The organism is Pseudoalteromonas sp. AS71, from assembly GCF_038900275.1.
GTDB lineage: Bacteria > Pseudomonadota > Gammaproteobacteria > Enterobacterales > Alteromonadaceae > Pseudoalteromonas.
This window is the reverse complement of record NZ_JBBMQZ010000006.1, coordinates 1-57,671: the sequence shown is the minus strand read 5'-3', so window position 1 is coordinate 57,671 and position 57,671 is coordinate 1. Positions and strand designations below refer to the sequence as shown.

Annotated in this window: 54 protein-coding genes (1 of these 54 running past the window's edge); 19 read left to right on the top strand and 35 right to left on the bottom strand. The window is 38.6% G+C overall.

Features of this window, described 5'->3' with window-relative positions; genetic code table 11:
- A protein-coding gene (locus tag WNY98_RS06060) for an ATP-binding protein (RefSeq protein ID WP_342877384.1) crosses the window boundary here: on the top strand, window positions 1-29 show its 3' portion. It extends 1,285 nt beyond the left edge of the window; only the last 29 of its 1,314 coding nucleotides appear in the window; the start codon falls outside the window, past its left edge; it ends in the stop codon at window positions 27-29.
- Between the two features lie 89 nt (window positions 30-118).
- Here WNY98_RS06060 and WNY98_RS06055 read toward each other — a convergent pair whose 3' ends face one another.
- Window positions 119-457: a Grx4 family monothiol glutaredoxin gene (locus tag WNY98_RS06055; protein ID WP_004335359.1), complete on the bottom strand. Its 339-nt coding sequence runs from the start codon at window positions 455-457 to the stop codon at window positions 119-121.
- Between the two features lie 266 nt (window positions 458-723).
- On the opposite strand from WNY98_RS06055, the gene WNY98_RS06050 reads away from it, so the two are divergent.
- The 4 genes from WNY98_RS06050 (at window position 724) to WNY98_RS06035 (ending at window position 6,287) form a co-directional block, all read left to right on the top strand.
- Window positions 724-1,305 (top strand): Fe-Mn family superoxide dismutase, encoded by a 582-nt coding sequence (locus WNY98_RS06050; RefSeq protein ID WP_002960323.1) that lies wholly within the window; start codon window positions 724-726, stop codon window positions 1,303-1,305.
- Between the two features lie 210 nt (window positions 1,306-1,515).
- Entirely contained in the window at window positions 1,516-3,438 is a 1,923-nt protein-coding gene (locus WNY98_RS06045; RefSeq protein ID WP_342877383.1) for a PrkA family serine protein kinase, read from the top strand.
- A gap of 31 nt (window positions 3,439-3,469) precedes the next feature.
- Window positions 3,470-4,753: a YeaH/YhbH family protein gene (locus WNY98_RS06040; RefSeq protein ID WP_342877382.1), complete on the top strand. Its 1,284-nt coding sequence runs from the start codon at window positions 3,470-3,472 to the stop codon at window positions 4,751-4,753.
- 19 nt (window positions 4,754-4,772) lie between these two features.
- On the top strand, window positions 4,773-6,287 hold the full coding sequence (locus WNY98_RS06035; protein ID WP_342877381.1) for a SpoVR family protein: 1,515 nt from the start codon (window positions 4,773-4,775) through the stop codon (window positions 6,285-6,287).
- Between the two features lie 99 nt (window positions 6,288-6,386).
- Here the strand turns inward: WNY98_RS06035 and WNY98_RS06030 are convergent, their stop codons facing one another.
- Together WNY98_RS06030 and WNY98_RS06025 are read right to left on the bottom strand one after the other, a co-directional pair.
- Window positions 6,387-7,358, bottom strand: a complete 972-nt coding sequence (locus WNY98_RS06030) for a diguanylate cyclase (RefSeq protein ID WP_342877380.1) — start codon at window positions 7,356-7,358, stop codon at window positions 6,387-6,389.
- A gap of 3 nt (window positions 7,359-7,361) precedes the next feature.
- The gene (locus WNY98_RS06025) at window positions 7,362-8,366 is read right to left on the bottom strand and encodes a response regulator (RefSeq protein WP_342877379.1); all 1,005 of its coding nucleotides are present in this window, start codon (window positions 8,364-8,366) and stop codon (window positions 7,362-7,364) included.
- A gap of 232 nt (window positions 8,367-8,598) precedes the next feature.
- Between WNY98_RS06025 and tpx the strand changes: the two genes are divergently transcribed.
- Window positions 8,599-9,180, top strand: a complete 582-nt coding sequence (tpx, locus tag WNY98_RS06020; protein ID WP_342877378.1) for a thiol peroxidase — start codon at window positions 8,599-8,601, stop codon at window positions 9,178-9,180.
- 88 nt (window positions 9,181-9,268) lie between these two features.
- Here the strand turns inward: tpx and adk are convergent, their stop codons facing one another.
- From adk to WNY98_RS05960, 12 genes are all read right to left on the bottom strand, one after another.
- Window positions 9,269-9,913, bottom strand: a complete 645-nt coding sequence (gene adk, locus WNY98_RS06015) for an adenylate kinase (RefSeq protein WP_010553395.1) — start codon at window positions 9,911-9,913, stop codon at window positions 9,269-9,271.
- Between the two features lie 188 nt (window positions 9,914-10,101).
- Window positions 10,102-12,015, bottom strand: coding sequence for a molecular chaperone HtpG (htpG, locus tag WNY98_RS06010; RefSeq protein WP_007584077.1), 1,914 nt, complete (start codon window positions 12,013-12,015; stop codon window positions 10,102-10,104).
- Between the two features lie 118 nt (window positions 12,016-12,133).
- Window positions 12,134-12,871, bottom strand: coding sequence for an RluA family pseudouridine synthase (locus WNY98_RS06005; protein ID WP_342877377.1), 738 nt, complete (start codon window positions 12,869-12,871; stop codon window positions 12,134-12,136).
- Between the two features lie 4 nt (window positions 12,872-12,875).
- Window positions 12,876-14,777 (bottom strand): MFS transporter, encoded by a 1,902-nt coding sequence (locus tag WNY98_RS06000; RefSeq protein WP_342877376.1) that lies wholly within the window; start codon window positions 14,775-14,777, stop codon window positions 12,876-12,878.
- Between the two features lie 140 nt (window positions 14,778-14,917).
- Window positions 14,918-15,526: a recombination mediator RecR gene (recR, locus tag WNY98_RS05995; RefSeq protein WP_008165968.1), complete on the bottom strand. Its 609-nt coding sequence runs from the start codon at window positions 15,524-15,526 to the stop codon at window positions 14,918-14,920.
- Between the two features lie 7 nt (window positions 15,527-15,533).
- Window positions 15,534-15,860: a YbaB/EbfC family nucleoid-associated protein gene (locus tag WNY98_RS05990; RefSeq protein WP_002962306.1), complete on the bottom strand. Its 327-nt coding sequence runs from the start codon at window positions 15,858-15,860 to the stop codon at window positions 15,534-15,536.
- Window positions 15,861-15,920: 60 nt separating this feature from the next.
- On the bottom strand, window positions 15,921-18,440 hold the full coding sequence (dnaX, locus tag WNY98_RS05985) for a DNA polymerase III subunit gamma/tau (protein ID WP_342877375.1): 2,520 nt from the start codon (window positions 18,438-18,440) through the stop codon (window positions 15,921-15,923).
- A gap of 3 nt (window positions 18,441-18,443) precedes the next feature.
- Window positions 18,444-18,989, bottom strand: coding sequence for an adenine phosphoribosyltransferase (gene apt / locus WNY98_RS05980; protein WP_007375861.1), 546 nt, complete (start codon window positions 18,987-18,989; stop codon window positions 18,444-18,446).
- Between the two features lie 172 nt (window positions 18,990-19,161).
- Window positions 19,162-19,284: a hypothetical protein gene (locus tag WNY98_RS05975; RefSeq protein WP_002962301.1), complete on the bottom strand. Its 123-nt coding sequence runs from the start codon at window positions 19,282-19,284 to the stop codon at window positions 19,162-19,164.
- A gap of 72 nt (window positions 19,285-19,356) precedes the next feature.
- On the bottom strand, window positions 19,357-20,109 hold the full coding sequence (locus WNY98_RS05970; RefSeq protein WP_342877374.1) for a putative DNA-binding domain-containing protein: 753 nt from the start codon (window positions 20,107-20,109) through the stop codon (window positions 19,357-19,359).
- Between the two features lie 36 nt (window positions 20,110-20,145).
- A complete protein-coding gene (locus tag WNY98_RS05965) occupies window positions 20,146-21,003 on the bottom strand; it encodes a DUF692 domain-containing protein (protein WP_342877373.1) in 858 nt (285 codons plus the stop codon).
- A 67-nt stretch (window positions 21,004-21,070) separates the two neighbouring features.
- Window positions 21,071-21,559, bottom strand: coding sequence for a hypothetical protein (locus tag WNY98_RS05960; RefSeq protein ID WP_342877372.1), 489 nt, complete (start codon window positions 21,557-21,559; stop codon window positions 21,071-21,073).
- 225 nt (window positions 21,560-21,784) lie between these two features.
- On the opposite strand from WNY98_RS05960, the gene WNY98_RS05955 reads away from it, so the two are divergent.
- Together WNY98_RS05955 and WNY98_RS05950 are read left to right on the top strand one after the other, a co-directional pair.
- Window positions 21,785-22,765, top strand: a complete 981-nt coding sequence (locus WNY98_RS05955; RefSeq protein ID WP_076924117.1) for a tRNA-dihydrouridine synthase — start codon at window positions 21,785-21,787, stop codon at window positions 22,763-22,765.
- Between the two features lie 61 nt (window positions 22,766-22,826).
- Window positions 22,827-23,153 (top strand): conjugal transfer protein TraR, encoded by a 327-nt coding sequence (locus WNY98_RS05950; protein WP_076924115.1) that lies wholly within the window; start codon window positions 22,827-22,829, stop codon window positions 23,151-23,153.
- A gap of 16 nt (window positions 23,154-23,169) precedes the next feature.
- Here the strand turns inward: WNY98_RS05950 and WNY98_RS05945 are convergent, their stop codons facing one another.
- From WNY98_RS05945 to pyrC, 9 genes are all read right to left on the bottom strand, one after another.
- Window positions 23,170-24,213, bottom strand: coding sequence for a hypothetical protein (locus tag WNY98_RS05945; RefSeq protein WP_197185973.1), 1,044 nt, complete (start codon window positions 24,211-24,213; stop codon window positions 23,170-23,172).
- Between the two features lie 61 nt (window positions 24,214-24,274).
- Window positions 24,275-25,534, bottom strand: a complete 1,260-nt coding sequence (locus tag WNY98_RS05940; RefSeq protein ID WP_342877371.1) for a hypothetical protein — start codon at window positions 25,532-25,534, stop codon at window positions 24,275-24,277.
- 11 nt (window positions 25,535-25,545) lie between these two features.
- Entirely contained in the window at window positions 25,546-26,163 is a 618-nt protein-coding gene (locus WNY98_RS05935; RefSeq protein ID WP_024590813.1) for an energy transducer TonB, read from the bottom strand.
- Window positions 26,163-26,567: a biopolymer transporter ExbD gene (locus WNY98_RS05930; protein ID WP_076924110.1), complete on the bottom strand. Its 405-nt coding sequence runs from the start codon at window positions 26,565-26,567 to the stop codon at window positions 26,163-26,165. The genes WNY98_RS05935 and WNY98_RS05930 overlap by 1 nt, the downstream gene beginning before the upstream one ends.
- A gap of 14 nt (window positions 26,568-26,581) precedes the next feature.
- Window positions 26,582-27,106, bottom strand: a complete 525-nt coding sequence (locus WNY98_RS05925) for a MotA/TolQ/ExbB proton channel family protein (RefSeq protein WP_002961709.1) — start codon at window positions 27,104-27,106, stop codon at window positions 26,582-26,584.
- Window positions 27,106-28,470 (bottom strand): MotA/TolQ/ExbB proton channel family protein, encoded by a 1,365-nt coding sequence (locus WNY98_RS05920; protein ID WP_076924109.1) that lies wholly within the window; start codon window positions 28,468-28,470, stop codon window positions 27,106-27,108. The genes WNY98_RS05925 and WNY98_RS05920 overlap by 1 nt, the downstream gene beginning before the upstream one ends.
- A 6-nt stretch (window positions 28,471-28,476) precedes the next feature.
- Complete coding sequence (locus WNY98_RS05915; RefSeq protein ID WP_076924108.1) at window positions 28,477-29,247, bottom strand: DUF3450 domain-containing protein; 771 nt, start codon at window positions 29,245-29,247, stop codon at window positions 28,477-28,479.
- Window positions 29,248-30,346: 1,099 nt separating this feature from the next.
- Complete coding sequence (locus WNY98_RS05910) at window positions 30,347-30,550, bottom strand: cold-shock protein (RefSeq protein ID WP_002961702.1); 204 nt, start codon at window positions 30,548-30,550, stop codon at window positions 30,347-30,349.
- A gap of 440 nt (window positions 30,551-30,990) precedes the next feature.
- Entirely contained in the window at window positions 30,991-32,043 is a 1,053-nt protein-coding gene (gene pyrC, locus WNY98_RS05905; protein ID WP_076924107.1) for a dihydroorotase, read from the bottom strand.
- A gap of 289 nt (window positions 32,044-32,332) precedes the next feature.
- Between pyrC and WNY98_RS05900 the strand changes: the two genes are divergently transcribed.
- The 3 genes from WNY98_RS05900 to WNY98_RS05890 all read left to right on the top strand — a co-directional run bounded on the left by WNY98_RS05900 (window position 32,333) and on the right by WNY98_RS05890 (window position 36,829).
- The gene (locus tag WNY98_RS05900; protein ID WP_342877370.1) at window positions 32,333-34,702 is read left to right on the top strand and encodes an EAL domain-containing protein; all 2,370 of its coding nucleotides are present in this window, start codon (window positions 32,333-32,335) and stop codon (window positions 34,700-34,702) included.
- A 420-nt stretch (window positions 34,703-35,122) separates the two neighbouring features.
- Window positions 35,123-36,010, top strand: coding sequence for a LysR family transcriptional regulator (locus WNY98_RS05895; RefSeq protein WP_002961689.1), 888 nt, complete (start codon window positions 35,123-35,125; stop codon window positions 36,008-36,010).
- A 54-nt stretch (window positions 36,011-36,064) separates the two neighbouring features.
- On the top strand, window positions 36,065-36,829 hold the full coding sequence (locus WNY98_RS05890) for an ElyC/SanA/YdcF family protein (protein ID WP_342877369.1): 765 nt from the start codon (window positions 36,065-36,067) through the stop codon (window positions 36,827-36,829).
- An 80-nt stretch (window positions 36,830-36,909) separates the two neighbouring features.
- Here the strand turns inward: WNY98_RS05890 and WNY98_RS05885 are convergent, their stop codons facing one another.
- The gene (locus WNY98_RS05885) at window positions 36,910-37,662 is read right to left on the bottom strand and encodes a Nif3-like dinuclear metal center hexameric protein (RefSeq protein ID WP_342877368.1); all 753 of its coding nucleotides are present in this window, start codon (window positions 37,660-37,662) and stop codon (window positions 36,910-36,912) included.
- A 150-nt stretch (window positions 37,663-37,812) separates the two neighbouring features.
- Here WNY98_RS05885 and WNY98_RS05880 point away from each other — a divergent pair, with 150 nt between their 5' ends.
- The gene (locus tag WNY98_RS05880; RefSeq protein ID WP_002961684.1) at window positions 37,813-38,154 is read left to right on the top strand and encodes a hypothetical protein; all 342 of its coding nucleotides are present in this window, start codon (window positions 37,813-37,815) and stop codon (window positions 38,152-38,154) included.
- A 136-nt stretch (window positions 38,155-38,290) separates the two neighbouring features.
- On the opposite strand, the gene WNY98_RS05875 is transcribed toward WNY98_RS05880, so the two are convergent.
- The 5 genes from WNY98_RS05875 to WNY98_RS05855 all read right to left on the bottom strand — a co-directional run bounded on the left by WNY98_RS05875 (window position 38,291) and on the right by WNY98_RS05855 (window position 46,385).
- Complete coding sequence (locus tag WNY98_RS05875; protein ID WP_342877367.1) at window positions 38,291-41,470, bottom strand: amidohydrolase family protein; 3,180 nt, start codon at window positions 41,468-41,470, stop codon at window positions 38,291-38,293.
- A 105-nt stretch (window positions 41,471-41,575) separates the two neighbouring features.
- Complete coding sequence (locus tag WNY98_RS05870; RefSeq protein WP_076924099.1) at window positions 41,576-42,400, bottom strand: M90 family metallopeptidase; 825 nt, start codon at window positions 42,398-42,400, stop codon at window positions 41,576-41,578.
- A 167-nt stretch (window positions 42,401-42,567) separates the two neighbouring features.
- Window positions 42,568-43,206 (bottom strand): chloramphenicol acetyltransferase, encoded by a 639-nt coding sequence (locus tag WNY98_RS05865; RefSeq protein WP_342877461.1) that lies wholly within the window; start codon window positions 43,204-43,206, stop codon window positions 42,568-42,570.
- A gap of 184 nt (window positions 43,207-43,390) precedes the next feature.
- Window positions 43,391-44,431: a Glu/Leu/Phe/Val dehydrogenase gene (locus WNY98_RS05860; RefSeq protein WP_024590806.1), complete on the bottom strand. Its 1,041-nt coding sequence runs from the start codon at window positions 44,429-44,431 to the stop codon at window positions 43,391-43,393.
- 427 nt (window positions 44,432-44,858) lie between these two features.
- Complete coding sequence (locus tag WNY98_RS05855) at window positions 44,859-46,385, bottom strand: fumarate hydratase (RefSeq protein WP_007375888.1); 1,527 nt, start codon at window positions 46,383-46,385, stop codon at window positions 44,859-44,861.
- A gap of 155 nt (window positions 46,386-46,540) precedes the next feature.
- Here WNY98_RS05855 and pabB point away from each other — a divergent pair, with 155 nt between their 5' ends.
- The 3 genes from pabB to WNY98_RS05840 all read left to right on the top strand — a co-directional run bounded on the left by pabB (window position 46,541) and on the right by WNY98_RS05840 (window position 49,959).
- Window positions 46,541-47,899 carry an aminodeoxychorismate synthase component I gene (gene pabB / locus WNY98_RS05850; RefSeq protein WP_197185969.1) on the top strand — a complete coding sequence of 453 codons (1,359 nt, stop codon included), beginning with the start codon at window positions 46,541-46,543 and terminating at the stop codon, window positions 47,897-47,899.
- A 6-nt stretch (window positions 47,900-47,905) separates the two neighbouring features.
- Complete coding sequence (locus tag WNY98_RS05845; protein ID WP_076924093.1) at window positions 47,906-48,481, top strand: CoA pyrophosphatase; 576 nt, start codon at window positions 47,906-47,908, stop codon at window positions 48,479-48,481.
- Window positions 48,482-48,582: 101 nt separating this feature from the next.
- On the top strand, window positions 48,583-49,959 hold the full coding sequence (locus WNY98_RS05840) for an L-serine ammonia-lyase (protein ID WP_342875026.1): 1,377 nt from the start codon (window positions 48,583-48,585) through the stop codon (window positions 49,957-49,959).
- A 76-nt stretch (window positions 49,960-50,035) separates the two neighbouring features.
- Here WNY98_RS05840 and cysB read toward each other — a convergent pair whose 3' ends face one another.
- Window positions 50,036-51,013, bottom strand: coding sequence for an HTH-type transcriptional regulator CysB (gene cysB / locus WNY98_RS05835; RefSeq protein ID WP_002961670.1), 978 nt, complete (start codon window positions 51,011-51,013; stop codon window positions 50,036-50,038).
- A gap of 324 nt (window positions 51,014-51,337) precedes the next feature.
- On the opposite strand from cysB, the gene WNY98_RS05830 reads away from it, so the two are divergent.
- The gene (locus WNY98_RS05830; protein WP_182715834.1) at window positions 51,338-52,096 is read left to right on the top strand and encodes a hypothetical protein; all 759 of its coding nucleotides are present in this window, start codon (window positions 51,338-51,340) and stop codon (window positions 52,094-52,096) included.
- 72 nt (window positions 52,097-52,168) lie between these two features.
- Here the strand turns inward: WNY98_RS05830 and WNY98_RS05825 are convergent, their stop codons facing one another.
- A complete protein-coding gene (locus WNY98_RS05825; protein WP_342877366.1) occupies window positions 52,169-53,461 on the bottom strand; it encodes an NCS2 family permease in 1,293 nt (430 codons plus the stop codon).
- A gap of 118 nt (window positions 53,462-53,579) precedes the next feature.
- Between WNY98_RS05825 and WNY98_RS05820 the strand changes: the two genes are divergently transcribed.
- The 3 genes from WNY98_RS05820 to WNY98_RS05810 all read left to right on the top strand — a co-directional run bounded on the left by WNY98_RS05820 (window position 53,580) and on the right by WNY98_RS05810 (window position 55,294).
- Window positions 53,580-54,044 (top strand): SEL1-like repeat protein, encoded by a 465-nt coding sequence (locus WNY98_RS05820; RefSeq protein ID WP_007583707.1) that lies wholly within the window; start codon window positions 53,580-53,582, stop codon window positions 54,042-54,044.
- Between the two features lie 297 nt (window positions 54,045-54,341).
- The gene (locus WNY98_RS05815) at window positions 54,342-54,785 is read left to right on the top strand and encodes a SulA-like leucine-rich domain-containing protein (RefSeq protein WP_342877365.1); all 444 of its coding nucleotides are present in this window, start codon (window positions 54,342-54,344) and stop codon (window positions 54,783-54,785) included.
- 29 nt (window positions 54,786-54,814) lie between these two features.
- Window positions 54,815-55,294 (top strand): YchJ family protein, encoded by a 480-nt coding sequence (locus WNY98_RS05810; RefSeq protein ID WP_342877364.1) that lies wholly within the window; start codon window positions 54,815-54,817, stop codon window positions 55,292-55,294.
- Between the two features lie 70 nt (window positions 55,295-55,364).
- Here the strand turns inward: WNY98_RS05810 and WNY98_RS05805 are convergent, their stop codons facing one another.
- The 3 genes from WNY98_RS05805 to WNY98_RS05795 form a co-directional block, all read right to left on the bottom strand.
- Window positions 55,365-56,282, bottom strand: a complete 918-nt coding sequence (locus WNY98_RS05805; RefSeq protein ID WP_342877363.1) for a diguanylate cyclase — start codon at window positions 56,280-56,282, stop codon at window positions 55,365-55,367.
- Window positions 56,283-56,472: 190 nt separating this feature from the next.
- A complete protein-coding gene (locus WNY98_RS05800) occupies window positions 56,473-56,775 on the bottom strand; it encodes a DUF6172 family protein (protein ID WP_002961433.1) in 303 nt (100 codons plus the stop codon).
- A 180-nt stretch (window positions 56,776-56,955) separates the two neighbouring features.
- Entirely contained in the window at window positions 56,956-57,483 is a 528-nt protein-coding gene (locus WNY98_RS05795) for a VC2046/SO_2500 family protein (protein ID WP_342877362.1), read from the bottom strand.
- Window positions 57,484-57,671: the final 188 nt, after the last annotated feature.

Here is a 57,671-nt window from a genome sequence, read left to right as displayed (position 1 = left end):
ACGTACAAGTGAGCCTTCCTTATTCATAAATTTACACAAATTAAAAACAACAAAGCCACTTAAGAAGTGGCTTTGTGTTTAAAGAGCTTAATAACCTGAGTTCAGGTTGAGTAATAAATTACTCTGCGTCAGCTTCTTTATATTTAGCAGCAGTTTCAGTAATTAACGGCTGTAATTCACCGCGTTGAAACATTTCGATAATAATGTCACAACCACCAACTAATTCGCCATCTACCCAAAGTTGTGGGAATGTTGGCCAATTTGCGTATGCTGGAAGCTCAGCACGAATGTCTGGATTAAGTAAAATATCAACGTATGCAAATGGTTCACCACATGACATTAACGCTTGCGATGCTTGTGAAGAAAAACCACAATTTGGTAATTTTGGTGACCCTTTCATGAAAAGGATTATTGGATTTTCTGAAATTTGCTGTTTAATTTTATCAATGGTTTCCATCTACAACCTCAAAGTAACGATAGCTAAATATATTTAGGTCTTGAAAATAACTCATCGTGACCACAAATATATAACTTAAAATGGGCAAATAAAGCCGCAATTGAAATAGTCTTTCGCAATAGCATTGCTGTTTGCTTAAACTTGAGTAAAATACTCAACAATTATAGTAACACTATATTACCGCTTGGTATAGGTAACTGCTCTGTTTCAACAGGCATTACGTATTACCAAATGGACTATCAACCAAAGAAGATGGAGATAAAAAAATGGCATTTGAACTACCGTCACTACCATATGCAATCGACGCACTTGAGCCACATATTTCAAAAGAAACGCTAGAGTTTCACCATGGCAAACACCACAACACATACGTGGTTAAGCTTAATGGTTTAATCCCTGGTACTGAGTTTGAAAACAAATCTCTAGAAGAGATCGTATGTTCATCAGAAGGCGGCGTATTTAACAACGCAGCACAAATCTGGAACCATACTTTTTACTGGAACAGCTTATCTCCAAACGGCGGCGGCGAGCCTACTGGCGCAGTTGCTGATGCAATCAACGCTAAATGGGGTTCTTTCGATGCGTTTAAAGATGCATTAAATGACAAAGCAGTAAATAACTTTGGTTCAAGCTGGACGTGGTTAGTTAAGCTTGCTGATGGTTCACTAGACATCGTTAATACATCTAACGCTGCTACACCATTAACTGATGATGGCGTTACTCCAATCCTTACAGTGGATTTATGGGAACACGCTTACTACATTGATTACCGTAACGTTCGTCCAGATTACCTTAAAGGTTTTTGGTCGCTTGTTAACTGGGAATTCGCGAACGCTAACTTCGCTTAATTAGCCTTTAAACGCTAATGTTAAAAAGACGCTTAGGCGTCTTTTTTTGTTTCTTGTTTATCACACCTAAGCGCCTCACCATTTAATAAAACGCTTTTAGTAACATGATCTTTTTTCACTTAAATTTTTAATTTTATTGCACAAAAATACACATTCGTGACTAGACTTTAAAAGGTAAGCACCTTTTTACAGCGGGTTTCGGAGGTTATTATGACGATTTTTGAGCATTACCAAGCACGATACGAAGCGGCACAAGAAGAAGAATACAGTATCGCTGAATTTCTTGAGATTTGTAAAACCGATAAGTCTGCCTACGCCAGCGCACCAGAACGCCTACTCATGGCGATTGGCGAACCACACATGGTAGATACCGCAACGGATGCACGACTAAGCAGGTTATTTTCAAATAGAGTAGTTGCGCGCTACCCTGCCTTTGCTGATTTTTATGGTATGGAAGACGCCATTGAGCAAATAGTTTCTTATTTAAAACACGCCGCCCAAGGGCTTGAAGAGTGCAAACAAGTGCTTTATTTACTTGGACCTGTTGGTGGGGGTAAATCATCCATTGCTGAAAAACTAAAATATTTAATGCAACAAGTGCCTATTTATTCAATTAAAGGCTCTCCGGTAAACGACCATCCCCTTGCATTATTTGACCCAATAGAGGACGCCGACGTACTAAAGCAAGAATACGGTATTAAACCGCGCTACTTAAAAACCATTATGTCGCCTTGGGCTGGAAAACGCTTAAAAGAATTCAATGGTGATATTAGCCAGTTTAGAGTAGTTAAGCGCTACCCTTCTATTTTAAACCAAATAGGCATTGCCAAAACAGAACCTGGAGATGAAAACAACCAGGATATTTCGGCGCTAGTGGGTAAGGTCGATATTCGCCAGCTTGAGCACTTTGCCCAAAACGATCCTGATGCATACGCCTATTCGGGCTCTTTATGTTTAGCTAACCAAGGGCTGATGGAATTTGTAGAAATGTTTAAAGCGCCTATTAAAGTGCTGCATCCTTTACTTACTGCAACCCAAGAAGGTAACTATAACGGCACAGAAGGTATTAGTGCCCTGCCCTTTAATGGCATGATCCTCGCTCACTCGAATGAGTCTGAGTGGCAAACCTTTAAAAACAATAAAAACAACGAAGCATTTTTAGACCGTGTTTATATTGTAAAAGTCCCTTATTGCTTACGTGTAACTGAAGAAATTAAAATTTACGACAAATTACTTGAACACAGCGAGCTATACAACGCGCCATGTGCACCGGGTACACTTAAGACATTGGCGCAATTTACGACGCTATCACGTTTAAAAGAGCCAGAAAATTCAAGTATCTATTCTAAAATGCGGGTATACGATGGCGAGACCCTAAAAGACACCGACCCTAAGGCAAAATCGTATCAAGAGTATCGTGATTACGCAGGGGTTGATGAAGGTATGACGGGATTATCTACTCGTTTTGCGTTTAAAATCTTATCCCGCGTGTTTAACTTTGATACCACTGAGGTTGCTGCAAATCCGGTGCACTTATTTTATGTGCTTGAGCAACAGATAGAGCGCGAGCAATTTTCAAGTGAAATAGAAGAGCGTTATTTAAGCTTTTTAAAAGGCTATTTAATTCCACAATATGTTGAGTTTATAGGTAAAGAACTGCAAACCGCTTATTTAGAATCGTACTCAGAATACGGACAAAATATTTTTGACCGTTATGTTATTTATGCTGATTTTTGGATACAAGACCAAGAATATCGAGACCCCGATACCGGACAACTATTTGACCGCGAGGCACTTAATGCCGAACTTGAAAAAATAGAAAAGCCAGCAGGAATTTCCAATCCTAAAGATTTTCGTAATGAAATAGTGAACTTTGTACTGCGTGCCCGTGCACACAACAACGGTAAAAACCCACTATGGACAAGCTACGAAAAATTACGCACGGTAATTGAGAAAAAAATGTTCTCTAATACCGAAGATTTACTCCCTGTTATTTCGTTTAATACTAAAACGTCTGCAGAGGATCAGCAAAAGCACGAAGACTTTGTGAACCGTATGGTCGAAAAAGGCTATACACAAAAACAAGTTCGCTTGCTTTCTGAGTGGTATTTACGGGTTAGAAAATCGCAATAACCTTCATAGTCGTAGTATATAGGAGGTCAATATGGCGCATTTTATAGATAGGCGTTTAAACGGAAAAAATAAAAGTACGCTTAATCGCCAGCGCTTTATTAGGCGCTATAAAAAACAAATTAAAGAAGCGGTTTCAGATGCGATTAACAAACGCAGCGTTACTGATTCAAGCTCTGGTGAGAGTATTTCTATTCCACAACGCGATATCAGCGAACCTACATTCCATCAAGGGCAAGGCGGGAATAGAGAACAAATTCACCCTGGTAACGATCAGTTTTCTACAGGTGATAAAATTGAGCGCCCTAAAGGCGGACAAGGCGGCGGTGCCGGTGAAGGTGACGCCAGCGATTCGGGCGAAGGGCAAGATGAGTTTGTATTTTCAATATCAAAAGATGAATACCTTGATTTACTGTTTGAAGATTTAGAACTTCCTAACTTACAAGAGAACCAGCTTGATAAGTTAGTGCAAATGAAAACCCACCGCGCAGGGTTTTGTAGTGATGGTATGCCTAGCAATATTGATATTGTCCGCTCATTACAAGGCTCGCTTGCACGGCGTGTTGCCATGAGTGCAGGTAAAAAACGCCGTTTAAAAGAGCTCGAAGAACAACTTGCTCTGCTGCTTGCTGGTCCACATAACGATAAAGCGGCAATTGCTTTATTACAAAAAGAAATTGCAGCATTAAAACTACAAATTAAATCGGTCCCGTTTATTGATAACTACGATTTACGTTTTCGTAATTACGAAAAGCGCCCTCACCCCACCAGCAAAGCGGTAATGTTTTGTATTATGGATGTGTCAGGCTCAATGGATCAGCCAACAAAAGACATGGCAAAGCGCTTTTATATTTTGCTCTATCAATTTTTAACACGCAGCTATAAAGACATAGACGTTGTTTATATTCGCCACCACACACAAGCAAAAGAAGTAGACGAGCAAGAGTTTTTTTATTCCCAAGAAACTGGCGGCACTATTGTTTCAAGCGCACTTAAATTAATGAACGAAATAATAAAAGAGCGTTATCACGCAAACGAGTGGAATGTATACGCCGCACAAGCCTCTGATGGCGATAACTGGGCGGACGACACCCCGCAGTGTGGTGAAATTTTACGTAATAAGCTCTTAAGCGCAGTACGCTATTTTGCTTATATTGAAATAACCACTCGTGCTCATCAAAGCCTATGGCGCGAATATGAATCTATAACACACAGCCATAATAATTTCGCCATACAGCATATTCAAAGCGTTGAAGATATTTACCCAATTTTTAGGGAGCTATTTAAAAAAGGTCGTCAACAGCAAAACTCTGCATAGCCAAAAGCGAGGTAGCATTATGAATGATAAACGATTGAGTGATGGCCCAGATTGGACCTTTGATTTATTAGATGAGTACCAAGGTGAAATTGCCCGTGTTGCAGCTCACTACAGGTTAGACACCTACCCTAATCAAATTGAAGTGATAACCGCAGAGCAGATGATGGATGCTTATTCAAGCGTTGGCATGCCTATTGGCTACAGCCATTGGTCTTACGGTAAAAAGTTCATTCAAACAGAGCAAAATTATAAGCGCGGACAAATGGGTCTCGCTTACGAAATAGTGATAAATTCAGACCCTTGTATTGCGTACTTAATGGAAGAAAATACCCTACCTATGCAAGCGCTTGTAATGGCACATGCATGTTACGGACATAACTCATTTTTTAAAGGTAACTATTTATTTAAAACCTGGACCGATGCTGGCTCAATTATTGATTACTTGGTATTTGCTAAAAACTACATAAGTCGCTGTGAAGAAAAGCACGGTATTACACAAGTAGAAGCCCTGCTCGACTCATGTCATGCATTAATGAATTACGGAGTCGATCGCTACAAACGTCCACAACAAATATCGTTATTTGAAGAACAAAAACGCCAACAAGAGCGTGAAGACTACCTTCAATCGCAAGTAAACGAATTATGGCGGACTATTCCTGAGCAACAGCAAGAAACCAAAAAGAAAGTCCGCCATTTTCCTTCTGAACCCCAAGAAAATATTTTGTATTTTATTGAAAAAAACGCCCCATTACTCGACTCTTGGCAACGAGAAGTTATACGTATTGTACGTAAAATTTCACAATATTTTTACCCACAAAAGCAAACTCAAGTAATGAACGAAGGTTGGTCAACATTTTGGCATTACACTATCCTTAATCACTTATATGATGAGGGAAAGCTCACCGACTCGTTTATGTTAGAATTTTTACAAAGCCACACCAACGTAGTTTATCAGCCACCTTATAACAGTAAGCATTATTCAGGCATTAACCCATATGCTTTAGGCTTTAATATGATGGTTGATATTCGCAGAATATGTGAGCACCCAACACAAGAAGATAAACGCTGGTTCCCTGAATATGCAGGCAGTAATTGGCTAGATACACTGCATTTTGCAATGGAAAACTTTAAAGATGAGAGTTTTATTAGCCAGTTTTTATCGCCGAAGTTAATTCGTGATTTTAAATTATTTACTATTATTGATCATACTAATAATCCCCATTTAGAAATTGGCGCAATACATAACGACAACGGCTATAAAGCAGTGAGAGAAGCCCTCTCAGCGCAGTACAACTTGAGTAATCATGAGCCTAACATTCAAGTGTATGATGTTGATATTAGAGGTGACCGTTCACTAACCTTACGCTATGTACCCCATAATAATATTCCTTTAGCAAACTCGCACAAAGAAGTAATTAAGCATCTTTACAGATTATGGGGGTTTAAAGTAAAACTTGAACAAGAGTCAAATTGTGGTGAGGTCTCTATAATTGGTCAGTGTCCAACCGATGACTCTCGACACACAACTGAGTAACAATAGGGGATAATAAAAATTTGTTGTGCTGGTTGGCTTAGCTGACTATACAAACAACCCTATTATTTAACTCTAAATTCTGGATATAAAAAATGACGCTTAAGCGTCATTTTTTATATCTTCGTAGGCTATTACTTTATTTCGCCCTGTATTTTTAGATTGGTACAATGCTTTATCTGCAGCCTCTATCCAGCGCTCATGATTTTTAAAATCATTACTGTTACCAGCTAGCCCTATACTTACCGTCATTGTTATTTCAAAGTGTTTATACTTAACAGGGTTAGTTTCAATCAGTACCCTTAAGCGCTCAGCAAATACAAAAGCGCCTTCTTTATCTGTATCAAGTAATGTCACTGCAAACTCTTCACCGCCATAACGCCCTGCAACATCAGTTTCGCGCAGCGTCGTACGTAGTAAGTTAGATAAATGACGGAGCGCTTCATCACCGCAGCTATGTCCGTATTCATCATTTATTTTTTTAAAGTGATCAATATCAAACATTAATAATGTACTACAGCCACCACTTCGCTTAACTCTCAAAAACTCTTGGCGCAATGTACCTTCCCAATGTCCACGGTTTGCAAGCTGCGTTAAGCTATCTGTTTGACTTACTTGTTCTAATTTTTTGTTTAACTCTTCAAGCTCTTTTTTATTTACCGCGACATCTGTTACATCATACAAAATAATACAAATATGGCTAACTTCGCCCATCGTATTTGTAAGAGGGATAAATGTTGCATTTTGATACATGTAATCAGCTTTACCAGTAATAGGTCGATAATTTTTAAACCTAAAAATGTATGGCTGCTGCTCCCAAATCGTAAAAGAGCGGTTTTTTAAAACAAAAACCGATTCTGATTTACTTCTAAACCATTTTTCGTCTATTGCTGGAAATAAATCAAATAGGTCTTTATCTTTTACTGCGCTTGGTAGAAGCCCTGAATGGTTTTCCATAAAACCATTCCATACACACACCTTATAATCTCTATCAAGTACTACAAGGCCTACATCAACGGTATTAAACATATCCATTAACCAATGGATCTCATTCATTTCTAAATCTGCAGCCATAACTTAATCTTCTAATAGGTAAGCAACTTTATACTTCAAAGTTTTAAGTGAATCTTCAGTAAATAACAGCATGAGGTCGCAATTTATATCATGGTTTTCAATACCGTAACTAATCTCTATAGCAAGGGTGCGTTGCCAACGTGACTTGTTTGATTTAACCAGCTCAGACACATCTCTGTGTTGGCCAAGTACTATTGGGTGCCCTTGGCTAAATGACATATCGAGCTGTTTTGAAAGACCCGTTAAAATAGCGCCTATCAAAATATTACTAATATCCATAAGCAGCTCAAGTTCAATTTTATCGTTTAACTCGCCGTCATAATTCATCAAAGAAGCTATTTCTTTAAAGCTTGAATCATTTAAAAGTAATAGCGCCTCGCCCGAAATGCCACCGCCAATAAAGCCCTGACACACACCCGATGTAGCTGCATTATTATCTATAGACTGCAGCGCCATATCGAGTTCATTAACTTCCAAAATATTCACATTAGGAATTGGTAGCTCTACGAACACATTAAGAAGACGTGCAAGTAAATCCCCAGCCTGTCCCATAGCAACGTTAGTTAGCTCTTGGTATATATCCCGAACATCAGGGTCGACTTGCTCTCCAAGCGAATGAGAGAGACGCTCACGCATGGCTTTATCTTTAATCCCATGATGTTCAATTATGCTGGCTAGTTTTTCGGGGGAGCATGGTTTTTGAATGAAATTGATAGCACCAAGTTCAAGTACTCTTTGATGTGCACTTGGCTGTATATCACCAGAGACAACAACCGTGAGTATGTTTAGCCCCTGTTCTTTCATAGCGATTAATACTTCATACCCATCCATTTCAGGCATATTTAAATCGAGAAAAAGTATTTCTGGTTCAATTAACTTTATTTGCTTTATGCAATCAACGCCGTCGAGTGCAAATTCAACTTTAATATCCCAATCTTCAGGTAATGAACGAGCTAGCTGACGCCTAGCTAATTTTGAGTCATCACATATTAGTACCGATGTTGACATATTATCTCTCTGTTTCTAACCAGTAATGAGCATTAAAATCATTTTATGATGGTTTTTATTTTTATTATTGAAGATATATTTTATAACTTCATGTTAATCAAAGTTTAGCACAGTTACAATTTTTATATTGCAGAACTAATCCCAACTTCATTAGGGCGGTATAATCTCTTGGTTACTATAGCGCAGTATAATACACTGACGCCCATTGCGTTAATTTAAAAGGAAATACCTTATGTTACGTTCACTTACCTTTGCTTTGAGCGCATTTTGCTCTGTGGCTATTGCAGCCGATTACCCAGAAAACACGCTAGACATAGGAAAAGTATCTGCACAAGGCAAACCAGTCACTTTATTAGGCAAAGGTGTCTCAGTAGGTGATAGTGCGCCAAATTTCAAAGTAGTTGATGACAACTTCATCCCTGTGACACTTGAGGATTACAAAGGCCAAGCTGTATTGATAAGTGTAGTGCCAAGTCTTGATACAGGTATTTGCAGCCTGCAAACTAAGCATTTTAATGAAAAAGTAGCCTCGCAATTTCCAAGTGTTGTAATGCTAACAATTAGTGCTGATTTACCATTTGCTCAAAAGCGTTTTTGCAAAGCTGAAAATATCGATAAAATCACTACGTTATCAGATTCTGTTTGGCGCGATTTTGGCCAAAAATACGGATTGATTATTAAAGATATGGGCTTATTAACGCGAACGGTATTTATTTTAGATGAAAGCCATAACGTCATTTATAAACAATTAGTTAGTAGCCTTTCAACTGAACCAGAATACAACAGCGTAATTGAGAAACTTAAAACGCTTTAAAGCCGATTAAATAGCACTGATTAAGCAATGCTAAACAACCTTAAAACAAAAAACCGCCAATTGGCGGTTTTTTAATGTGCTTTTATAATTAACCTAAAAGCTCACCAAGTTGTGAACTTACAGCTTCAACAGCTTGTGTACCATCTAGTTTGTGGTATTGAGTATTACCAGCAGCAGCTTCTGCTTGGTAGTAATCAACTAATGGCATAGTTTGCTCGTGATAAATACCTAAACGTTTACGTACTGTTTCTTCAGTATCATCAGCGCGAACAATTAAGTCTTCCCCAGTTTCGTTGTCTTTACCTTCCACTTTTGGTGGATTATATACAATATGGTAAACACGACCAGAACCAGGATGAACACGACGTCCGCCCATACGTTCAACAATCACTTCGTCAGCCACGTCAAATTCAATAACGTGATCAACCACTACGCCATTTTCTTTCATCGCATCAGCTTGAGGAATTGTGCGTGGGAAGCCATCAAGTAAAAAACCTTTCTCACAATCAGCTTTAGTAATACGCTCTTTTACTAAACCAATAATAATATCGTCAGAAATTAGTTGACCAGCATCCATTACTTTTTTTGCTTCTAGGCCTAGTGGTGTGCCTTCTTTAATTGCCGCACGTAACATATCGCCAGTAGAAATTTGTGGAATACCGTATTTGTCCATTAAAAACTGAGCTTGAGTACCTTTACCTGCACCCGGCGCGCCCAAAAGAATAATGCGCATATTATTGTCCCCTAGTATGGATATTTATTTTAAAGCCTGAATTCTTCCACAAGCGCCGCAGATACTCAAGCAACTTATACTAATTGATGAGTTGTTGATGTATTTACAGCGCATTAAAAAAGGGAACACACGTTCCCTTTTATTTAAAGTATATAATTTATACTTTTATTAACTAAATAAGTAGTTAACTACTTACTTAGTTCAAGCATTAGCTTGTTTAAGCGAGTAACGAATCCTGTTGGATCTTTAAGTGTACCGCGTTCTGCAAGTAATGCTTGGTCTAATAAAACATGTGACCACTGTGAAAACTTATCTTCATCTTGTTCGTCATTCAAATGCTTAACAAGTTGATGCTCAGGGTTTAGCTCAAACACAGGTTTAGCTTCAGGGGCTGCTTGACCAACAGATTCCATTAGCTTTTGCATTTGTGAGCTCATGTCATTGTCGTCGCTTACAACACATGCTGGAGAGTCTGTTAAGCGGTGCGTAAAGCGCACTTCTTTAACGTCATCACCTAGTGCTGTTTTAATACGTTCAACAAGGCCTGCCATCTCTTTTTCAGACTCTTCTTGCGCTTTTTTAGTTTCTTCGTCGTCCAGCTTACCTAAATCTAAATCACCACGTGTAATTGACTGTAGTTGCTTATCAGCAAATTCAGTTAAGTGGCTCATCATCCACTCATCAACACGGTCACTTAGTAGTAATACTTCAATACCTTTTTTGCGGAAAATCTCTAAATGCGGTGAGTTTTTCGCAGAAGTAAATGTATCAGCTACTACATAATAAATTTTATCTTGACCTTCGTTCATGCGCTCAACATATTGCTCAAGCGACACATCTTGCGTTTCTGAATCAGTATGAGTAGACGAAAAGCGTAGTAGCTTACATACGGCTTCTTTATTTGCCGCATCTTCAGCTGGGCCTTCTTTCATTACTTGGCCAAACTCATTCCAAAATACTTGGTAATCGTCAGCTTTGTTTTTAGCCATACGCTCAAGCATTTTAATAATGCGCGATGTACACCCTTTACGAATAGCTTGCGTTACTTTGTTATCTTGTAGAATTTCACGAGATACGTTTAGTGGTAAATCGTTTGAATCTAGTAAACCTTTCACAAAACGAAGGTAGCTTGGCATGAACTGCTCAGCATCATCCATTACAAATACACGTTGTACGTAAAGTTTTAAGCCACTTTGACGTTCACGGTTCCATAAATCGAAAGGTGCTTTTTTAGGGATGTATAAAAGGCTCGTGTATTCAGTTTTACCTTCAACCTTATTATGTGCCCAGCTAAGTGGATCTTCCCAGTCGTGGCTTACGTGCTTGTAAAACTCTTTATATTCTTCATCAGAAAGCTCTGACTTATCACGCGTCCACAATGCAGTTGCACGGTTAATGCTTTCCCATTCACCTGGTACTGCTGGAATTTTTTCGCCGTCTTCGCCTTCAGACTCTGGTACTTCTGCTTTAAACATTTGTACAGGTGTTGAAATATGATCTGAGTATTTAGTAACAATGCCGCGCAGGCGGTAATCGTCAGCAAATTCTTTTTCTTCATCACGAAGATGTAAAATAATGTCGGTACCACGGCCTTCTTTTTCAATTTCTTGAAGCGTGTATTCGCCCTCACCTTGAGATTCCCACTCGTAAGCTGTTGTTTCACCCGCTTTACGTGTACGAACAGTTACTAAATCGGCAACAATAAATGCTGAGTAAAAACCAACACCAAATTGACCAATTAACTGTGAATCTTTACTTTGATCCCCTGTTAAGTTTTTGAAAAACTCAGCAGTACCTGACTTTGCAATAGTACCTAGCGAGCTAATTACTTCATCGCGTGTCATACCAATACCATTATCAGAAATGGTAATTGTATTTGCTTCTTTATCTGCGCTAATACGAACACGTAAATCGGCATCACCTTGATAAAGGTCGCCTTGAGATAGCGCTAAAAAGCGTAACTTGTCTGCCGCATCTGATGCGTTTGACACAAGTTCGCGTAAAAATATTTCTTTATTAGAATAAAGAGAATGAATCATTAAGTTTAATAATTGTTTTACTTCTGTTTGAAAGCCTAATGTTTCTTTTTGTGCTGCAGTCATTTATATATCTCCAATTTGCAAAGTGTCTGCGTTATGCACTTAATATGGGGTGAGGTGTTAGAACTTCAAGGGAAAAATCAAAAAAAGGTGAAACGAAAAAATAGAATATCTCGTTTATCTAAAATGGGTGCGGACAATTAATATGAATCTTTTCGCTTGTTGTTGGGTGTTCAAAATATAAATCGCTGGCATGTAATTGTAAGCGCCCTGCCATGTACTCACTTTGTGCACTTTTATATAAATCACAGCCTAAAATTGGGTGCCCTATAAACTGGCTGTGTATTCGTAGTTGATGGGTACGTCCGGTAACGGGCGTAAATTGCACTAAGGTTCTGCACGGTTGTTTAAGCCGCTCAAGCACACTGTATTCACTCACCGCTACTTTGCCCGTCGCTTGGCAAATTTTAACTCGCGGAAAAAGCAGCTTATCCTTTGCTATTGGCGCAGTAATTGACCCCTTATCAACAGCCAAGATCCCTTCGAGCATGGCTACATAACGCTTTTGAATAGTACGCGCCTGAAACTGTATATTAAGATGCTTGGATGCTTTGGCGTTTAATCCGACAATCATAATGCCCGATGTACCCAAATCTAACCGATGCGGTAACTTAGCCTCAGCAAAAGCGGCTGTTAACCCTTTTTGACCATGCACTAAACGGTAATGTACTGAGTCCCAGTTAAGCGGGTTTTTACCCGACAAACTTAATAACCCACTGGGTTTATTGATCAGTAAAATATCGTCATCTTGATATAATATTTCAATAAACCCAGCGCATTTAGGCACTACAAAGTCATCAACTATAATGTGTGGTTCTGAAGGTGTTTGCGATGTTGAGTTATCTATTAAGTTCAGCATTAAATTAGTCACTATCTTTTGAATAAAGCGCTTTTAAAGCCAATACTTGCTCACGTAAATCGTCTGCTACTACTTTGTCAGCTGCAATCGGTCCACCCACTGCAACCGACACTAAAGACCATTTTAATCTGGGTAGTTGCCACTTAGCTTTTCGGCTAAACATACTTCCCCACAAGCCCCCTAAATGCACAGGAATAACGGGCACAGGTGAGCGTTCAATAATACGCTCTATTCCGCGGCGAAAAATATCCACTGAGCCATCACTAGTCAGCTTTCCTTCAGGGAAAATACCAACAAGTTCGCCTTTATTAAGCGCAGCGGCTACTTCGTCAAACGCTTTTTTAAACGCTTCCGGATTGGTTTTTTCACTGTTAATGGGAATAGCTTTGGCCATTTTAAATAACCAATGTAGGGCTGGCGAATAATAAATAGGGGCAAATACCATAAATCGGATAGGCCTTGGTGATGCTGCTAAAATAAACATCCAATCGACAAAGCTCACGTGATTACACACTATAACGGCAGCGCCTTCATCTGGAATATTACTCTCACCTTTTGTGCGCACTCGGTACATACAAATAGCTAAAATATATATAATAAATCGTAAAAAGAACTCTGGTACTTTGGTATAAATATAAACAGAGATAAGTAAGTTTAGCCCAGCTAGTAACAGTAGTAGTTCTGAAATACTCCACTCCAGAATAGACAACGTTACAATACTTAAAACAGCACTGCCCACCATAAACAACGCATTTAATACATTGTTAGCCGCTATAACACGTGAGCGACTCGACTCTTCAGTACGCTGTTGAATAAGCGCATACAACGGTACAGTATAAAAACCAGAGCCAATGCCAATGCCTGCCATCCATACAAAATGCCACAACATGTCGCCTGTTTCTAATAACTGCTCAAGCGTCAATAATTCAAGGTTTTGAGGTAAATAAGAGCTAATAGCGCTCTCTTGGCTCAGTAAGAATAAAAACAAGGTAATTAAAATAGCGCCAAAAGGCACAATGCCTAATTCTATTCGAGAGCGAGAAAGCTTTTCACACAATAACGAACCAATAGCAATACTTAGTGAAAACACAACGAGTGCACTAGTTACTACCAGTTCATCCCCGCCCATTGTGTGTTTTACATAATTTGGTAAGGAGGTTAAAACAATTGCGCCAATTAACCAAAACCAACTGATCCCAAGTACTGATTTACCAACCGATTCTGTTTGCGAATTAAGTGCTGAAAATACGTTTTTTGTGGATGAAAATATATTATAGGTAAATTTTAAGTTAGGCTCGTTTGCCTCACTAATGGGTATAAAGCGACTGCTCACATACCCCATAACGGCCAGTACTAATACGGCAATACTTATAAGCGTAGGCCCTACTGATTGAGTAATATAATAGGTGCCAAAAATTGTACCAATTAATATTGCTACAAACGTGCCTGATTCAACCAAGCCATTCGCTTTTGTTAATTCATTAGGGGCTACGTGCTGCGGTAAAATAGAGTATTTTAATGGACCAAAAAACGTACTTTGTACGCCCATTAAAAATACGGTGGCTAACATCAGCCAAACATACTGCGTTAAAATAGAGACAGCCCCTACAACCATAATAGGGATTTCACATAGCTTTACGATTCTGATTAGTTTGGATTTTTCTGTTTTTTCAGCTAGCTGCCCCGCCATCCCTGAAAATAAAAAGAAAGGTAGGATAAATAACCCAGCAGCAATATTTGAATAAAGTGCGCCATCAGCAAGCGTTGCAGCCTGAAATATCAATAGAATAAGCACTGATTGCTTATACACGTTATCGTTTATCGCTGAGAAAAACTGCGTAATAAAAAGCGGTAAAAAACGCTTACTACCCAGCAATGTACCTTGGTAGGGTTGATTATCTTTCATTGTGTTCCTTACTAATTAGATAGATAGCCTACAAGAATAAAACATAACAGGCCACCTCTAAGCTTACCTTAAAAACAAAAAAGCCTACATAATTTAATCATGTAGGCTTTTACAGTTTGTTTTCAAATAGTGGCTTAGAATTAGTCTTGTGTAACTAAACGCCTGCCGCTAAAAGCATGCATAAGCGTTCTACCATCTACTAAATCAAGCTCGCCCCCCACAGGAATACCGTGAGCAATACGCGAAGCACCTACTTTATATTTATGACAAAGCTGAGCAATATAATGAGCTGTAGTATCGCCTTCAACGGTAGGGTTAGTCGCTAAAATAACCTCATTAATACCGCCTTGAGCAAGTTTTTGCTCTAGAACATCTAAGCCAATTTCTTTAGGGCCGATACCGTCAATTGGCGATAAATGACCCATTAAAACAAAGTATAGCCCTAAGTACTGACCCGTTTGCTCAATGGCAAGCACATCAGTAGGCGATTCAACAACACATAATATGCCGCTGTCTTGACGCTTTGTACTTAAACAAATGTCGCACTGAGCTTGTTCGCAAAAAGTACGACAAGACTGACAATGCCCTATCGCTGTCATTGCTTTAGTGAGTGCATTACCAAGCTGAGTGCCCCCTTTACGGTCGCGCTCAAGCAAGTGAAAAGCAATACGTTGCGCTGACTTTGGACCAATGCCCGGTTGGCAGCGCAGTGCTTCTATAAGCTGATTTAAACTATCTGAAAGTTGCATTATTTACTTAAAACGGCATTTTCATACCTGGTGGTAATTGCATACCGCCAGTTACTTTACCCATGCGCTCTTGTGTTTCTTCTGCAACACGGCGTACAGCATCGTTACATGCTGCTGCAAGTAAGTCTTCAATCATGTCTTTGTCGTCTTCCATTAGGCTTTCATCAAGCTGAACACGACGTACGTTGTGGTTACCAAGCATGGTTACTTTAACTAAACCGGCACCGGCTTCGCCAACAACTTCTAATGTTGCAATTTCGTCTTGGGCTTTTTGCATGCGATCTTGCATTTGCTGCGCTTGCTTCATCATGTTGCCCATTCCACCTTTAAACATAACTTTCTCTCTTTCTTTTAATACATTAATTAACATGAACATAAGGGCGATTGTAAGTAATTACAATGCCTGAATACTGTTTTCGTCGATTTCGGCGCTAAATACTTGCTGAAATTGTACTATGTTTTCGTCAGATGTGATCACATCGATTGCTTGTTGATGACGACCTGCATCAATTTTTTGCTGAATAAGATAAGGAGAGTCAATAACTCCCTTAGCAAAATTAATACTTAACGACACGTTATGCTCATAAATACTCGACAGTGCCGCATCTAATCTTTGGCGAAGCATCGGTGTATCTAAATGCTTTTGTGATTCATCAACATCTATATGTAAACTGTTGCCTTGCTTGGTAAATATTGAATGCAGTGCAAATTGGCGCATACGACCACCCAGCCCCATACGTTTAATTAAATAAGCCCATTCATCTTGTTGATGTGCAAATCTAATTTCACTAATTGGGCTTTGAAAATCATCAGGCGCAGGAATACTTACTTCCTCTGGCACTATTTCGGGCGCTTTTTGAGGGTTTATTTGCTCAAGTAATTCTGGCGCTAAATTTTCGGTAATTGTTTGGTGCTTTGCTTTAAAATCAATCTTATTAGCTGGCTTTGTGCTGGATTGACTATGTACCTGGGTTTGGCCCCCTGTTACTGGGAGCTCATGCTTTTTTTCACTCTCACCTGCGCTATCAGTTGCCCAAGGAGGGGTATCGCCAGACGCAGTGCTTGAAGGGCCATTAAGCTCACTTGCACTTGTATCTGCACTACCTTGATGAACACTTTGGGCTTTAGGCATTCTTGGATGCTGTTCAGGCTTTTTAGCAGGTGCTTGGCTTGGTTGTGCTGCTAGATTACTCGCAGATGTATTTGTATTCTTACTTGATAACCTACCTGCACCCGATATGTTTCTGTCACGTAAAATACGGGCAATGGCCGATTGAGCTTGCGCTTCTTGCTCGGCAATTGGTGTAGTTACATTTTGATTAGCTGCAAGCTCTAATGAAGGATCTGAATTTGTCTTAGTAGCAGGGTTAAAGCCCTGATCTACAGCGCTACTCATTATATCGTCAAACTGCGAGGCTAACGTTTGTTCAGCATCGCTGTGTTGCATATAAGCTTCATCTTCACTTTGACGCTGGGCTTGATCATCCGAAACAACATTAGCTTGTGGTTGCTCATTAACTGAGACTTGTTGTTCAGGAGTGTTTTCTGTTTGTTGAACCGGTTGCTCTACTGCATCATTCGCTGGTTCATTTTTACTTTCTGCGACTTCATCATTAGATATTTCAGTGGCAATCGTTGGCGCTGATTCAACTGGTTTTGGTTGTTCGGTATTATTAACCGGCAAGGCATTGCTTACCTGCTCACGGCTAGCACTTGATAAGCTATTTTGCGGTGTTTTATTTTTATTTAATATATCTCGCAGTGCACTTGCTCGGCCTTGCTTATTTTGAGCCGGCTCTTCATTAACTATAGGTACACTTTGTTGAGCGTCTGTAGGCTTAAATGCTAATAGTCTTAGCATGATCATTTCAAAACCTAAGCGAGGCTCTGGTGCCCATTGTAAATCTTTTTTACCATTTAACAGCAACTGATAATAAACTTGAATTTGCTGTGGGCTCGTATGCTGTGCAACATGAGCAATATAATCTACATTTTTTTCATCAAGCCCTGCCGCTTCTGGCACTAACTGGGTTAGTTGAGTCAAATGCGTAAGTGCAATTAAATCATCAAGCAATGCCACATAATTAGGATTACGACTTGCCACTTGTGCAATTTCATCCATTAATGCAGCACCATCTTGAGCAAGTAATGCTGCAAGCAAGCTTTGGCTGTAATGGGTATCCATTAAACCAAGCATAGTTTGTACTGCTTGATTATTAATATCACCATTTGTTTGCGCAATAGCTTGGTCGGTTAAGCTAAGTGCATCACGCATACTGCCATCAGCGGCTTTTGAAATAATACTAAGTGCATCGGTATCAAAGCTAAGCTGCTCTTGAGTAAGTACGTGTTCAAGCTGTGTTTTAATTTCACTTTGCGATAACGCATTTAAGTTAAATTGCAAACAGCGAGATAAAATAGTAACGGGTAACTTTTGAGGATCGGTCGTCGCTAATAAAAATTTCACATGCTCTGGTGGTTCTTCAAGCGTTTTTAAAAGTGCATTGAAACTGTGCTTTGAGAGCATGTGAACTTCATCGATTAGATATACTTTATAACGTCCACGCGTTGGCGCATATTGAACGTTATCGAGTATTTCGCGGGTGTCCTCTACTTTGGTTCGAGAAGCCGCATCTATTTCGAGTAAATCAATGTAGCGCCCTGCTTCTATATCTAAACAGCTGCTACATTGACCACACGGATTTGCAGATATACCTTCGTCGCAATTTAAGCTTTTAGCAAAAATACGTGCAATGGTCGTTTTACCTACACCGCGGGTTCCAGTGAATAAATAAGCGTGATGCAGTCTATTTTGTGTAAGCGCATTTACAAGCGCTTGCTTAACATGAGACTGCCCAACCAATTCATGAAAGGTTTGAGGACGCCATTTTCTCGCTAGAACCTGATAACTCATCGATTACTCGCCTTCGAATTCAACCAATTTTAGGATTTTAATACCCATTTTTTTGATGCGCTGCTCGCCACCAAGTTCAGGTAATGATACAACAAATGCAGCATCTGTGGCTTCGCCACCTAGTTTATGAACTAATTTAGCAGTGGCTTCAATTGTGCCACCAGTTGCTAACAAGTCATCAACTAGTAATACTTTATCGCCAGGTACAATTGCATCAACGTGCAGTTCTAGCGTGTCTTCACCGTATTCAAGTAAGTAATCTTGACGAATAACTTCGCGTGGTAACTTACCTGGTTTACGTACTGGAATAAACGGAATACCTAACGCGTAAGACAATGGCGCACCAAAAATAAAGCCACGTGATTCTGTGCCAATTATTTTAGTAAAACCCTGATCTTTATATTCAGCGATAAACGCGTCAATAGTTGCTTTAAAGGCTTCTGGATTTGCCATTAAAGTGGTTACATCGCGAAACATGATGCCCGCTTTTGGATAATCAGCAATTGTAGTTATGCTGTTTTTGATAATTGCTGGTGTTACTTGAGTCATAATTTTAACTGCTCAATTGTTTATATTACAAAGCAGGTGATTATAACCTTAACTAACCTTTAATTGCGAGTTTGGCGTTATTATAAAAGAAGTATTAAGTGTAGGGAGTGTAATAAGAAATAAAGAGACTCAAGGCTGAAGTAAGCAACAGCCTTAATAAACGCTATGCATTTTAAGTTAAGCTAGTGATCCAGCCTAATATTGCATTTAAACAACCAATCCCTGCAAATACAGCTAAGAAAGCAAGAAAGTAAGTAGCGTTGAACGGATCTTTAAAGTCTTTATCATCTGACATTGGTACAACCTTTTATTAAGCACGGCAAATAAGGGTGTCATGATAGACGATGTAAAATCATCAATAAAGACCTTAATCTTGATTTTTTGTCACAATGACACCGCGTTCAACCATAGCATTAAGGGTAACCAATGCACCTTGAGCAATTTGCTCTGCATTAAATTGCGGCGCGTGAGCTAATACCTGTTGGCAAACTTCATCAAATGTCGCTCCATCACTTGCCTCGATAATTGACAGCAATAAAGCAGTCATCGCATTGGTAGCCAAAAATTGAACGTCATCATCTTCATCTCTATATACAACAAAACAATTAGGCTGGGCTGATGGCTCTTTAGGTATAAAGTGATTGCTAATATTTTGAACTGGAAATTGATAACTTAAATTTCTTGCCGCTTTCGATAAATACAAAGCAGAACTAGTGAGTGCTGTTGTTTGTAATTTTTGCGCTTGCTCATCTTCATGCGCAATCGATACATCAAGCTCTACCCATTCGTAATGGGCAAGCTCTAGCATAAACACAGGATCGTATTCTTTCATTTTATAATCACTAGATAAGTAATTAACAAACTCCCCTGCTATATCTAAAAAGTACGGCGAATGACAATCATATTCGCTAAAAAACTGACGTACAAGTACCTGCCATTGCTTATCGGTGTATAAGGTTTTTAATACCGGAAAACCTGATGATATAAAACCTTCAATGTTATTAAAAAATAGGTCGCGATAAATGGCCATACGTCTGTCTTCGATACCGCTGGGCTTATTATTTTTTTTAGGCTCGCGAATATGCGCCATAAATTCGTTTTGTATTTCAATAAAGCTCATAACCAGGCACTCTTTTAATATTTATAAAGGCTTATATTAAGCTCGTTGTTTTGAAAAAGTTGAAGTAATGTGTTTAGCTTGTAGCTCATGAATTATATCTAATTCTTTGGTTAACACATCCATAGTAGGAATATTAAAATCGCGCTCAAGCAAGGTTGGAAATACGCCATGCACTTCATATGCCTTATCCAATAGCTTCCACACAGGATCAATGACATCAGCACCATGTGTATCCACTATTAAGTCATCAGCCTCATTATAATGGCCTGCAACGTGCCCATAGGCAATACGATTAGAGGGTAACCCAGCTAAAAACGCTTGTGCGTTATAGCCATGATTAATCGAATTCACATAAATGTTATTCACATCAAGTAAAAGCTTGCAGTCTGCTTGCTCTAAAATGGTATTTGTAAATTCCAGCTCAGATAACTGCTGCCCAGGAGCGGCATAATAAGAAACATTTTCTATCGCAATTTGTTGCTCAAGTATGTCCTGTACTTGTTTAATACGTGGAACAACGTGTGCAATAGCATCTGGCGTGAACGGAATTGGCATTAAGTCATACATATGCCCGGTGCCAGAGCAGTAACTTAAGTGCTCACTATAAATTTTTATATTGTTCTCTTCAAAAAAAACTTTTAAAGATTTAACAAATTCAACATCCAATGGTTCGGGTGAACCGATAGACAGTGATAATCCATGACACACAAAATTATTTGCATCTGTTAAAGTTTTAAATTGTTTTTTAAAACGCCCCCCTAGTTTTAACCAGTTCTCCGGCGCAACTTCTAAAAAATCTACTTGATTAGGTACGTGCTCAAGGAGCTCACCAAGCATTTCTCGTCGTAGGCCAAGGCCCACCATCCCGAAATCTGTACTCTGAACTTGTGTCATAACTACCTCTAACTTATCAAAAAAGGGCCTTAAGGCCCTTTTAGCATAACTTATTTAGAATAAGAAATTAACGGCCGCCACATTTACCTTCACCGCACTTGCCTTCCGCTTTAGCTTTAGCGCCTTTAGTATCTTTTGCGTCGCCGCCACATTTACCTTCGCCGCACTTACCTTCAGCTTTAGCTTTCATGCCTTTAGCATCTTTTGCGTCGCCACCACATTTACCTTCGCCGCACTTGCCTTCTGTTTTAGCTTTTGCATCTTTTGCATCGCCGCCACATTTACCTTCGCCACATTTGCCTTCTGTTTTGGTTTTTGCATCTTTTGCGTCGCCGCCACATTTACCTTCGCCGCACTTGCCTTCTGTTTTAGCTTTTGCATCGCCGCCACATTTACCTTCGCCGCACTTGCCTTCTTTAGCGTCAAGTTGGTAACCTGTCACTAATTGTTGAAACTCAAATGGGTTAGCCTGTACATCTGCAGATACAAAGCTTGCAGAGCCAACAACTACTGCACCTAAAGTTAACGCGATTGTATTTTTTTTAACTGTATTCATTTTGTGACTCTCTTTAATCAAGTATTGTAAATCTCAGCAATAAAAATGTATTTTAAATTGCTTGTATGCTTAAGTAGACCTGTACAAGAATAAAAACTTTCATTTATTTTCATAATATTTACTTTTGCGGTTTCTACGTTAAATATGGTTGGTAATTACAGATTTATCAATGTGTGATTTGCAGGTAAACTATGCGTCCAGTTTTTTATCAGAATTAATCACCTTATGAAACTTGTTTTAGCGCCTATGGAAGGTGTCGTTGATTTTAAAATGCGCCAATTACTCACAGACATTGGTGGGTTCGATTTGTGCGTTACCGAATTTGTAAGAGTGGTTGAGACATGCTTACCTGACAAGGTTTTTCATCGATTTTGCCCTGAACTACATAATAATGGATTTACGCGAGCAGGTACTCCTGTGCGTGTTCAGTTGCTCGGCCAAGAAGCAAATCCGTTAGCCGAAAATGCAGTAAGAGCAATTGCTTTAGGATCTCATGGGGTCGACCTTAACTTTGGCTGCCCAGCAAAAACTGTAAATCGTAGTCGAGGAGGCGCTGTACTACTTAAAGATCCTGATCATATGTACACTATTATCAAAGCAGTCCGAGACGCTGTAGATGATAAACATGAAGTAAGTGCAAAAATTCGCTTAGGATTTGATGATGACAGTAATAGCCAAGAAATAGTTGATGCTGTGGTAAGTGCGGGCGCAAATAGTATAGCTATACATGCTAGGACCAAACGTGATGGCTATAACCCGCCAGCATATTGGGAAAAAATTCCGCCAATAATAAAAGATAAAAACATTGCCGTAGTTGCTAATGGTGAAATTTGGCAAGTTGAAGACGCGATGCTTTGCCAAAAACGTAGTGGATGCACTGATTTAATGCTTGGTCGTGGCGCCCTTTCGCACCCTGATCTAGCAAAAAAAATTAAAGCTCATGTAAATAACGAACAATATGATGGCCTTCAATGGGAGCATATTATTTATCACTTAATCCACTCTGCTATTCATCAAGACCCTGCAAAAGATGTAAAGTACTTTGCTTCTCGTACAAAGCAATGGCTAGGTTACCTTAAACGCCAATACCCGCAAGCGATCGATTTATTTGATGAAATCAGACGTTTAAAAAGTAAAGAAGATGTGGCAAGCGTATTAAATAAATACGCCAAAGCACCGCAACTTGATTCAAATCATAACGGCTAGATTAAAGCATCTAGATAATATCAGTATAACGAAAAGACAATTTAATAAGGTTGTACTGATAATGCATCATCAAAAGATTCTAAACGATGAAATAGCACAAGTTAAATTGCATATATTAACTATGCTTTCTCAATCAGCCTATCCGGCACACCAGCATTTAATAAAAATTTTAAACAGTACAGCAAACAATGAATGGTTAGACTGTGCAGCACAGAAACTAGGGCCTGAATATGCGCTTTTGATCAATCGCATGACTAAACTAGAAGCAGCAGTAAGCCAAATAGAAATTGGCCAATACGGTTACTGCTGTGACTGTGAAGAAAAGATATCAGCCAAATTGCTTGAACAAGACCCTGCAATTCAACGATGTACAAAGTGCGCATCATGAGCGCACTTAAAAGTTATTACATCAGTTGCTGTATAAAGCTAAATGATTGTCCAGGATAAAGTAATATATCTTCAACTAAATATTGGGCCTCTTCTTGGCTTATTTCTAAGCGTTTCATAAGATTCACCTTTGCTTGTGGCAAAGTCCACGCATGGTAATGAATGCCAATATCTGATTCCATCATTGCAAGCATAAGAGTGTTATCTTTATCGGACATGTTCATATTGCTCGCCATTGCCGGTAAGTCTAGATAAGCAGACTGCCAATCAAGTCCCTCTATTAACTTTTCATCCGAGAGGTACTTTACTACAAATGATGTTTGATGAGAGGTAGACAATTTGCTATCGAATACTACATGCTCTGATACTTTTATTTTTTCATTAAGAAGAGTAACCCATTCTAGCGGTGAGTGTACTTCGCCACTAAAGTAATTAAGCTTGCTCTGATACCACTGTGTTCCATTTGGAAGCCCTCTTAAACCAACACTGCCTCTGGGCTTATAACTAGCTAAATAATCGCTAAAAGCTCTTATATGACTCTTAAGTGCTGGTTGAGCATCATTACTTCCTATAGCACTCAATACATAGCTTTGTAATAATGTGAGCTCAATTTTATTCAGCTTTAAATTGCTTTGTTTTGCACTGTCTAGCGTATCTTGGGTTAACTTAAGCCAAGTAATAACATTATCTGGTGTACTTTTTGAGTCCTCGAAAGCAAGCATGTTTTTTAATACATCGACTTGAGCCGGCCAATTAAAATAGCGCTCAGGAAAACGCTCTGCAATAACCAAATAGTTTACTTGTGCAATTTGATTGAGATTAAGGTCCATACCCATTAAGTTCTGATAAATAGTATGACGTTTAGCTAAATATGCATCAGAGAACACCAATTGCTCTTTAGTAATTCTATCGGTTTTTTTAGCGCCTGGTTGTACAAGTGCCATGTTTAAAGTTTTTAAAGCGACTTGCGCATCTTCAAATGACTTATAAGATTGAGGCTGCTTTGAACATGCAGCTAAAAATAGGCACAGTAATAATGAAAAAGAGAGCTTTTTATACATAGTAGTTCCAATAAAAAAAGCCCCAGAGGGGCTTTTTATAAGTTGCTTTAGCTAAATAAAATTAAATTTTAACACCGTTGCGAGCGGCTTTATCTTTAATATATGTAGACCAACCTTTTGCAAACTTGCGTGTGCGAGGGTCATCCATAGCTTTAGTAATTGCAGCATATGCTTGCTTATACTTACCTTGGTAGTAATACGCTTCAGCTAAATCTGAGTAAATAGTACCCTTTTTATCAGAGCCAAGCTCTAATGCTTTGTTCAAACGAACAACAGCGGCACTAAATTTCTCAGATTGTAAAAGTAACGAACCAGCTTTGCGATAGTTCTCAGCGTCGTCATCAAATTTAGCAGCTTCTTCGTAGTACTTAGCAGCTTTTTCTAAATCTTTAGAGCGATGATAGTTACTCGCAATCGCGCTAATATTCTGCTTGGTACGCTTTACTTTGTCTTCTTTAATAGCCTTTTCAAGCGTTACAGCTGCTTTAAAAGGGATCTCGTTTAAAGAATAAAAGTTAGACAAGACTTTATAATCTACTTCATTTTCAAAGTAACCATTCTTGTAAGCAACTTCCATCGTTGCTAAACCTTTAGAATAATCCTCAGTTTGTAGGTAATATTTACCTAAACCAACCCAAGCTTTTTTATCATCAGGCCATACACGAACAATCTCTTCGCCAACTTTAACCATGTTTGCATAATCTTTAAGTTCAAAGTATGCAGCTAGTTTTAGTTGGAAAGGGCCTTTATTTGGCTCTTTTTGAAGTTTAATTGCCTTATCTGCTGGTTCAAAAACATCACGAAACTGCTCTAACTGGAAATTAGCTTGGGCAATACGCGTATAAACCGTAGGATCTTCTTGACCGGTAAAGTCCATCCAAGCTACATAAGCTTTTTTGGCTTCTTGATACTTTTCAGTACCGGCGTATAAATCGCCTAACAGTTTTAGAGTTTGTTCTTGATCAGCAAAGTTTAAAACATCAGGGGCAACTGCTTGTTTAGAATATTTAATTGCTTCGTCATACTTTTCTTTTTGCGCGTACATGCTACCTAGGTAACGATTTACAGTCGCTTTATCAAAGTCATTAGAAGGGTCAATCTCTCTAAGCAAAACAATTGCTTCATCAACTTTTTCTTCGTTGTACAAGTCAAACGCTTTAATTACCTTTTTACCAGTACGCTCGCCCATGATTTTAGTTTTTGCTTTTTTACGCTCTTCAATCTTTGCGTAATCTGGCGCCGCTAAAACAGATGCACTTAAAGTAGCACCAGTCACAGACATAAGAATTGCAAGAGCAGTTACTTTAGAAAAATTTCTCATTACTCGCCTCCTTAGTTGCCTTGGTTAAGTTTAAAGTCTAATTGAACTTGTAAACCTGGTTGTTTCTGTGGTTTTCCGTCAATGATCTTAGGACGGTACTTCCACTTACGCAGTGCACGTTTAGCTTCACGGTCAAAGATACGTTTCGGATCTGCGTCAATTACTTCAACGTCAGTTACTCCACCTAACTCATCAATTGTGAATGAAAGTTGTACCCAACCTTCTTTGCCATCTCGCGCTGCTTGCGTTGGATATTTTGGTTCTATACGAACGATCGGTGTCGCATCACCATCTCGTCCAAATGCACCAGGACCACTTAGTCCACCAGCTGAACTACCTATATCTATGCTACCCATGTTAAATGACATAGCACCAGGATTAGGATTATTATTTTCCGGCTGTGGCGGCTGCGGTTTAGGCGGCTGCTTTGGCGGTGGCGGAGGAGGAGGCGGTACACGCTTCCTCTCCTGCACCTTAGATTCAGGCGGATTCGTCATTATTTCGACTATGATCTGCTCTTTTTGTTCCGTATTACGGTCAGCCCCACCAGAGATGAGGAAGGCCATGAAGTAGAACAAGCCGAAAGTAACTGCCCCACCTGCAATCAGTGAAAACAGAAAACGAATCATTACTGATCTCCAGCTATTGAAATTCTAAGGTTGTCACCCGTCGCTTTAATCTGGTCCATAACTTTAACTACCGTACCGTGTTTAGCTTCTTTATCAGCTTGTATAATTACAACTTCGGTAGGTTGCTCTGCTAATAAACTTTCGATTTTTGCTGAAATACGTTCAACATCAATTTGTTGTTTATCAACCCAGATTTCGCCGTTACCACGAATAGCAATAAAAATGTTAGCATTTTTTTGCTTAGTAGCTTGGGCAGCTTTTGGTTTATTGACCTCGATACCAGCCTCTTTAACGAACGATGTAGTTACGATAAAGAAAATAAGCATGATAAATACGATGTCAAGCATTGGCGTCATATCAACCGCAGCTTCTTCTTCTTCACGAAAACGTTGTTTACGTGCCATATTTAATTCTCTCTCTAGTGATGAGGCATACTATCAATAAGTTTGGCTTTCACCATTTTAGCTTTTGTCTCAAGACGTGAGCTAAAAAATACTCCAGATAATGCCGCAACCATTCCAGCCATTGTTGGGATTGTTGCCATTGAAATACCTGATGCCATTAAACGTGCATTACCTGTGCCCTGGTTGGCCATGGTTTCAAAAACCGAGATCATACCAGTAACAGTACCAAGTAAGCCTATTAAAGGACAAACAGCTACTAATGTCTTAATCAACAACATACGCTGATCTAATTTTTCAGACGCTTCAGAAATCCATGCTTCACGGATTCTGTGTGCGTACCAAGACGTAGTGTCTTGGCGGGCATCCCACTTTGCTACAATTTCTTTCGCTGTGCGAGGAAATTCTGCAAGTAGGAACCAATAGCGCTCAATCATTAAAACCCACATCAGAAAGAGTGCTATCGCGACCACGTATAAAACCTGGCCGCCTGTGCCAACAAAATCCCTGATAGATTCCCATATCTCCATCAGGACTAGCATTAGGCTTTCTCCTTCTCCGCGTGAGTAGCAACGATACCCGCGCTTTGCTCATCAAGGATGTGTAATACCGACTTACTACGACCAGCTACAAGAGCATGAAGTAGAATTAGTGGTAATGCAGCAATTAGACCTAGCGCTGTAGTTACAAGTGCTAGAGAGATGTTACCTGCCATGATCTTCGGATCACCCGTACCGAACAATGTGATTGTTTGGAACGTTAGGATCATACCGATTACTGTACCTAGTAGACCAAGTAATGGTGCGATTGCAGCAAGAATCTTAATTATATTGATACCAGCTTCGATACGTGGCGTTTCACGAAGAATCGCTTCATCAAGTTTAAGCTCAAGGTTTTCAACATCTTGGTTCTTGTTGTCATGGTAAACTTTAAGAATACGGCCCAGTGGGTTATTTGTATTCGGTGTAGCAACATTTTTAAGCTGGCTCTTAATCTTACTAGTAGTAAGTGTAAGGTCAACAAAACGAATTAGAGTAATTAGCATACCTAAAGCTAGTAAAGCTGTAATGATATAACCAACTACGCCACCTTGATGGAAGTATTCCATAAGTGTCGCTTTTTGAGTGTTGATACGTAAGATAGCACCACGAGTCGGATCGATATAAACACCAGCGTAGTTATCTGATGATGTATTTTCAAGCTCAGCGATACCGTCTAAAATATAACCATCTGGTTGTTTACCTAGAGGCTGAATAGACTTAGTTTCTGGTGAGTAGATTAAGTAACCATCATCTGTAACTAAGTTAAAGTTACCGATACGTGTTACTTTCTTCATTGACGGGTTACCATCAAGACCAGCAACTTCAGTTTCAAAAGTCGAAACTTTAGCTGATTCAGTCATTTCTGTTTGAAGTGAAATCCAAAGTTCTTCAAGTTCACGAACAGTTGGAAGTTCTTTAGCAGCAGCTAATGAACGTAAGATTTCTGCACGGCCAGGTTTCTCAGCACTAACTAGTGATGCTTCGATAGAACCAATAGCGTCTTGAGCTGCACGACGTACAACACCAAACATCTCACCCAAAGTACCTTGAGCACTTTGTAGAGCTGCTTCTTTTTCAGCTAATGTATTTTCATTTTGTGCATATTGCTTAGCTAAGCTTTCACCACGAGACTTCTCAGAAGCAAGTTCGCTTTTAGCTTTGTTAAGTAAAGATTGCTTGTCAGCACGTTCTGATAAGAACTCTTGCTCACGTTGCTTATTAATTTTACCTTCAGAGATACGCTCTTGCTTTACTTGCTCAAGAATTTTATCTAGAGCTCCAGTATTTGCATGTGCATTAAGCGCGGTACCTGCAGAAACAGTTAGTACTGCTGCAACAGCAAAACCTTTAAATAGTTTCTTCATTATTGATTACTCCGCGCCAAAGATAGGTAGTTTAACAAGTTCTAATGTCGCTTGCTTACGCGCCATACGAATAACTTCTTTAACAGGTTTTAGGTATTCTTCACCTAATTCTTTCCACTGTTTAGTATTGTTATCCCACACCCAAGCATGTTTCAAGTCAAAAGACTGAGCAACGTAAGTGATACGACCTAACTGACCGATATCAACGTTAATGCTCTTGCCATCAACTTCTAGAGTACCTTGTGAAGCAGATACAAGTGAGCTGTACGCTGTTTCAATAGTGTACGATTCAAGTACTTGACGGAATTTTTCAGACGTCGTTACAGACGCAGAAACCATGATTTCACGTAGTCTTTCAACACGTGCTAAACGCGTTTCTAGATTAAATGGAACGTCCGCTTTGATGAATTGCTCAAGCGTATCGATCATGCGATACATCAAAGGCACAACGTTTTGTTTCGTGTTATCAATCGTAGCGATTTGACGATCAAACGATTCAATAGACGCGTTTTGGCTATCAACCAAGCGCGACACGTGATCGTTATACACTTTCATTAGTTCAGTCTCATCAACAACGCTACGGTACTCAGCGATTAGCTCCTGAGTTTGACCATATACATTGTCAATTTTAGTTTGAGACTTAACCGCAGCCTTTTGAATTTGTTGACCTGCTTTTTGCACGTCATTCAAAGGATCTGCAATCACATTGCTGCTTGCAAATGCAAAAGCGCCAACCAACGCAGTTGCTACAAGACTCTTTCTGATTTTAACAGACATAGTTCCCAACCAATTAAGTAATGTTACTTTTATAATTTAATTATCCTCCGAAGAGAACAACCCTGATATCTTTTAATAGATATCAACCTTCCAATAATGCTAAATGCAATTAGCGCTGTCAACTTGATGTTTACTAATCTCTGCAAATAAATAGCTAAGTTAATGCTTAAACAAAAGTACTAGCACGCAAATGTTAACATTATTGCAACTAACCTTTTTCTTAATATTTCGATTAAAGCCTTTTAAGGGGTGTATTTATTCGCATTGTACTGACATAAAACAACATTATTGCAACATTTAGCTAAAGCTGAATTCGCACTGAAAAAAAACAAAAAAAAATATAGATAGATATCGTAAAAGTTATTTTTTAAACGATTTCAGTACATTTTATCTCCCCAACAACACTTCATCTGAAAAAACAAACCATTTATCGCACAAAAAAACAACACCGCGTAACCGCTAATATTAAAAGCACCTACTTCACGTTCGTACTTTTTAAAATTCCTATTAAAATGTATTTCCCGTAAATAGTAATAATAACCTTAACGACAGGTTTATTTAGTAAATCAATAACTGTTGATAATTAGACGAACACCACTCGTCGTTCCAAAAATATTTCATATTATTTAAAGCTTAAAGCTAGCCAATATCTAAGCTAATCACGAGGAATACCAATTTTCTTAATTACGCTATCTATTTTGGGGTAATAAAACCTTATTGATAACAATTAGCTCCCTTGTCTATTTAGGATACTGCACCACCTCCTACATCCATGCAGTCGTATATCAGAATTTTTTATCTGGTTAATGCCAAGCTTAATTCGTCAAATTAATTAAGAATTATCTCGGGGTTGTATTGGTATCAGTTTAAGATTATTTTGCATAATTATAGGAAATGCTTTAACAGCGCTAGAAAGTGATTTAACTTGTTGGGTTATTCGAATAGCTAAAGTTTTTTGATGTATATTGAAATAAAGATGAACTAGATATTTTAAATGCAGGAATTTGTAAAGTGTAAAATAAAGTAGATTAAGGAGGGGGGGAATTATGGTGAAACAGAGAACTGCTTCACCAAGATGAACTAGAGTTCACATAATAAATTATGCTGCTTCTACGTTCTCAGCTTCAGGGCCTTTTTGACCTTGTTTGATGCTGAATGTCACTGCTTGACCTTCGCTAAGAGTGCGAAAACCAGAACCAGTGATTGCGCTGAAATGTACAAACACGTCAGGACCATTTTCTTGTTCAATGAAACCAAAGCCTTTAGCTTCGTTGAAAAACTTTACTTTACCAGTAACCGACATACTAAATTTTCCTGTAAGTCAATAATTAAAATTCAGCCATATTATTATGGCAATATCCTCCCTGAGTCAATGCTCAAAAATATGGAGGTACAGTACAGGAACAAGTAATAACCTAACCGGTAACCTTAAACGCAGCACAATATCCGTAAATTCAATACATAAAAACTCAAAGCAAGGTAAGATTAACACATTATATTTTTTTTCGCTCTATTAATTGGGAATTATTTATTAAAAATATAAATTTGTTTTGAATCGCCTTTAACTGACTAATTTACAAGCAAAAACTATAAAGTATTATTGTAATATATATTGCTATAAGCCCGTATAAAAACTCCCTACAACCGCCATACAGTCAAATAACGCCTCAATAATATCAAAAACACAAACAAAAAAGCCGCCTAAAAAATTAGGCGGCTTTTGGTTTAAATATATAATATTAGCTATTCAACAGACCAATCAATAGTATCCTCAGCTTTTATAGGCACAACTTCAGAGTCGCCTAAAGTGAAGCTTGCTGGTACTTGCCATGGTTTTCTTTGCAATGTAATTGTATCGGTATTACGTGGTAAATCATAAAAGTCAGGGCCAAAGTGGCTTGCAAACCCTTCAAGCTTATCCAGAGCTCCCGCATCTTCAAATGCTTCCGCGTACAACTCAATAGCGGCATGAGCCGTATATGCTCCAGCACAACCACACGCAGCTTCTTTTTTATCTTTATAATGTGGTGCAGAATCAGTTCCTAAGAAGAATTTTTTATTTCCACTTATAGCTGCGGCCATTAATGCTTGCTGGTGAATATTACGCTTGAGAATTGGCAAACAATAATAATGTGGGCGAATTCCACCGGCTAACATATGATTACGATTATAAAGTAAGTGATGAGCTGTAATTGTTGCTGCTACATTGCTAGGTGCATTAACGACAAACTCTACTGCATCTTTAGTTGTAATATGCTCTAGCACAATTTTAAGTTCTGGAAAGTCACTCACAACATCCCCTAAAATCGTATCCAAGAATACTTTTTCACGGTCAAAAATATCAATTGATGAATCGGTAACTTCTCCGTGTACTAACAGCAACATACCTACTTCTTGCATTGCTTTTAAAACCGGATAAATATTTTTTACTGATGTAACACCCGAGTCAGAATTAGTTGTAGCGCCAGCAGGATAGAGCTTTGCAGCTACTATTTTTCCCGTTGCTTTGGCTTTTTTTATTTCTTCTGGTGTCGTTTTATCAGTAAGGTAGAGCACCATTAAAGGCTCAAAGACACCTTTTGGACCTGCTGCCATAATGCGCTCTCGATAAGAAAGAGCGGTATCAGTACACGTTGCCGGCGGAACAAGGTTTGGCATAATAATAGCGCGGCCCATGTATCTGCTAATGTCTCGTACAGTATCTTTTAACTGGTCGCCATCACGTAAATGTACATGCCAGTCATCTGGGCGAGTGATAGTAAGGGTTGTTACAGAATTTGTATTGTTACTTGTCATTACTTTGTTCCACGGCTGAATTTATCCGATCATAGGCATATGAGGTTTTCGAGTAAAGATTTTATTAAAAATAATGCATATGTCGATTACATTACTGAGCTGTTAGTTAAAGCTTAGTACTCTAATTCAATTGGCATTAGCCTTTGTTATTATTTACAATTAATTAAAGTCATTCGTTGTAAAAGTTTACAGCTAATTAAAACCACTCATCGCTTTATTTTGTACAAAATCCGAGATTAGGTTAACTTAGCCCTGTATTTAAAAATAAAAAGAATAATATAAATTGCCTATGTCTTACAAAAATGATGCTACAAAAGCACTTGAGATAAAAACTGATCAACTGAGTATTATTAATCAATTTTCATCCAGCTTATTGCAACTCGATACACTAGACGAGCTATTTGAGTATGTTACAACGCACGTTGTTAACCGTTTAGGGTTTGTTGATTGTGTGATTTACCTTGCCGACAACAATGCTTACACATTAAATCAAGTTGCATCTATGGGTATTGCTCACGCCCGTGACAAATATCAAGCCGAACGTAAAGTAATACGCTTTAGTGAAGGTATTACTGGGGCTGTTGCAACTACTGGCAAAGCCGTAATTATCGATGATGTAACAAAAGACCATCGTTACATTGCTGATGAGCGCCCTGCCCAATCAGAACTATGCGTGCCTCTTATATATAAAGAACAAGTTTTAGGTGTTATTGATTGTGAGCACCCTATTAAAGCCTACTTTACCAACGCACACCTCGAAATACTTACAACAGTTGCCCACTTACTCAGCGCTAAAATCAACCAGGTAAATACGGTAAATAACTTACAAAAAACCGTTGAGCAGCTCAACAACGCACAAAAATTAGAAAATAGCTTATTGCAAATAGCTAACCTGACCTACAAAGCTAACGACTTAGATACCTTCTTTGAAGCCCTGCATTCAATTATCAACAACCTACTTCGTGCTGATAATTTTTTTATCGCTTTATATGATAAAAAAGTAGATATACTTGACCTTGTTTACATAGTCGAAGAAGGCATTAACACCAAAACACATCAAAAAATATCTAAAGAGCAGCTAAAAGACACTGCTTCATATTATCTACTGCAAACAGAACAAACCTTATTACTCAACAAAGACGCCTTTCAAAGTCATATTAATAACGGTGACTTTAAAATGGTGGGAAGACAATCTGAGTCATGGTTAGGTGTTCCATTTAAAACAAGTGATCGTATAAGCGGTGTTATTGTTGTACAAAGCTATGATAAAACGCTGCACTATAACGAGCACGACAGTGCTCTTCTCACCTATGTCAGTCGCCAAATCAGTATGGCATTAGATAGGCAACTAGCCCGACAAGAGCTCGAACATAAAGCATTACATGACGAACTTACTGGCCTTGCTAACCGCTCATTACTCATTGAGCGAATAAAGCATGCTATTTTACGTTTAACGCGCGCTAAAAAGAGTACTAGCCATGCCCTGTTGTATCTAGATTTTGACCGTTTTAAAAGTATTAATGATTCATTGGGGCATGAAGTCGGAGACCATTTTCTTATAAAAATATGCGACTTAATTAAAAGTACAGTAAGAGGCACTGATACGTTTGCTCGTTTAGGTGGTGATGAATTTGCTATTTTCATGGAAAATATCACACATAAAAACCAAGTTAATGAAGCTTTAAACAGAATTAAAAGCGCATTATCAAAACCTATAAATGTAGATAGCCACTTACTTCAAGCCTCTACTAGTATTGGTATTGCCTATACCGACAACATAAACGATAAAGCTTATATATTATTGCAACAAGCTGATGCTGCTATGTATGAAGCAAAATCCACTGGGCGTGGACAAGTTAAGTTTTTTAATAACACGATGCGTAAAAAGCTTAAAACCCATGCGGATATCGAAAATGACTTGCAACACGGTATAGAACACAATGAATTTGAACTCTATTTTCAGCCAATTTTTACAATTACCACAAGTGAGGTTATTGGTTTTGAAGCACTTGTGCGCTGGCATCACCCTAAAAAAGGATTTGTACCCCCTAATGACTTTATACCGATAGCTGAAACTACAGGGCAAATTATAAATCTTGATTTACATTTACTTGATTTAGCCGCTCAGCAGATTTCCAATTGGCACCAGCAAGGTCATCGCTTTTTGAAAGTAACGGTTAATGTGTCGTCACGACATTTTGCAAGCCTCGATTTTGTAGCGCAAATACATTCCATTTATAATAAGTACCAATTACCTCTGGGTTCTTTATGTTTAGAAATTACCGAATCAGGCTTAATAGAAAATCTAGAACTCGCCACTCAAATAATAGAAGGTCTTTCACCTTTAAAAGTAAAATTGTGCCTTGACGATTTTGGAACGGGTTATTCAGCACTTGGCTACTTGCACCAACTGCCTATTCATATTTTAAAAATAGATAAAAGTTTTATTGACCACCTACAAGATTCCACCAACCCACTTGTTGAAGCAATTTTATCACTTGCTCAATCATTAAAGCTTGGAGTTGTTGCTGAGGGAATAGAAACATCTGAACAATTAGCGATTTTACAATCGACCGCATGCGATTACGGCCAAGGCTTTTTAAAGTCAAAACCAGTTACTGCCAAAGAAGCCATAGTACTAATTAATAAACCCTTATAAAAAGAGCCAGCGAGTTGGTCGCTGGCTTAGGTATTACGTATATACTCATCCATTGAGCTAAACTAAAGCAAAACAGTAAAACGACTCTATTTTTTAAACCACAATCTAAAGTAAACATTCAACAAGCCCCGCCTCATACAGTTATCAATATGGTCAAAATTTACGCTCATGTAAAGCACACTGTAATCGATATACTTAAAATACAACATGAGGCAAACTCATCTGAATCTCATCAAACCAGTTTTTAAATGACTTTTATCGTTACTAATTCTAATATTTTCGCGATTCATAGCAATAAACTGTAATAAACCACAATAAATCGCAAACTTTTAGCCATCTAGACGTTGAAACGTTTTTTGTATAGGCGTAGTATGTGGTTAATCTGAGCTGAACTCACTTTCCCCATGAGAATTTTTAAAGATGATTGGTATTAAACATTTAAAAACCATAGCAACCCTTAAAGAAACAGGATCTTTGGTTAATACGGCACGAGAGTTATTTTTGACACAGTCTGCTTTATCTCATCAAATCAAAGATTTAGAGAACAAATTAGATTGCCAATTATTTGAGCGTAAAACTCAACCAGTCCGTTTTACCCCTCAGGGAATGCTATTACTTGAGTTAGCTCACGAAATATTGCCAAAAATGGAAGCGACTAAATGCCGTTTGAAAGAAAGCTTAAATCAGCCTATTTCTCAACTGCGTTTAAGTGTGGAATGCCATGCATGCTTTCATTGGTTATTACCTACTATTAAAGAATTTAATAACTTTTGGCCTGATATAAAAATTGATTACGAGCGTGGCTTTAGTTACGACGCTATTCCTGACTTACTAAGCGATGAGCTCGATTTAGTTTTAACATCTGACATACGTGAACCCGACACATTAGAATACGCGCACTTATTTGATTTTAAATTAAAGCTTATTGTGGCACCGGATCATGAACTTGCTAAAAAAGCGTATGTAACAGCGCTTGATTTAAAAAACGAAACTATTATTTCATACCCAATCCCACGTGAACGCCAAGATATATTTAAGCATTTCATTCAAAATGCACGTTTTGACGGTACGTTAAAAACGGTTGATCAAGGGTTACTTATTTTTCAACTAGTAAGTGCCGGCATGGGCGTTGCCGCTTTACCTGATTGGCTAGTTACACCTTATGAAAGCCAAGGCTTGATAAAGTCAATTCCTTTGGGTGCTCTTGGCCTTACTCGTCCTATGTATTTAGCAATGAAAAAAGACATGAAAGACAACCCTGTTTATCGTCACTTTTTAAATACGTGTAAGTTAAATAACGGTCGATAATCATCAATATAATGAGTAATATCGCTGTAATTAACTCTACAGCGTTTAACTCTTATGTTTGTTATTAAAAAAATTATTGGTGGTTTACTTATGCCACTGCCTCTATTTGGTTTATTTGCGTGCCTGATGCTCCTACTCGCATTTAAAGGCCGCAAATCAGCTCTCTTCTTATCTGCTTTAAGCTTAATTGTATTACTTGCATTGAGCACACCCTTTATCGCCAATTTAATTATCCACAATAATGAACCTACGTCGCTTGCATTTAATGCTTTAAAGCATCCAAAAATAGACAAAATAGTTGTACTAGGTTGCGATATAAACCCAAATCCTGCACTCAGTGCTAATAATCAATTAGGTAATTGTGCGTTAACGCGCTTATTAGAAGGTGTAAAACTAGCAAAGCACTACCCTAATGCAGAGCTTATAGTTTCAGGCGGGGGTTATAAAAATACCACTAATAGCGGGCTTATGTATCAAACAGCAATTAGTTTAGGAATTAATAAAAGTCGTATACTCCAAAACCCTAAAGCGATGGATACCGCAGAAGAAGCTAAATTATTAGCACCTAAATTAGTTGATTTTAAAGTCGCGCTAGTAACATCTGTGCTGCACATGCCCCGCGCCAAAAACTTATTCAATGCTCAAGGTATTGAAGTAATAACCGCCGCCACTGATTATCATAATTTTGCTGCACTTCCATGGAGCAAACAGTTTATTCCCAATGCTCATGCCTTACTTGTGGTTACGCAATACAGTCACGAAGTAGTAGGAAACACTTGGATAAGTCTGCGCCGCTGGGTAGAACCAGAGGCACTGTAGCTCATTTCGTCTAACTAACCTGAACTCTGGATAATAAATCTACCTCAAGTAGAGTTCAGGTTAACTAATAGATAGCCTAGTTAAACTGGGTTATCTATATCTATAAATGTCACATCAAAACCATGCTCTTGAGCAAGTAACTCACCCAGAGCTTTTACACCATAGCGCTCTGTTGCATGATGCCCTGCAGCAAAAAAATCAATGTTTTGCTCACGAGAACTATGAATTGTTTGCTCCGATGCCTCACCCGTTAAATAAGCATCAATGCCCTGCTCTGCTGCTAAGTCAATATATCCTTGCCCACCACCAGTACACAGTGCAATGGTTTCTATTTTAGCTGAGCGTACTAAGCTTGTGAGCGGGGTTCGATTAAGCACTTTTGCAATTTTATCTGCAAAATCTTCACCACTTAATGGTGTTTTTAAACGCCCTTTCATTGCTACGCTATTTGAAGTTGGCTCTAGCCCTGTTTCAATTTCAATATCCAATAACTTTGCAAGTTGCGCGTTATTGCCAACTGCTGGATGAATATCGAGTGGTAAGTGATAGCCGAATAAATTAATATCGTTTGCTAGTAGCGCGCCTATGCGACGCTTTTTCATACCCGTTATTGGTTGAGATTCCCCTTTCCAAAAAAAACCATGATGAACCAAAATAGCATCTGCTTGTTGCTCAATGGCAGCTTCTATTAAAGCTTGACTTGCGGTTACACCCATCACAATTTTTTTAATTTCGTTTTTACCTTCGACCTGTAAGCCATTTGGGCAAAAATCTTTTATTAAATGAGGTTTCAAAATGTCATTTAGGAGTTGGTTAAATTCTCTACGTTGCATATAACTTACCTTACTTAGCACTGAATTTTGTGCAAATTTTGGCGTTTATAGCCCTAAAATGGAAGGAAAATCGCAAAAAATTGAAAAACTGTTTTAAAATAGGTATAAATACCTCTTCTTTATCTGTGTTCACAACGTATAGGGTCTCTGATGAGCAAACTAGACAAAACAGAAGTGTTATCTGCCTTTGAAGCAGCGTACGAAACTGCCAATGGTAAAAAACCTGAAATCACAACTAAACCTGGTTGGTACAGCATTGATGGCGGTAAAAATTTACGCCTAGCTGACGTAGCAGAGCTTACTAAAAAATTAAACTCTGGTAAAACAACTAAAACGAAAAAACCAAAAGCAGCTGCGCCGGTTAAAGCACAGAAAAAAGCGCCATTCACTGTTGTTACCGAAAACGAAGAAGGTTACACAGCGGAAGAACTTTGGATTGTAATTTTAGCTCGTAAAGATCATGACTGTCGCTTACCGCGCGGTGTTGTTTAATCAACATTTATGATTTTTAAAAGAAACCGCGTTAAGCGGTTTTTTTATGGGTGTTATTTACTAAAAAATAAAGCTTATAAGTTGAGTAAGACTAAAAAAAGCGGCTATGTAGCCGCTTTCAAAAGATCAAAATAAATTATAACTTTTCGAAGTAAAGTGATTGGCGTGCTTTTTTACCCACTTCATTCATCGTTTCTGCATTGAATAATCGACCATTAATCATGGTGTAATCTACTTTATCCGAATCTCGAATATTTTTAAGCGGATCGCCATCTATAACCATTAAATCAGCCAGTTTGCCCACTTCAAGCGAGCCTACGTTTTTATCAAGCCCTAAATACTTAGCCGGATCGAGTGTTGAAGCACGTATTGCCTCAAGCGGCGTCATTCCGCCTTGTGCAAACATCCACATCTCCCAGTGTGCACCTAAGCCTTCACGCTGACCGTGAGCACCTAAGTTAACTAAAACACCTAGGTCTTGCAGCTCAGCTGCAACGCGTGCGTTATTAAAGTGATTATAGTGATGATCGGGCGCTTTAATGCGGCGCATAGAGCGTGGTAATAATTGGTTTTTAGGCACAAACTTACTTAAACGCGGATGATTCCACACATCAGTTTTATCGTACCAGTAATTTTCACCCCAAATACCACCATAAGCCACTACAAGCGTTGGTGTATAACCAACATCACTTTGCGACCATAACTGCTTTATATCGTCGTATATGTTCTCTACAGGGATTGAATGCTCAATACCTGTGTGTCCATCTACAATCATACTTAAGTTATGTTGTAATAATGAGCCACCTTCAGGGACGACCATCATTTCAAGCATCCGACCTGCCTCAATAACTTGTTGGCGCTGCTCACGACGAGGTTGGTTATACGACTTAACACTAAATGCACCTACTTTTTTAAGCCGCTCTAAATGAAATTTAGCATCGTCTAACGAGTCAATATGCGACGTATAACCTGGCATATTTGCGCCATATAAAATAGTACCCGTTGAGAAAATACGCGGGCCAACAATCATGCCTGCCTTTTGCATTTCGCTTGCGGTAAATATTTCAGAGGTATCGTTTGATGGATCGTGAATTGTAGTTACACCTAGCGCTAAACCTGCAAAGTTTTTCCAGTTTTGCTCAGGTATAATTTCGTTACTTGCTTGCGAGCCATGTGCATGAGCATCAACAATACCAGGCATAATTGTTTTGCCTGTTACATCAATAACCTCAGCACCTTTAGGAATGCTTATATCGCTGGTCGTGCCGATTGCTTTAATATGCTTGCCATTAGTTATAATTACACCATTTTCAATAACTTTTTCGCCATCCATAGTAATAATTTTTGCGCCAGTAAGCGCAATCATACCTTTTGGCTCAGCCATTTTTTTACTAAAGCCAATGCTTTCGCCACTCTTAACTTTAAAATCGCTATCGTCTGCGCTGTTAATAGCAAACATACCGTCAAGGCTTGCATGATAAAGTTCAGGCCCTAATGTCCAATAAAGCGTGTTGCTCTTAGCGCTCCAACTAATGTTTTCACCAGCACGTACCGATAACTGCTCTATTGGAAATTGGCTGTCTTTAGGCCCAATATTAATTGTTTTACCACTTTGTACAAACGGCGTTACAAATACTTTAAATCGCTCAGCAAAAGCTAGGTATTTGCCATCTGGCGATACTCTAAATTCTGTAGCATGCTCTGACTCATATAGTTTGCGAACTTTTTTACTTTCAAGTTCAACCACACTTAGCGTTGGTTTTGGCCAAGGACTCATTATAAAAACGCGATCGTTTGCATCTCCAAATTGTGGTTGATAACCACTTTTTGAAATAAGCTCACTTTTACCGCCTTTTGCGCTTACACTATAAACCCCCGGATTAAGTGACCACTTAGGGTTTAAAATACTCCCCCCCGTGGCTTTACGATAAACAACCGTTTTCCCATCTGGACTAAACGTAGGCTCTACATACTTACCTGGCTCTTTAGTAATTGTATCGCCGCGACCACTGCGCGCAGAAACCACTCTTACAGACCCTTGTTTGTTATCATCCCATGTGGTGTAAACTATTTTTTTACCATCGCGGGAATACTGCGGAAATAATTCGTAATGATCAGTTTGTTTTGTTAAACGCTTAATTTTACCTGACTCTAAATCGCGTTTATAAATGTGTCCTAGCGCTTCAAAAATTGCCGTTTCGCCATCTGGGCTTACTTGCACATTACGCAGCATTTTTACGTCAAACTCATCAGTATCTAAGTTTTGTGTAAAGCGCACTGCTTTTTGAATTTTTTTACTTGTTTGCACTTTAAAAGGAATGGTTTTAACGGATTTTTCTGCAACATCTAGCTTGTGAATTGTACCACCAGCCCAAAATACTAACTCTTCGTTATCGGGTGTCCATGCAATAGTTGGGTATACACCATGAATAGCCCATGTTTCTTGCATATCTCGCTCAAGCTTATCGTAAAGTTTAGTGTGCTCACCGCTAGTTAAGTCATATAAATAGAGGCTTGTTTGAAAATCATCACGCTTTATATAAGCAAGCTTTTTACCATCTGGTGAGGGTGTAGGCCTAATTGCGCCGCCCATAGTATCGATTATGGTTTCAATTTCACCTGTTTCACGGTCGTAGCGCTTAATTTTATAAATGCCCGCTACAGAATCCTTTGAATAATGAAAGGTTTTACCCGGTGTTGCATCATGTGAAAAGTATACATAACGACCATCCGGTGAAAACATTGGCTCACCTAAATCTTTTTGATCGTTCTCGCGTTTTGTAAGCTGCACGCCCTTGCCACCGGCTTTATGGTACAACCACACTTCACCCGCACCCAATGAGCGGCTAGCTGTAAAGTGTTTACGTGCAACTAAGTAGTCGCCATCAGGACTCCATGCAGGGCTATTTAGTAATCTAAAGGTTTCGTCAGTAACAGCGTGTTGGTTCTCGCCATTTAAGTCCATTATCCAAATGTTATCGCCACCCCCTTGATCGGAAGTAAACGCAATACTTTTGCCGTTAGGACTAAAGCGTGGTTGCATTTGCCATGCAATATCAGAGGTGAGCTTTGTAGCTGTACCGCCACTCATTGGCATAGTATAAATATCGCCAAGTAAGTCAAACACCACGGTTTTACCATCAGGGCTGATATCTATATTCATCCATGTGCCCTGCTCAACGCTAATTGCAGCGTCAACAAATTGTCCTTTAGGTGAATCTACTTGCCATTTTTGTTCATCTTTTTCAGCGGCATTTACCTGCCCTATCGCTAATGACACCGACAGCGCCAATACTGTATGAAGCATTTTTTTCATGCGTTTCTCGCTTGTTATTGTTGCAGTAAAAACTATTTCACATGATTGCAACAAAAACAAACGCAACTTGCCAGCGTTATATGATAAAGCGCGGTTTATGTAGGTTTAATGCCAAACAATAGGGTCAAATTGATAGTAATTCACCAACATGCTATAAATTTCAGGATCGTATCGGCGAAGCTCTGCGGGTTTTTCGAGGAAGGTTTCGGTGAGTACAGCAAAAAACTCAGCTTCGTTAGTCGCACCATAGCTGTGAATAACATGCGGCATGCTATAAGCAACATGACTTTTTAACTGGGTGAAAGCGCGGCTAAATACTCGGCCCCACTCTTTGTAATCTGCTGAGCTTTTTAAAATGGGTGTGCCTGTGGTCTTACCTGTTTCTTGATCGAGTTGATGCGCAAACTCATGAAATACCAGGTTATGTCCATCACTTGGTAAACGATTCCCCTCAAGCACGTCATGCCAACTAAGTACAAGCGTGCCGCCTGGCCAAGACTCACCTAACCTTACCGTATTATGGTAACTCACAAGTCCTGCACTATCGCGAGTTGATTGCGGAGCGTAATAAGCACTTGGGTATAATAAAATTTCTTTTACATTTCTATATAACGGCCACGGTTTATTAAGCACTAATACACACGCATCGGCGGCAACAATTAGCTTCATTGCAGACGTTAACCTTAAGCCATCACAACCGACAAAACGTTTTTCGTTTAAAAACCACGTAATATGTCGCTCTAATTTATCTCTGTCAGCGTCGGTCATTTTTTTATAGATGGGCATGCAACGCAGTAAAATATCTTTTTGCTGCGAATTTAAAGCAAAGTCTTTATATTTACTGCGCCATAATCTATTTTGAATTGATGGCCAGCGCCAGAAAATCACCACAAAAAGAATTAAAACAACAATTAACAGTCCATTTATCATGGGTATTTCCTGAGCTAAGGTATGGTATATAAATATGTCCGGCACACATGTATTTCAAGCATATGAGGTTTGTATTTAAATATAAAGTAATTCGAATTGTATGACCTATAAACTACTTATAAATTACTTACTGCTTTGCACTACCGTTAAAATGGTGACTTTTAAGATTAAACTTTGCAAAAGGTGTCGAATGTATTCTGCAATGTGTTTATAAACTTTGCTACGTGCAAACCATCCATTAATGAATGGTGTACATCAATAGCTAAAGGCATTGTGCCGGTGTGTTTATCAAACTGACCAAATACAAATTTAGGAATACCTAAGCTCTCACCTTCACTAAATGCATGCGAAAACGCACTAAAATTCAGCCACGGCAAAACAGAAATATGAATTAAGTCTGCCTGCCCTTCCGTTTGGGCAAACGCATCAGAAAATAACGGCTGTAATTTCGCTTTTGTGCTTACATCTCTTGCATGTTCTGCAAACTCTTTAAACTCGCCCGTGCTATTAAAATAACTAAAAACAAATGTATCGTTTTCAGCAAGCTCCACCACGCTTGCGCGAACACTGTTAAGTAGCCATGGCTTACTGTCTATAATACGTAGCATTATTGAGTCGTACTCATGGCACGCTTTTAAGGTGCAATATACATACGCTTGAAAAAAAGAATATTGATTGTTTTTACAATAGTCGTACAGTGCTTGAGCATCTAAACGCACACACACGTTAAAATAAGGCTGAGAAAAGTTTTTAAATAATTCAAAGTGTTGCTTTCGAGGCCAATTATCTAAATCGATAGGCTGAATGAGAGAAGTTGAGGGAGTCATAATTTGCCGCACAAAATTAAAAATAAAGTGTACCGCTGTTCAGTAATAATTGCATTAGGCCTGTTAATCTTTCAAGATTAAATCCGCAAAGATCAACAAACCCTAACTTACTGATAAACAAAAGGTGTGCAATTGCACACCTTTATTACATTTTAGCTAAAATTCACAGACCGTTTTTAATGATCTCTTGCGCTAATTCATCAGCAATTAAATGCGTTGATTTTTGCTCTTTTTCGCTACGGGCAAAGATTTCCGTTAACGTATTAAAAATACCTTCAACATGTTTATTAGACGCTGCTGCACTGTAACCTTCTGGCGCTGTTTCGTAATAAACATTAATAATACCACCGGCGTTAATTACGTAATCTGGTGCATATAAAATGCCTTTTTCACGAATAACTTCACCATGGCGAGACTCTGCCAGCTGATTATTAGCACAGCCTGCAATAATAGTCGCTTTTAAACGCGGTATCGTTAAATCGTTAATAGTTGCGCCTAATGCACAAGGTGCATAAACATCAACATCTAAGTCGTAAATTTCGTCAATACCAACTGCTGTCGCGCCAAAATCATTAACTACGCGATCAATTGCAGCTTGGTTAATATCAGTTACAAACAGCTCAGCACCCGCATCGGCTAAATGCTTACATAAACCATAAGCAACAGCACCTAAACCTTGAACAGCCACTTTTACGCCTGCAAAATTTTGATGGCCACGTTGATGCTGTAGCGCTGCTTTAATTCCTAAAAACGTACCGTATGCTGTAAATGGCGATGGGTTACCACTTTTACCTTCAAGACCCAGTACGTAATTAGTTTCTTTATTCATAATAGCTACATCAGCACATGTGATGTTTACATCTTCTGCTGAGTAATAACTGCCATTTAATCGCTCTAATTGGCGACCAAATGCACGAAATAACTGCTCAGATTTAATTTCTTTTGCATTACCAATAATGACAGATTTACCGCCACCAAATGGTAAGCGCGCAACTGCATTTTTATAAGTCATGCCCTTTGATAAACGTAGCACGTCATAAACGGCATCTTCGTCGTTCGCATAATCCCACATTCTACATCCGCCAACTGCAGGACCTAGGTTAGTATTATGTACAGCAATAATTGCTTTTAAACCCGACTCTTCATCAGAACAAAAAACCACTTGTTCATGGTTATCAAATTCAACTCGATTAAACACAGCCACTTAAAATACTCCGAAATAGTTAACCCATGAGAGGGTATGCGCGCTGGAAATTGCCGAGACTTTATCATTTCATATTCGAGTTCGCTATACTCGCAGAAGATAAAACCAATGAAAACATCGAGCTTAAATTAAATAACCGGATTAAAACTATTGTATAGATAAAAAATTCACAAAATCGTTATTTGTAAGTTTTAAAAACTATAAACATAAGAACCACACCAATTTACGTTTACGTGAACGTAACACCACTATTGCGTGTAAAGTTTAATATACAAGTGCGACTTGGCCGCCACGTACTGCTGCCTATAGGTTTTCAGTAAAAGGTGAGCTTTTTCGTTAACTGGTCAGAGCTGTAAACTTACTAATAACTCTATTTAAAAAACAAAAAAGCGAGCACTAGGCTCGCTTTTTAAAAACATAACGTACGTTATTTTAGCTTGCTATCAAGCTCTTCAATTTTAGCTTTCCAGATTGCAGGGCCTTGTGTATGCGCATTGGCGCCTTCACTGTCTACTGCAACGGTCACTGGCATATCTTCTACTTCAAATTCATAAATAGCTTCCATACCTAAATCTTCAAAAGCAACTACGCGTGCTTTTTTAATCGCTTTAGATACTAAGTAAGCTGCGCCGCCTACAGCCATTAAATAAACAGATTTATGCTCTTTAATAGACTCAACCGTTGCAGGGCCACGTTCAGCTTTACCAATCATGCCTACAATGCCTGTTTTTTCTAGCATCATATCGGTAAATTTATCCATGCGAGTGGCTGTTGTAGGGCCAGCAGGACCAACTGCTTCATCGCGTACCGCGTCTACTGGTCCAACGTAATAAATAAATTTATTATCAAAGTCTACGCCCTCAGGTAAACCTTCACCTGAGTTGATCATATCTTGCAAACGTTTATGCGCTGCATCACGACCTGTTAAAATAGTGCCCGAAAGTAAAACGGTTTCACCCATTTTCCATTCTTGAACATCTTTTTTAGTCAGTGTATTTAAATCAACACGACGTGTGCCTTCGCCCACTTCAAATGTTACTTGTGGCCAATCTTCTAGCTTAGGTGCTTTTAAATTAGCAGGACCAGAACCGTCAAGTGTAAAATGTACATGGCGTGTTGCCGCACAATTTGGGATCATTACTACAGGTTTTGAAGCTGCATGCGTTGGTGCTGTTTTAATTTTAACATCAACAACCGTTGTTAAACCGCCTAAGCCTTGTGCGCCAATACCTAATTTATTAGCACGGTCAAAAATTTCTAAACGCAGTTTTTCTTCAGTTGTTTCTGCGCCGCGTTCCATTAGTTCATGGATGTCAACCGGATCCATTAACGACTCTTTAGCCATTACTGCCGCTTTTTCAGCCGTACCACCAATACCTATTCCTAGCATGCCTGGCGGACACCAACCAGCACCCATTGTTGGTAGTGTTTTTTCTACCCATGCAGCAACATCATCTGACGGGTTTAACATAACCATTTTACTTTTGTTTTCAGAGCCGCCGCCTTTAGCCGCAACCATTACTTCTACTTTTCCACCCGCTACTAAATCAATATGCACAACCGAAGGCGTATTATCTTTAGTATTTTTACGCGTACCAGCAGGGTCTGCAACAATAGATGCACGTAAAGGGTTATCTGGATTCAAATATGCACGACGAGTACCTTCATCAACCATTTGTTGAACGGTTAAATCTGTTTTATCCCACTTAACATCCATACCTACTTTAACAAAACAGGTAATAATACCGGTGTCTTGGCAAAGTGGACGCTTGCCTTCAGCCGACATGCGTGAGTTAATTAAAATTTGTGCAATGGCGTCTTTAGCCGCTTTACTTTGTTCTTTGTTGTACGCTTTTTCGAGCGCTTGAACAAAATCAAGTGGGTGATAGAACGAAATATATTGCAATGCATCTTCAATGCTATCAATAAAGTCTTGCTGACAAATTGTACTCATAGTGGTTCCTTAAGTTACCGTTACGCGTTGTCGCGTAATCTAAATCAAACCGGTGACGGTGGTTTGCACTGTTTTTTGCAGCTTAGTGCTGCCAAAAAATTTGACTTATGATACCCTCCCAGCCCGTTTCGAGCCAGTTCTTAAAGGGGCAGTAAATGCTAAACAATAAAAAAAATTGTATTAAATTAGGCATAACACAAAACTGCATTGACGTTTTTGCCCATTTTTCACATTTGCCTTATGCAATTCTATTAGATTCTGCAAATAGTAATCATATAAACAGCCGTTTTGATATTATTGCCATTGAGCCGCAAAGTACCCTTGAAGTAAAAAATAATAAAAGCTTTTTAAATAATATAGAAAGTAGTGATAACTGCTTTGAAATTATGAATAATGAGCTTTCGCATCTTGATAAAACAAAAGCCGGTTACGATTTACCCTTTAACGGCGGCTGGCTTGGCTACTTTGGCTACGACCTAGGCCGTACAATTGAAAACATCCCTACTCGTGCTATCGAAGACATTAATCTTCCCCAAATGGCTATTGGCCTTTACTTAGATGCCCTTATTTACGACAAGCAGCAACAAAGCTGGTTTTATGTATCGCAGCCAAGTACCGATCGATTAGCGCTTTATCAGCAATATTTAAATACACACGTTAACTCCCAAGTTAATACGCAGTCCTTTGCCCTAAACAGCGACTGGCAATCAAATATGAGCGAAACGGAGTACGCTGCAAAATTTTCTCAAATTGAGGAGTATTTAAAAAGTGGCGATTGTTACCAAATTAATTTAGCGCAGCGCTTTAACGCTCAGTTTGAAGGCTCCCCTTGGGCTGCTTATATTAAACTGCGTGAAGCAAATAAAGCACCGTTTTCAAGCTTTATAAATCACCCTCAAGGAGCTATTTTATCAATTTCTCCTGAGCGCTTTATATCTGTAAATAATAACGTTGTAGAAACCAAACCTATTAAAGGCACGCTACCGCGAAAAGCAGATGCACTAGAGGATCAACGCCAAGCGCAAATACTCGCAGCATCAGCTAAAGATCGCGCTGAAAATGTCATGATTGTTGATTTACTACGTAACGACTTAGGCAAAGTAGCAAAACCTGGCAGCGTTCACGTCCCTTCCCTTTTTGCTATTGAAAGCTTTCCGGCAGTGCATCATTTAGTAAGCACGGTAACCTCAGAACTTGATGAAGGTAAAACAGCGGTCGATCAGCTAAAAGCGGCTTTTCCGGGTGGCTCAATAACCGGTGCACCCAAAATTAGAGCGATGGAAATAATTGAAGAATTAGAGCCGCATCGCCGCAGTATTTACTGTGGTTCAATTGGTTATTTAAGTGCCTGTGGCAATATGGATACGAGTATCACTATTCGCACCTTGGTGTGCCACAAAGCGCAAATTTACTGCTGGGCGGGTGGCGGAATAGTGGCTGATTCTAAAGTCGAATTGGAATATCAAGAAACTTACGATAAAGTAAATAAAATCCTCCCTTTATTAAAACAGTAGGTCGCTTTGAATAGTGAACACATTACGGCGCGGTTTCTGTTAAGCCCTACAGCTGCGCCAAATCAGTTAAAAGACACACGTAAAAAGCGCGCTAGCGCTGTTATGCTGCCAATTATTGATATAGATAACCATGCACATATTTTACTGTGTAAACGCCCTACTTATTTACACCATCACCCTGGAGAGATTTGTTTGCCCGGAGGCAAATTTGAAGTAAGCGACATTACCCTTCGCACCACAGCACTTCGCGAACTAAAAGAAGAGCTAAATATTGCCCAAAGCAACGTTAATGTATTAGGTCACTTACCTGAGTATTCAACCTTAACGGGTTTTAGTATTAGCCCCTATGTGGGTTTACTCAAAAAAGACACCACCTGGGAAAATGACTATAATGAAGTACAAGCGAGCTTTTTGCTCTCTGTCACTGAGTTAAATAACGAAGCTAACTGGCAACCCTTACCTTTTCAACGTTCTGGGAAAACGGTTATTTTGCAAGGTTTTAAAACGCCACATGGTTTACTTTGGGGTGCGACTGCAAGCATTATAAAAAACTTTACAAAACAACTCGCCTTACCAGTTTAAATCTTCGTTATTAGTAGTTACACAATCACAATTCCACGTTATCATGCTCGACCGTTCAAAGAGCAGCTTCGTGCTGATAAAACAAAGTAGAGACACACATTATGATCAGTGCATTTGATATGTTTAGCATTGGTATTGGCCCTTCGTCATCACACACCGTTGGCCCAATGCGCGCATCACGCTTATTTGTTAATGACCTACAAGAACAACAATTATTAGCAAATGTTACCGATATTAAAGTAGAGCTTTATGGCTCTTTGGGTCAAACAGGTGTTGGCCATGGCTCGGGTAAAGCCGTAATTCTTGGTTTAGCCGGTTATGACCCTGAAACAATTGATGCCGATTTAGTCGACGATATTTTAGCAACTATCGAAAAAGATCAGGTTATTTATTTAAACCAAACACACAAAGCTAAGTTTCCAAAACAAGGTGCTATTGTTTTTCATCGTCGCAAAACGCTGCCTAAGCATTCTAATGCAATGGAAATTATTGCCTCAAACAACGGCAAAAAAGTTTACAGCAAAGTATATTACTCTATTGGCGGTGGCTTTATTGTTACTGACGAAGAGTTTGAAAACGAAAAACAGGCGGCACTCGATATAAGAGAAGAAAACCCAGCCCCCTTTCCATTTGGTAGCGCAAAAGAGCTGCTAGAGATGTGTAAAGAGTCTGGGTTTAGTGTTTCAAGCTTGATGATGAAAAACGAAAAAACACTGCGCACAGAAGATGAAGTAAAAGACACACTGTTCCATATTTGGAAAGTAATGATGGCTTGTATTGACCGTGGTATGCGCACCGAAGGTATTTTACCTGGCGGCTTAAAAGTAAAACGCCGGGCACCTAGCTTATACTTAAAACTAAATATAGAAGTAAGTAACGACCCTCTTCGTGCAATGGATTGGGTTGATTTATTTGCCCTTGCAGTTAACGAAGAAAATGCTGCTGGTGGCCGTGTAGTTACCGCACCAACTAATGGTGCTGCGGGTATTTTACCAGCTGTGCTTATGTACTATCACACATTTGTAAAAGAAGTAGACCGCGATATAGCTACCCGTTATTTATTAACGGCTGCTGCTATTGGTATTTTATATAAAAAGAATGCCTCTATATCGGGTGCTGAAGTAGGTTGCCAAGGTGAAGTGGGCGTTGCGTGCTCTATGGCTGCAGGCGCATTAACAGAAATTGTTGGTGGCAATGTTGTGCAAGTAGAAAACGCAGCAGAAATTGGTATGGAACATAATTTAGGCCTCACGTGCGACCCTGTTGGAGGCTTAGTACAAGTACCGTGTATTGAACGTAATGCAATGGGCGCGATTAAAGCAATTAATGCCTCACGTTTAGCTATTCGTGGCAGTGGCGAGCAAAAGGTATCACTTGATAAAGTGATTAAAACCATGCTTGAAACCGGCAACGACATGAAAACCAAATACAAAGAAACCGCTCGCGGTGGATTAGCAGTTAATATTATCGAATGTTAATCAGCTCGCTATAAAGAGAAAAAGCTGTCTATTTTAAAATAGACAGCTTTTTTATTGTTCGTTCAATGCAATCACCTTATTTAACGGGTAACTCTATATCTGCAAATAACTTATCTACGTCATCTTGGTTACGTAGCAAACTTGCTCTCTCTACGCGCTCTTTAGTTAAGTGCGGTGCAAAACGTTCAATAAAATCATACATATAGGTACGTAAAAAGCTGCCCTTTCTAAAACCAATTTTGGTCGTGCTTGCTTCAAATAAGTGGCTTGCATCAATACACACTAAATCGGTATCGCTCACTTGATCTATCGCCATTGACGCAACAACACCTACTCCTAGCCCTAAACGTACATATGTTTTTATAACGTCAGCATCGGTTGCTGTAAACACAATGTGTGGTTCAAGTCCGTGTGCGCTAAATGCTTTGTCTAACTCTGAGCGCCCCGTAAAACCAAATACATATGTAATAAGTGGATACTGGGCAATATCAGCCACAGTTAAACTATTTGCCTTTTTAGCGAGAGGATGGTCTTTAGCAACAACAATACTGCGGTTCCAATGGTAGCAAGGCAGCATAACTAAATCTGAATACAAATGCAGTGCTTCTGTTGCAATAGCAAAGTCGGCATCACCGCGTGCTGCAGCATCCGATATTTGCTGTGGAGTACCTTGGTGCATATGAAGCGATACCGCAGGATATTTTTTCATAAACCCTTGAATAACGTTAGGCAAAGCATAACGGGCTTGGGTATGTGTTGTGGCAATATTTAACTTACCTTGATCAGGTAGCGTATGCTCATTAGCAACGGCTTTAATACCTTCTACTTTGGAGAGTATTTCACGAGAAATATTAATTATATCTTCGCCAGCACCGGTTACATGCGTTAAATGTTTACCACTGCGACCAAAAATTTGTACACCCAACTCATCTTCTAACATGCGTACTTGTTTAGAAATTCCTGGCTGCGAGGTAAATAAACTCTCAGCAGTCGCTGAAACATTTAATTTATGATTTTGTACTTCTACGATGTATCTGAGTTGTTGTAATTTCATGGCTGCAAATTTTAACGTTATTATTCATATTATTTATAAAGGCAATACCGCTTAAAACCAAGTGTTATTTGCGTAAAATATCACTTTAGGTCTTTAGGTGTGCAATTATCTGATTAGAGCTCAAGGCTAGCATAATAAATATGCTTCAGGTAGCGATGTTTATTCAGCTTTAGTTTATAAGCCCTTAGGATGACTACGGTTTATAAAGAGCTCAACCTATCAATTTTTTGGTGTATTTTTTAAGTTAATCGGCGCAAAGCTACCCTGTTAACGTATATTTAATGTAAGATTAAATAATTAGGTTATATATCCGAGAATTACACCATGATCGTTTCTATTATAATAGTGCTTATAGTTGCATTGATTGTGATTGCACTTTGGGTAAGTGCTGTACAACAACACAAAGAAAAACAAGAAGCGGAACGCCGCAAAGAGCTAACAAAACAAAAAGCTATAATAGAAGAAACAGAAGAAGCACTAATGAATAGTGCCAATATACCTCTTTCTGAAAATATAATCCGTGTATTGCAACGCCGTATTTACGAAGCATTAAACACGATGGTTACTAGTTCGCCAACATCCAAAGCACTCAAAAGCCGCTTAAGTGAAGCGAAAACGCACTTATCTAATCCCGTTCAAGATAATAGCAGTGAAGCTTTAACGCTACCGAGTAATGACAAGCAACTTGTAGGCTTAATTCAGGGCATTAAAAAATTACGCTCAATTTTACGCTCTGAACATAATAAAGGTCGTATTGATAGCCAAGTTTTTGTTTTAGAAGATAAACGTCTTGAAAAACTACAACTGCGTATTAATATCGAAAGCCAAATAAAACGTGGCTTATCTGCCCGCTCAGCGAGTATGGTTGGCTCAGCAAGACAGTATTTTGAAAAAGCACAGGCAACGCTCAATGCAGTTACATACACCGATGAATATGTAACAACAAAACGCCAAGAAGTTGAAGGTTACTTAGAAGCAATTAGTGTTGAACTAAGAGCTTCTAATGCAAGCGCACTTAAAAAGAAAACAGAAGAAGAGCAAGACGACTTAGATATATTGTTTGCTCCGAAAAAGAAATGGTAGTGTTTTTATAAAAGCATTAAAAAGCCTGCACAAATTAAATTTGTGCAGGCTTTTTTTATTTTTCGTTAGCCATTAAGACAAAAATGCAAACTTGAAAACAAACAAGGCTGTTAATATCCAAACACTAATACTGACTTGATCTTGCTTACCACACAATACTTTAACCGCGGTGTAAGATATAAAGCCAAGCGCAATACCGTGCGCAATCGAGAACGTTAATGGTGTCATTAGCAACACAACCGTTACGGGAATTGCATCGGTCATATCATCCCAATCTACAAACTTTAAGTTTTGCAGCATCAGCACAGCGACATATAAAATGGCGCCCGCCGTTGCATATGCCGGTACCATTTGTGCAAGCGGTGCAAAAAACATCATTAGTAAAAAGCAAATACCTACAACTACAGCCGTTAAGCCAGTACGTCCGCCAACAGATACACCAGCAACCGATTCTATGTACGATGTAGTCGTAGACGTGCCTAGCATCGCACCTGCAATTGTTGCTGAGCTGTCAGCACTTAGTGCGCGCCCTAAACGAGGCATGTTACCTTTTTCATCAGCTAAACCTGCTTTTTGAGTTACAGCAACTAACGTACCCGAAGTATCAAAAAGATCGACAAACAAGAAAGCAAAAATAACACTCATCATTGATATATCAAAAGCGGCTGCAAAATCTAGCTGCATAAAAGTAGGCATTATTGATGGTGGCATAGCCATAACGCCGTGATATTCAACAAGCCCAAAACTTAGAGCAATACCAGTCACTAATAAAATACTAATAAGCACGCCACTTTTAAAGTCGCGGTATAAAAGTGCTGCAATTACAAAAAAGCTTAATATAGCCAATAACGGTCCTGGAGAAGTAATATCGCCCAACTGCACTAATGTTGCCGGGCTTGAGACAATAATGCCTGCATTTTTAAGGGCAATTAATGCTAAAAAAGCACCTATACCCGTTGCGATTGCTCGCTTGAGCACCAGAGGTATGGCATTAATAATCCACTCTCTGACTTTAAATAAGCTTAAAAACAAAAATATACAACCCGACATAAATACAGCCCCTAACGCGGCTTGCCAGGTATAGCCCATCCCTAATACGACACCATAAGTAAAAAAGGCATTTAGCCCCATACCCGGCGCTAATGCTAATGGATAATTAGCCCATAAACCCATTATGAAACAGCCTATCGCAGCTGCTATACATGTCGCTACAAATGCAGCCCCTTGATCCATCCCTGCCTCTGCGAGCATAGCCGGGTTTACAAATACAATGTATACCATAGTTATAAAGGTAGTTAGGCCAGCAACGCATTCGCGTTTAACTGTTGAATTATTTTCGCTCAGTTTAAATAAGGCTTCGAACATAATAAACTTGTGATAGTAAAAAGTGGCGAGATTTTAACATAAAAATTATCTTTTACAGGACATTTTACCTTGCTATATACTAAACTGTTAAAGTAGTTAAAATAATAAATGAACCAATATGCTTAAAACAACACCTTGTGAGCAAGACTTAGAGCAACAGCTAGATAATATTTTAGGTTTTGTTACTCAACCCGAAAATACCTCTGTGCCCGTAGATAATAAAAAAGATGAACAAAGTACGTTAAATAAAGCCCTATATTATTTAAAAAATAATCAAGCTCCATTGGCTGCAAAATGGATGCGCCTTGCTGCAATGGCAGGAAACCATAGAGCACAGTTTTATTTAGGTTTATTTTTTGTGAAAGGTGAAGGCGTACCACAAAGTGTATTTCATGCTGTAGCTTGGTTAAGCCTAGCAAGTAGCCAAGGGTACGCACCTGCCACTGCAGCAGTTACAGATATACGCAAACATATCGAAACTAAGCGATTTAAAGATGCTCAATGTTACGCAGCAAGTTTGTACGAACAAATCCACCAACTTCAGTTTTCTCATATGATCCCTCGCACGAGTGAAAACACATAGGCTAACTATGGAAAAAGTACTGTATACAGTGTTTTAAAGTACTGTATATGGTTGTAGTAATAGTCTTATACAGTATAAAAACCAGTAATGAAGACACGACTAAAAAATTTATTTTTAGAATCCCCTTTCAAAAACAACTCCATAACAAGCTGATTAATAAAGAATTATAAATTAAAAAATAAAAACAATGATCAAAAGCTGAATAACTGTACAAATAAATAGCATAAAATGCTTGCACGAAAGCACTGTATAAACTACTGTATATGGATACTGTATAAAAACCCAGTGAGTGAAATTATGTTACAGCCTATTACCGTAAGAACAGTTAAAAGTTACCAACAAGATGAGCAAAGCGATTGCGTGAATTTGATTCAAATTGAAGATGAGATTTCAGCGACCTTTGAGCTTTTAAAAGTATTACATCAGTACAATAGTTCTAATGCTTGGACGTTACTAATTGCTCCAGACCATGTACCGAGTAAAGCTTTACTTGATTCATGCTCAATTGATACAAGTAAACTCTTAGTAATTAGGCAAAAACACCTAGTAAATTTAGAGTATGTATTAAATTCTGCATTACATAACGGAAATTTTGCAGCGGTAATTACCTGGACCGATATAGTTAATAACCAATTACTTACTAATCTATCGTTCGATTTGAGTAAAACGAATACAAAACTATACTGTTTTACTAAAAATGCTCAAACAACAGAGATACCACTCGCCCAACAAGCTTGTTAAACTAATGTTTTAGACTCTGTATTATTATTATGACCTCACTCAATACCACATTATGTTTTTGCAGCAGTGGGCACGATTATGCCAATTGCTGCGAGCCGCTTCACTTATCTGTTAAGCAAGCTGACACTCCCGAGCAGCTTATGCGCTCACGATTTAGTGCTTATGTTTTTAAAAATGCAAAATATGTTTATCAGACCTACGCTGAAGAAAAACAAGCTGAAAACCCTGTTAAAGAAATCAATGATTTTGCTAACAGTTGTCGATTTATAAATCTTGATGTAATTAGTTCAAGCTATGATGAAGACATTGGCAATGTAGAATTTAAAGCCCAATATTTTTATCAAAACTTATTTTGTGAACTTCACGAAAAGTCGCAGTTTATTAAAGAAGATTCCAAGTGGCGTTATTTAGATGGCACTATATACCCAGTTGAAGATATTAAAGTGGGCAGAAATGATGATTGCCCGTGCGGTAGCACTAAAAAGTATAAAAAATGTCATAGTGTGTAATAATTTTACTTGATCATTTATTACCTACAAAGTGTTTTTAAGCATCACGAGCTTTATTAACTAGCTCAGCTTAAAAGCACACTTTGTTGCGCCCTTGCATTTTTGACTCATACATTTTTTCGTCTGCGATCTGCAACGTATTTTTATTACTTTCGTAAGGTTGTAACGTTGAACCGCCAATACTAATGGTAACAAGCCCGTACTCTGAATATTTATGAAGGATTTTTAAGTCGATTATATTCTTTTTGATTTTATCGGCAACACAAATTGCACCTTCAGTGCTTGTATGAGGTAAAACAACTACAAACTCTTCGCCGCCATAACGCGCTACAAAATCTGTTGGCCTTTGTAAACTATTAGTAATAGTTTGTGCAACAATATTTAAAACTATATCACCTTGCACATGACCATAAAGATCGTTGTATTGCTTAAAGTAATCTATATCGATGAGTAAGAGCGCATAGTCGACTTTTTCTCGTAAAGCACTTCGCTCCATTTTACTAAAGTGTGCATCAAAATAACGCCGATTAAACACTTTAGTTAAATCATCTAAAAATACTTTTTGGTTCAATAAGTCGTGCTGTAATTTCAATGTTATATGTGCACGAACTCGCCTAAATAATGTTTCTGTATTAATTGGCTTTTTAATAAAATCAACAGCTCCAGCTTCCCAGCACTCCCTTTCTTCGTTTTCAAAGGATGTAACAAAAATGACGGGGATATCTTGTGTTTCAGTATTATTTTTTAATTTTAAGCACGTTTCAATACCGCTCATTCCACCCATATTAATATCAAGTAGAATTATATCGGGTACATCTGCATTACAAATTTCAATTGCCTCCTCACCACTTCCAGCTGTTGCTACATTAAAATGCTCAGACAAGATTTTTTTTAATACAATTAAGCTTAATAACTGATCATCAACTACAAGCACTTTAGATTTCTTCAAGCTTAATATTAATTGATGGTCAGAGTAATTTATCGGCATGATACAACTATTTTGTTTTATTAATTAAATACACCCTATAGCACTACGTTTTGTTATGCAAATGTTAATAAAGTGCTTACTACTTAATTACCAATAAGAATTAGTCCATCGGAAACTTTTAAAGTATAAAAACAAAAAATGAGCCACTTGGGCTCATTTTAAAACTTCGAACACTTAATTAAATTAAATGTTATTCGTCATCATCTAAATCTAACTGTTGACGTTGAGCAGGTCGAGCTAAAATCTCTACATAGAAAGAGGTCAAACCTTGCTTTTCAATCTCGCCAATTTGGTTACTTAATTCAGCAACGTGCACAACTTGCGCATCTTCAGCTGTGTTACCAAACTTACAGTCAAATGCCCAATAGTCAGCATCTTCAGGTAGCGTTTTATTACGCTCTCTTTTCAAATATTTTTTCACTTCGTGCTTTGCAGCATCAACCATACGAGGGTATTTGATTTTCTCGTGATTTAGCGTGAATGTTTTCTTCATTACGTTCCTAATTACCTTGGTTTAATGATAATGGCATTTCATGTCATACCATTTGACGCCATTATAGCAATTGCATTTAATTTTTGGATGCTTTTTTTTTCATTAAATCAATTATTAGCAAATATATAAAGCAGACCCGTTATAAAGCATATATTAACTGATGATTATTACAATCATATATCACACCGCAATAAGCTGAAGTGGTTGATGTATCGCATCATTATTAAGGCTGTCGTAAAAAGCAGCTGCATCTATAGGAGGATTAGCTAGTTGTGTTTGCTCGCTTTTAATTCTTCTTCTGACAGCAAGCTCACAGTTATCTATTATATTAAGTGGAATATGCTTATCATCATTTCTAATAGCAAGTGGTTCAGGGCTTAAGCATTGTCTTAGCTTAATACTTGTCATACCACAGCGCTCTCCTTCTTTAGATATTAGTGAAGCATTAAATTGTCCAACCAACATATTATATTCATCAGGGGCTAAAAGTTGCTTTGGACCTGCGCCAAATTGCTTTCTTAACGCCTCTTCTTCTATAACTAAATTATCTATTTCAGTTTTTGGTAAATGAAATTGACTAAAGTCGAGTGCGTCATGTGACAGCATCGCTAATAATAGTGCAAATTCGCCACGGCGATTTTCATGCACACTATTATTGAGTCTACTGTTTAACTGACTCTCTGTGATTAACAAATCATCTATTTGCATAGTCTTTAGCCGATTGTGGTAACTGATAGATATTTATCGGCTTTATTTCAATTTTCTTTAGCTTTTTTCTTTACTTAAATACGCAATTTGCTATTATCAGCGCCGTTGCATTGGAGGGGTTCCCGAGCGGCCAAAGGGATCAGACTGTAAATCTGACGGCTCAGCCTTCGCTGGTTCGAATCCAGCTC

What these genes read in the sequence shown, in the direction of transcription:
- WNY98_RS06055 (WP_004335359.1), bottom strand. Translation starts at nt 457, where the DNA reads ATGGAAACCATTGATAAAATTAAACAGCAAATTTCAGAAAATCCAATA.
- WNY98_RS06050 (WP_002960323.1), top strand. Translation starts at nt 724, where the DNA reads ATGGCATTTGAACTACCGTCACTACCATATGCAATCGACGCACTTGAG.
- WNY98_RS06045 (WP_342877383.1), top strand. Translation starts at nt 1,516, where the DNA reads ATGACGATTTTTGAGCATTACCAAGCACGATACGAAGCGGCACAAGAA.
- WNY98_RS06040 (WP_342877382.1), top strand. Translation starts at nt 3,470, where the DNA reads ATGGCGCATTTTATAGATAGGCGTTTAAACGGAAAAAATAAAAGTACG.
- WNY98_RS06035 (WP_342877381.1), top strand. Translation starts at nt 4,773, where the DNA reads ATGAATGATAAACGATTGAGTGATGGCCCAGATTGGACCTTTGATTTA.
- WNY98_RS06030 (WP_342877380.1), bottom strand. Translation starts at nt 7,358, where the DNA reads ATGGCTGCAGATTTAGAAATGAATGAGATCCATTGGTTAATGGATATG.
- WNY98_RS06025 (WP_342877379.1), bottom strand. Translation starts at nt 8,366, where the DNA reads ATGTCAACATCGGTACTAATATGTGATGACTCAAAATTAGCTAGGCGT.
- tpx (WP_342877378.1), top strand. Translation starts at nt 8,599, where the DNA reads ATGTTACGTTCACTTACCTTTGCTTTGAGCGCATTTTGCTCTGTGGCT.
- adk (WP_010553395.1), bottom strand. Translation starts at nt 9,913, where the DNA reads ATGCGCATTATTCTTTTGGGCGCGCCGGGTGCAGGTAAAGGTACTCAA.
- htpG (WP_007584077.1), bottom strand. Translation starts at nt 12,015, where the DNA reads ATGACTGCAGCACAAAAAGAAACATTAGGCTTTCAAACAGAAGTAAAA.
- WNY98_RS06005 (WP_342877377.1), bottom strand. Translation starts at nt 12,871, where the DNA reads ATGCTGAACTTAATAGATAACTCAACATCGCAAACACCTTCAGAACCA.
- WNY98_RS06000 (WP_342877376.1), bottom strand. Translation starts at nt 14,777, where the DNA reads ATGAAAGATAATCAACCCTACCAAGGTACATTGCTGGGTAGTAAGCGT.
- recR (WP_008165968.1), bottom strand. Translation starts at nt 15,526, where the DNA reads ATGCAACTTTCAGATAGTTTAAATCAGCTTATAGAAGCACTGCGCTGC.
- WNY98_RS05990 (WP_002962306.1), bottom strand. Translation starts at nt 15,860, where the DNA reads ATGTTTAAAGGTGGAATGGGCAACATGATGAAGCAAGCGCAGCAAATG.
- dnaX (WP_342877375.1), bottom strand. Translation starts at nt 18,440, where the DNA reads ATGAGTTATCAGGTTCTAGCGAGAAAATGGCGTCCTCAAACCTTTCAT.
- apt (WP_007375861.1), bottom strand. Translation starts at nt 18,989, where the DNA reads ATGACTCAAGTAACACCAGCAATTATCAAAAACAGCATAACTACAATT.
- WNY98_RS05975 (WP_002962301.1), bottom strand. Translation starts at nt 19,284, where the DNA reads ATGTCAGATGATAAAGACTTTAAAGATCCGTTCAACGCTACTTACTTT.
- WNY98_RS05970 (WP_342877374.1), bottom strand. Translation starts at nt 20,109, where the DNA reads ATGAGCTTTATTGAAATACAAAACGAATTTATGGCGCATATTCGCGAG.
- WNY98_RS05965 (WP_342877373.1), bottom strand. Translation starts at nt 21,003, where the DNA reads ATGACACAAGTTCAGAGTACAGATTTCGGGATGGTGGGCCTTGGCCTA.
- WNY98_RS05960 (WP_342877372.1), bottom strand. Translation starts at nt 21,559, where the DNA reads ATGAATACAGTTAAAAAAAATACAATCGCGTTAACTTTAGGTGCAGTA.
- WNY98_RS05955 (WP_076924117.1), top strand. Translation starts at nt 21,785, where the DNA reads ATGAAACTTGTTTTAGCGCCTATGGAAGGTGTCGTTGATTTTAAAATG.
- WNY98_RS05950 (WP_076924115.1), top strand. Translation starts at nt 22,827, where the DNA reads ATGCATCATCAAAAGATTCTAAACGATGAAATAGCACAAGTTAAATTG.
- WNY98_RS05945 (WP_197185973.1), bottom strand. Translation starts at nt 24,213, where the DNA reads ATGTATAAAAAGCTCTCTTTTTCATTATTACTGTGCCTATTTTTAGCT.
- WNY98_RS05940 (WP_342877371.1), bottom strand. Translation starts at nt 25,534, where the DNA reads ATGAGAAATTTTTCTAAAGTAACTGCTCTTGCAATTCTTATGTCTGTG.
- WNY98_RS05935 (WP_024590813.1), bottom strand. Translation starts at nt 26,163, where the DNA reads ATGATTCGTTTTCTGTTTTCACTGATTGCAGGTGGGGCAGTTACTTTC.
- WNY98_RS05930 (WP_076924110.1), bottom strand. Translation starts at nt 26,567, where the DNA reads ATGGCACGTAAACAACGTTTTCGTGAAGAAGAAGAAGCTGCGGTTGAT.
- WNY98_RS05925 (WP_002961709.1), bottom strand. Translation starts at nt 27,106, where the DNA reads ATGCTAGTCCTGATGGAGATATGGGAATCTATCAGGGATTTTGTTGGC.
- WNY98_RS05920 (WP_076924109.1), bottom strand. Translation starts at nt 28,470, where the DNA reads ATGAAGAAACTATTTAAAGGTTTTGCTGTTGCAGCAGTACTAACTGTT.
- WNY98_RS05915 (WP_076924108.1), bottom strand. Translation starts at nt 29,247, where the DNA reads ATGTCTGTTAAAATCAGAAAGAGTCTTGTAGCAACTGCGTTGGTTGGC.
- WNY98_RS05910 (WP_002961702.1), bottom strand. Translation starts at nt 30,550, where the DNA reads ATGTCGGTTACTGGTAAAGTAAAGTTTTTCAACGAAGCTAAAGGCTTT.
- pyrC (WP_076924107.1), bottom strand. Translation starts at nt 32,043, where the DNA reads ATGACAAGTAACAATACAAATTCTGTAACAACCCTTACTATCACTCGC.
- WNY98_RS05900 (WP_342877370.1), top strand. Translation starts at nt 32,333, where the DNA reads ATGTCTTACAAAAATGATGCTACAAAAGCACTTGAGATAAAAACTGAT.
- WNY98_RS05895 (WP_002961689.1), top strand. Translation starts at nt 35,123, where the DNA reads ATGATTGGTATTAAACATTTAAAAACCATAGCAACCCTTAAAGAAACA.
- WNY98_RS05890 (WP_342877369.1), top strand. Translation starts at nt 36,065, where the DNA reads ATGTTTGTTATTAAAAAAATTATTGGTGGTTTACTTATGCCACTGCCT.
- WNY98_RS05885 (WP_342877368.1), bottom strand. Translation starts at nt 37,662, where the DNA reads ATGCAACGTAGAGAATTTAACCAACTCCTAAATGACATTTTGAAACCT.
- WNY98_RS05880 (WP_002961684.1), top strand. Translation starts at nt 37,813, where the DNA reads ATGAGCAAACTAGACAAAACAGAAGTGTTATCTGCCTTTGAAGCAGCG.
- WNY98_RS05875 (WP_342877367.1), bottom strand. Translation starts at nt 41,470, where the DNA reads ATGAAAAAAATGCTTCATACAGTATTGGCGCTGTCGGTGTCATTAGCG.
- WNY98_RS05870 (WP_076924099.1), bottom strand. Translation starts at nt 42,400, where the DNA reads ATGATAAATGGACTGTTAATTGTTGTTTTAATTCTTTTTGTGGTGATT.
- WNY98_RS05855 (WP_007375888.1), bottom strand. Translation starts at nt 46,385, where the DNA reads ATGAGTACAATTTGTCAGCAAGACTTTATTGATAGCATTGAAGATGCA.
- pabB (WP_197185969.1), top strand. Translation starts at nt 46,541, where the DNA reads ATGCTAAACAATAAAAAAAATTGTATTAAATTAGGCATAACACAAAAC.
- WNY98_RS05840 (WP_342875026.1), top strand. Translation starts at nt 48,583, where the DNA reads ATGATCAGTGCATTTGATATGTTTAGCATTGGTATTGGCCCTTCGTCA.
- cysB (WP_002961670.1), bottom strand. Translation starts at nt 51,013, where the DNA reads ATGAAATTACAACAACTCAGATACATCGTAGAAGTACAAAATCATAAA.
- WNY98_RS05830 (WP_182715834.1), top strand. Translation starts at nt 51,338, where the DNA reads ATGATCGTTTCTATTATAATAGTGCTTATAGTTGCATTGATTGTGATT.
- WNY98_RS05825 (WP_342877366.1), bottom strand. Translation starts at nt 53,461, where the DNA reads ATGTTCGAAGCCTTATTTAAACTGAGCGAAAATAATTCAACAGTTAAA.
- WNY98_RS05820 (WP_007583707.1), top strand. Translation starts at nt 53,580, where the DNA reads ATGCTTAAAACAACACCTTGTGAGCAAGACTTAGAGCAACAGCTAGAT.
- WNY98_RS05815 (WP_342877365.1), top strand. Translation starts at nt 54,342, where the DNA reads ATGTTACAGCCTATTACCGTAAGAACAGTTAAAAGTTACCAACAAGAT.
- WNY98_RS05810 (WP_342877364.1), top strand. Translation starts at nt 54,815, where the DNA reads ATGACCTCACTCAATACCACATTATGTTTTTGCAGCAGTGGGCACGAT.
- WNY98_RS05805 (WP_342877363.1), bottom strand. Translation starts at nt 56,282, where the DNA reads ATGCCGATAAATTACTCTGACCATCAATTAATATTAAGCTTGAAGAAA.
- WNY98_RS05800 (WP_002961433.1), bottom strand. Translation starts at nt 56,775, where the DNA reads ATGAAGAAAACATTCACGCTAAATCACGAGAAAATCAAATACCCTCGT.
- WNY98_RS05795 (WP_342877362.1), bottom strand. Translation starts at nt 57,483, where the DNA reads ATGCAAATAGATGATTTGTTAATCACAGAGAGTCAGTTAAACAGTAGA.